Below are 42012 nucleotides of genomic sequence, written 5' to 3'. Positions count from 1 at the left end.
AAGCTGCAACTTTTGCTGGCACAGTAAAGCTCTCATCAACAGCTACGTTTTCAGCAACAGCAAGTGACACCTCACTTGCCGGTGATTTGAATACAAATAGCTCAGAGCTTATTAACGTTGATACTGTTGACCTTTCAACTGTTGGCGGCTCACAAAATGCATTAAGCATAATTGATAGTGCACTGGCCCAAATAGATGATAGCCGTGCTGATTTGGGTGCTTTGCAAAACCGTTTTGGTCACACTATTAGCAACCTTGCTAACATCTCTGAAAACGTATCTGCATCACGTAGCCGTATTCAAGATACTGATTTTGCAACTGAAACAGCAGAGATGACTAAAAACCAAATCTTGCAACAAGCGGGTACATCAATCTTATCGCAAGCGAATCAGTTACCACAAACAGCACTTAGCTTATTAGGTTAATAAGTTAAAAGTAATAGCTTAATGGTTAGCTAACTAATACATAAAGTCAGTATTAGTATTTTAAAAAAGGAGGTGGCTTTAGCTACCTCCTTTTGTGGTTTAAGAATATAAACTAAGCTATTGTTGGTTTAATTAAGTGAAAAATAGGAATCTGTTATGAATACAATTACTTCAAATACAGAAATTACAACATTACCGACCCCCGTTGCTGGTGATGATAAGCAAGCGGGGCAAGCTGCTCGTTCTTTGACTGAGCGAGCGATTGATGATGTAAAGCAAACGGAGGCACAAAATCAACAAAAGCTACAGCAAAACCAATACAAAAATAACAATCAAGATGAAAAAGATCAGCCCTTAGAGCGCGAACAGCTAGAACAAATGGCGCAACAATTGCAGGATTTTATGGGTGAAATGAATCGCAGCCTACAATTTAAAGTTGATGAAGATTCAGGCCGCGATGTAATAAAAGTGCTTGATAAAAACAGTGGTGAAGTCATTAAGCAATATCCTTCTGAGGAAGTGTTAAGTTTAGTGTCTAAACTGTCTGAATCGGCAGGTATTTTGATCGACCAAACAGTTTAGTAAGTGATTCATATTGCTATTTTAAGTTAGTTTATTTTTAGGTATTTAAGAGGTGAAGTATGGCTATTTCGTTTACTGGGTTAGGTTCTGGGTTAGCAGTGTCAGATATTGTCGATGCACTAGTTAATGCTGAACAAGCACCTGCTGAATCTCGCTTAAATACTACTGAAAGTAAATTAACTACAGATATTTCTGCTGTTGGAGCATTAAAATCTGCACTTGAAAAAGTACAAACCTCAATGGAAGCATTGGGCGATAGTGATAACTACCAAAAGCGAACAGCATCTGGCAATGATGATTTTATATCAATTAGCTCAGATAAAGACGCTCAGCCTGGTAGCTACATCGTAAAAGTAGACGCATTAGCACAAGCTCATAAATTATCTTCCCCTGCATTTGCAGCAGACGAGGCAATTGGTGCTGGCGTAATTACAATTGGCTCTGGCGCAAATAGTTTTTCTACGGTTTTATCGGCTACAAACACGTTAGAAGATTTACGAGATCAAATTAATAACGGCCCTTTTACTGGCAATGATAGCAATGACTCAGTTACCGCGACTATAGTTACCAGTGATACCGGTCAGCATTTAGTGCTCACTAGTAAAGAAACCGGCGAAGACAACGCAATAACAATTACCGTACAAGACGACGACGGAAATAATACTGATACAGGTGGATTGTCTCGATTAGCTTATGATGTATCAGACGCAGACCCAGCTAACCACACAACTAACATAACGCAAGTTAACGCTGCTCAAAATGCACAAATAACAATTGATGGTACGTTGACGATATCAAGCAATACTAATGAATTTAGTAACGTGATTGATGGCGTGGATATAACAGCTAAAAAATTGCACGATGTTGACGACGACATTAGTGATATATCAATTACCGAAAATAATAATAATATTAAAGCAGGCTTAAATAGCTTTATTGAAAGTTATAATGAGCTGTTAGAGCTGAGCAATAACTTAGGTGCCTCAAGTGAAGCTGGCGCTGGAGTTATGGCTGGGGATTCACTACTTCGTGGTGTTATGTCAAAGCTTCGAAGTGAAATAACGGAATCAGTTGATTTAGGTGATGGAAACTCGTTATCGCTTTCGCAATTAGGTGTTGAAACAGATCGCTACGGTGTATTAACCCTAAATACAGAAACACTCGATGAGCAAATAGACGCAGATGTAAATTTAGTGCAGCAGTTTTTTGTAGGTGATGACGATGATGGTTTTGCGCAGTCGTTTGATGAGCTAATGAGCTTTTATACAGATTCCGACGGCATTATACAAAACCGGATTGATAGTAAAACAAATCAACTCGATGACATAGATGATCAGCGCGTGAGCCTTGCTAGTAAAATGGAGTCGCTATCGTCTCGATTATATGCTCAATATAATGCGATGGATTTATTAGTGGCGAGCCTTAATAACACCAGCAGTTATGTTCAAGCTCAATTAGAGAATATGCCAGGCGTAGTACGAGATAACTCTTAGTAGATAAGTATGATATTAAATTAATAACTAAATTAAGAAAACACAAAAAAACCGTTATTTAAAACGGTTTTTTTGTGTTTTCTATTTAAGTAGATTTTAGAGACTTGCTTTATAAGCTTTAATCGCCTTTCCTGACTTTTTATGTTTAATAATAGCTTTAGATGACTCGTTTTTTGCACTATTCGCTTTTACTAAAATGGTATTTATACGAAGCTGAATTAATTCTAATTGCTCTGCACTTGGGCCGTCGCTGCTTTCGCACCATTGCTTTAGTTCAGTATTTAAAGTGTCTAAAAGAGGCCGAGCTTCGTCTGCGTTATTACCATTTACTAACACTTCAATATTACTAAGCAACGTTTGTATGAGCTCAGAGTAATTTGTTAGTTGCTCTGAAGATGTTGGCGAGTCCATAATTGAAATTAAACCGCAGGGCTGCGTTGATCGAGCGGAATGTTATCCCAACCTTCTTTAATTTCTTTAACAATACTTGATACTTCAATAATTGCTTCAATATCGTTGTTTATGTTCGCTTGCGTTAAACGGCGTTGGCAGTAATCGTAAAGTGCCAATAAATTGTTAGAAATACTAGGGTCTTGTTCTACTTCCAAATTAAGTGCGTCTTGCAGTGCACCAAATAATAAAACACAGGCCGAAATATTTTCACCTTTTTTTTGTATTTCTTTGCGCTCAATAAACCCTTTTGTTGCTGCTAAGCGACCGATGATATTACTGAATATAAGGTTTATTTGTTCGTAAGGGGCCATTTCGGCAATGCTGCTAGCACGAACTTGACCGTATTTTTTTACTGAGACATGAGCCATGGGATGATCCTAAAATTTAAAACAATAAAATTATGTGAAAGTTGATGTAAAAACTTACATAAAAATTTAATAAAGCTTTTATTACTTTTACAAGAACAAAGCAATATTAATGCCAAGCATTTTCACTTGTTTGTATATCGGCATTAGTAACTTCAACTTAAATTTATAATTGAGTTTATTTACTAACAATAGCATTTTTATTGCCAAGTAAATTAATTATTAGAGCTAAGTTGTATTTAGGTAATCGTTAAGTAATCGCTGAGTAATAACTAAGTTAAAACTACAACTCATACTTAATGATTAACTATTAAGTATGATTGACTTAACTAGCCCGTCTGTTTTTTGGCGTTTATGTCAAAAAACTGCCGCTATCACTTGCATCCATGCTGAACTGGCTTACAATTTAACTAATTATACAAATTAGTGAAAGTACGGCTCGCTAAATATGATCTTGATTTTAGATAATAATAACAACCGCGCAATAGGGTTAAATGCTTCACTTGGCTTTATTGGTGAAGCTGTACAACTATTAAGCGAAGACTGCTTTGAACAAGAATGCAAAAAATATCAGCAGCAAGAATGCATGATTATTTTAGGAGCGTTGCAATCACTTGACCACGAAAGCTTAATTAAACGCTATCCAACATTACCGTTTTTATTAATTGGCGAAACGCTAAAACCACTATTAAGTATAGCTAATGTGGTGGGGCTTATTTGCGAGCCATTTAATCACGAAGTGACAACGCAGTTACTTCACGATTGCCAGCAGTATCAGCGCATGTTGCCAAATGAGCATAAGCATTCTAAACCACATAAAACTTTTGACGGACTTGTTGGTGAAACAGAGGCCGTAAAAGATGTTCGCTTTTTAATTGAACAAGTGGCAAAAACCGATGCTAATGTTTTAATTTTAGGCGAATCAGGCACTGGTAAAGAAGTGGTTGCCCGTAATGTACACCTGCTTTCAAAGCGCATTAATGGACCGTTTGTACCTGTAAACTGTGGTGCTATTCCGGCAGAGCTGCTCGAAAGTGAACTATTTGGCCACGAAAAAGGCGCGTTTACTGGTGCTATATCGGCTCGTAAAGGGCGCTTTGAACTAGCTCAAGGCGGGACGCTATTTTTAGATGAAATAGGCGATATGCCACTGCAAATGCAAGTTAAGTTGCTGCGAGTATTGCAAGAACGCAGCTACGAACGTGTTGGTGGCACAAAGGCTATTCAGGCTGATGTACGCGTTATTGCGGCCACGCATCGTAATCTTGAAACAATGATTGAAGAGGGGAGTTTTAGGGAAGATTTATATTACCGCTTAAATGTATTTCCTATCGAAAATCCATCGCTGAGTGAACGTGCTGATGATATTCCGCTGCTTTTAAAAGAGTTAATGCGCCGTGTTAACGACCAAACAGGTTCTACCGCTAAGTTTACCGAGCGCGCAGTTGAGAGCTTAAAAGAACATGCTTGGCCTGGTAATATTCGTGAGCTTGCTAATTTGGTGGAGCGTATGGTTATTATGTTCCCTGACAAAGTGGTCGATATTCCTGATTTACCTAACAAATATCGTTACATTGAAGTTGAAGCCTACGAGCCAGAATACCCTGAAGAGTTAATGGAAAAAGACGCCTTTAACGACATATTTAGTACAGGCTTTAGTGATTACGAAAGTGAGCCAGACGCTGAGTTTAGCCAAACGGGTAGTGGGCTATTACCTGATGATGGTATTGAGCTTAAAGATTATTTAGCCGAGCTCGAAATTAGCTTAATTACCCAAGCGTTAGAGCGCTATGATTATGTTGTAGCTCGCGCTGCAGAGATATTAGGGGTTCGCAGAACCACACTCGTTGAGAAAATGAAAAAGTATAATCTTTCACGAGATTAGAAGTACTAAAATGGTGAAATACTTTTCGTTATTTATTATTCATTTGTGAGCAATCACTTTACGGGCTTTGCCCGTCACGCAAGCAAGCTTGGCGTCTACAAGATAAACACAAACTTAAACCTTGGCGGTATACGCTGAGCTTGCTCGCATGAAAAGCGTAGCTTTTAATCATTTAAATAAAACGTTATTTCACAAAGAGAAAAACGAAGGTAAATGAGAAACCATAGTCAACTTACGCTTTACTTCTCTAAAGCGCAGCGTCTCTTAACCTCTTTGTGAACTAATCACTTACTCACTAGAAGCCTTAATAATTTCTTCTTTTCTAAAACAATCATTACTATGATCGTTAACCATACCGCAGGCCTGCATATGAGCGTAAACCGTTGTAGGGCCTAAAAACTTAAAACCCCGTTTTTTTAAATCTTTAGCAAATGCAGTTGATGCCTCTGTAATTGCTGGGTAGTCCTCAGCGTTATTTAAATTACTTATAATCGGTTTATTATCGACAAACTGCCATTGGTAGTTACTAAAACTTCCAAATTCTTTTTGTATTTCTATAAAGCACTTTGCGTTGTTAACAGTTGCCGCAATTTTTAAGCGATTGCGCACAATCCCTTCATCAAGCATTAGTCTCTCAACGTCATCTTGTGTGAATTGTGCCACTTTATCTACATCAAAATTAGCAAATGCTTTTTTGTAACCGCTACGCTTTTTTAAAATTGTGTACCAGCTTAAGCCGGCTTGCGCTGATTCAAGAGTGATAAATTCAAACAGCTTTGTATCATCATAAAGAGGGACGCCCCATTCTTCATCATGGTAAATAACGTAGTCGGGTTTAGTGGTGTCGAGCCACGGGCAACGGCACTTTATTTGCTCACTCATTATTATTCCTTTTTGTGTGCGTCATTTTTATGTCGCTCAAATTATTGATGTAACTTAATGATAAGTATGTAAATAAATTTTGGTATAAATCGTGCATCTGGACATATATCTACATCAATTCGAGATTTGATTATGGCCCTTGCTAGCGTGCTAAAACCACAGTTTTTTTCTGCAAATCAGTATAACCCATGTTTACTTCAAGAGGAGTACATTGGTGAATTAAGCGATCTGCGCAAGCAAGCAAGTTGGCTTTCGCATTTGGTTGATACCATGCCAGCAGGTGTGGTTGTACTTGATGGCAAAGGGTTGATTGCAAAAGCTAATCAAATAGCGATTGATATGCTTGGCGAGCCACTTGAAGGCGAACGCTGGTTTAATGTTATTCAGCGCTCTTTTAGGCCACATCAAGATGATGGCCATGAAGTGTCTTTAAAAGACGGACGCCTAATAAAGCTTGATATTACTGCTTTAGCACCAGAGCCTGGGCAACTTATTTTAATGACGGATTTAACCGAAACCCGCCGCTTACAAAAACGTGTTGCACATATGCAGCGATTAAGCGCGCTGGGTAAAATGGTTGCATCATTAGCGCATCAAGTACGTACGCCGCTCTCAGCCGCTATGCTTTACGCAGCTAATTTAGGGTCTAAGCGCTTACCCGAAGCATCTCGCGATAACTTTCAAACAAAGTTAATGTCGCGTTTAAAAGATTTAGAAACTCAAGTAAACGACATGCTGTTATTTGCTAAAAGTGGCGATCAGCAAGTTGTTGAGCAAGTTTCAATGCAGCAGCTTTTAACCGAAGTTAAAGCAGGTGCCGATGCGATGGTCGCACTTAATGAAAGTGAACTGGATGTAAGCTTACCAGAGCCAGATATACAAATAGTTGGTAATAAAACGGCATTGGCCAGTGCTATTCAAAATCTAGTGCACAATAGTATTCAAGTTATTGGCAGCGGCGCAAAAGTAAAAATTAGCGCACAAAGAGATTTAAAAGATTTAGATATGGTTCGTATTAGTGTGAGTGACAATGGCCCAGGTGTTGACTTAAGCCAAAGCGATAAAATTTTTGAACCATTTTTTACTACAAAAAGTCAGGGCACAGGTTTAGGGCTTGCTGTAGTGAGTTCGGTGGCTAGTGCGCACCAAGGCCGTGTTGATGTGACTAATAATACGCAGGGTGGTGCTTGCTTTAGTTTGTTACTGCCTATTAAGGCAACATCTAAATTAGAGGGGTCATTATGAGTAACACTATTTTAGTTGTCGAAGATGACGCAGGGCTTCGTGAAGCCTTAATAGATACCCTTGAAATGTCGGGTATTGAATGTGTTGCAGCGAGCAGTGCTGAGCAAGCAATGTTACTGCTTAAAAAAGATCAATTTTCGCTTGTTGTAAGCGACGTGCAAATGGGCGCAATGAGTGGACTTGATTTACTACGCAGTATTAAATTAAACCACCCTGATTTACCTGTATTGATGATGACGGCCTATGCCACAATTGACGATGCGGTAGAGGCCATGCGCCTAGGTGCAATTGACTACATGGCAAAACCATTTGCACCTGAAGTGCTGTTAAATATGGTGAGCCGTTATTTGCCTGAAAAAGCAAAAGAAACGGATGGCCCCGTTGTTGCTGATCCAACTAGTATTCAATTATTGGAGCTTGCAAGTAAAGTAGCACGCTCTGATGCAAGTGTAATGGTACTTGGCCCAAGTGGTTCGGGTAAGGAAGTACTTGCGCGTTATATTCATGATAAGTCGAGCCGATGTAATGAGCCATTTGTAGCGATTAACTGCGCGGCTATTCCTGAAAATATGCTCGAAGCCACGTTATTTGGTTACGAAAAAGGGGCTTTTACGGGCGCGATTCAAGCATGTCCGGGTAAGTTTGAGCAAGCACAAGGCGGTACTATTTTACTTGATGAAATTACTGAAATGGATTTAGGACTACAAGCTAAACTTTTACGCGTACTGCAAGAGCGTGAAGTAGAGCGTTTAGGGGGTCGTAAAACAATCCAGCTCGATGTACGTATTTTGGCAACCAGTAATCGTGATTTAAAAGAAGCCGTGGTAGATAATCAGTTTAGAGAAGATTTATATTACAGGCTTAATGTTTTTCCACTTATGTGGCGACCATTGTGCCAACGCCCTGGCGATATTATTGTATTGGCTAAGCATTTAATTGAGCGCCATATAAGTAAAAGCAAAGAGTCTATGGCGTATTTAGATAAAGCTGCTGAGCAAAAGTTACTAGCTCACGCGTGGCCTGGTAATGTACGCGAGCTTGATAATGTTATACAGCGTGCGCTTATACTGCGCACGGGTAACACAATAAACGAGCATGCTATTTTTATCGAAAACTTAGTATCTAATAACTTTGTTATGGAGCCTTCATTGGCACCGGCGCAAACCGTATCGCCAACAGAATTAGCACATGCAGACAAAGGTGTTGATAAAAGCACGTTAAGCTCTGCATATTATGATGAAAAGTCGCATGCTGAGGATGAGCCTAAACAAGGTTTGCTAGCGGCAGATACCGGTAGCTATAAAGATGAGCTTAAAGACAAAGAGCATCGCATTATTTTAGAAACCCTTGCACGTTGCCAAGGTAAGCGTAAAGACGTTGCCGAAACGTTGGGCATAAGCCCACGAACTTTACGTTATAAACTAGCGCAAATGCGCGATTTAGGTATTTCACTTCCTGCATAACCTCCTATAAACCCTAAGTTTGCTCTGCGAGCTTAGGGTTGTCAAAACTCTGACTCACACAAATTAAAGTTAACCCATTGTATTTTAATAATTAATTATTTGGCATGCTTTGTGCTTTATTACTTATAAGAGTTCACTGCGTGTCAGAGATAAATTATGAAAATTCAAAACAGTGCTGTATTTCAAGAAATGCAATCAATGGCTTTAGAAGCCGGCCGTAATAATCAAACTAATAAACTGCCAACTCAGGTGCAGTCTACTTCTACAGCACAATTTGGCGACATGCTAAGTGATGCAATAAATTCAGTGCACGGATTACAACAAGACGCCGCGCAAAAAGTAACAGCAGTTGAGATGGGGGATCGAAGTGTATCTCTTGCTGAGGCGATGATTGCTTCTCAAAAATCGTCAGTTGCTTTTGAGGCTACAGTACAGGTTCGTAATAAACTTGTTGAAGCTTATAAAGAAATCATGAACATGCCTGTTTAATTAGGTAGTGGAGAATTATTGTGGCGCAATCTAACCAATCTACAGACCTAGCACTTGCTGGTGGCGGTATTGACCAAAGTGGTGGTGATGATCAACAAGAACAAAAGTCAGGCTACTTAAGTGCTTTAAATGGTGTTGATGTATTGCGCCAAGTAACATTGGTTATAGCATTGGCTATTTGTTTAGCTATCGCGATTTTTATTATTATTTGGGCTCGTCAGCCAGATATGCGCCCGTTAGGCAAAATGCAAACAGAAGAGCTTATTCAAACATTAGACTTTTTAGATGCGCAAAAAATTGAATACCAACTAGATGGCAATGTTGTATCGGTTGATGAAAGCGAATACCAAAACATTAAATTGCTAATGACCCGCGAAGGGTTAGAGCAAGGCCCTGCATCTGGCTCTGACATAATTATGCAAGATATGGGCTTTGGTGTAAGCCAACGCTTGGAGCGCGAACGCCTTAAACATGGCCGCGAGCAACAACTTGCCCGCACCATTGAAGAGCTAAATAACATTACTCGCGCCAAAGTATTGTTAGCCATCCCTAAAGAAAACGTATTTGCCCGCAGAGAGAAAAAACCATCCGCTACTGTTGTATTAACACTTAAGCGTGGCCGCTCACTTGACCGTGAAGAAGTAGACTCTGTTGTTGATATGATTGCTTCAGCAGTACAAGGCTTAGAGCCTGCACGTGTTACGGTTACTGACCAAAATGGTCGATTATTAAATTCAGGTTCGCAAAGCTCATTAGCAGCACGCTCTCGTAAAGAATACGATTTAGAACGTAAGCGCGAACAAGAGTATCTTGAAAAAATAGACAGTATTTTAATACCGGTTGTTGGGCTTGCAAACTATACAGCTCAAGTTGATCTGAGCATGGACTTTAGCTCAGTTGAGGAAACTCAAAAGCGTTATAACCCAGACCTACCAGCGGTTAGAAGCGAAACCACATTTGAAGAAAATAACATTGGTGGTTTAGCTGTTGGTATTCCTGGTGCGCTTACAAATCAACCACCGCTAAACTCAAACATCCCTGAAGTTGCAGGACAAGGCGGCGCAGGTACTGCTACGTCACCAACACGTAGCCACAAAGAAGCAACACGTAATTATGAACTCGATACAACAATTTCTCACAAGCGCCAGCAAAGTGGTGTAATACGCAGAATAAGTGTGTCAGTTGCTGTTGACTACGTCCCTAAAGTGGGAGAAAACGGCGAAACAACTATGGCCCCGCGCTCGGTAGAGGCATTGTCAAATATTCGTCGCTTATTACAAGGTGGTGTAGGTTTTGATATGCAACGTGGTGATGCACTTGAAGTAGTAACAGTGCCGTTTGTACGTGAAGCAACAAATTTAGCAATAGAAGTGCCATTGTGGGAACAAGACTGGTTTATGAAAATAGCCCGTCTTGTACTAGGCGCCTTAGTTATCATTGTATTGATAATGGCAGTAGTAAAACCAATGCTTAAGCGTTTAATTTACCCAGACGATACACTAGAAGAATACGACGAAGATGCATTAAGTTCAGGCGTAGATATTGGCGACAATACACTTGATATGCTAAATAAAGACTTTGATTCTGCTTCGGTTGGTTTCTCAAGTGATGGTACACTGCAGTTACCGGATTTACATGGCGACGAAGATTTACTCAAAGCAATTCGTGCCCTTGTAGCTAACGAACCAGAACTATCATCACAAGTAGTGAAAGCGTGGTTAACAGAAGATGACTGATCAAGAACAAAAACAACTCCCGCCAGCCTTTGATGTTGATAAGCTAGATGGGGTAGATAAAGCCGCTATATTACTTTTGAGTTTATCAGAAGAAGATGCCGCGCAAATCCTTAAACACTTAGAACCTAAACAGGTGCAAAAAGTGGGTATGGCGATGGCTGGGCTACAGGATTTATCTCAAGCTAAAATTAGCGCTGTACACAACTTGTTTATAGAACAAATTCAAAGCTTTAGCACCATTGGTTTTCAGTCAGAAGACTTTATTAAAAAAGCGCTTACAGCAGCACTTGGTGAAGACAAAGCCGCTAGCCTTATTGACCAAATTGTTATGGGCTCAGGTGCTAAAGGCTTGGATTCATTAAAATGGATGGACTCTAAGCAGGTAGCAAACATTATTCGTAATGAGCATCCGCAAATTCAAACCATTGTATTATCGTATTTAGAGCCAGAACAGTCAGCTGAGATTATTGCTCAGTTCCCTGAAAAAGTGCGTTTAGATTTAACAATGCGTATTGCAAACCTTGAAGAAGTTCAGCCAGCAGCACTGCAAGAGCTAAACGAAATTATGGAAAAACAATTTGCCGGCCAAGCAGGTGCACAAGCCGCTAAAATGGGTGGCTTAAAAGCAGCTGCAGATATAATGAACTACCTAGATACCAATGTAGAAGGGCAGTTGATGGACTCTATTCGTGAGCATGACGAAGAGATGTCGCAGCAAATTCAAGACTTAATGTTTGTGTTTGAAAACTTAATGGATGTTGAAGACCGTGGTATTCAAGCAATCCTACGAGAAGTACAACAAGACGTATTAATGAAAGCAATTAAAGGCACCGACGATGCCCTTAAAGATAAAATACTGGGCAATATGTCTAAGCGTGCAGCCGAAATGCTTGCTGATGATTTAGAAGCTATGGCACCTGTTCGTATAAGTGAAGTAGAAGCGGCGCAAAAAGAGATTTTATCAACAGCGCGTCGTTTATCTGACTCAGGTGAAATTCAGCTGGGCGGCGGCGGTGGCGAGGAGTTCTTGTAAACCATGAGCAAACTCAAAGGGCGCACACTTCACGCTGATGAAGCAGATGAATTATTAAAAAACTGGGCTATTCCAGATGTAGCACCAGATGAGAGCAGCTTTGGCAATCGCTCTACAGCTTACGGTACACCGCTTAGTGATCTGTATAAAAAAGAATTAGCTGAAGAAATGCCAATTGATGAGCCACAAGAACCAGAATTGCCTGCGCTTACTATGGTTGAGCTTGAACGCATTAGGCAAGATGCCTACGAAGAAGGCCTCAAGCAAGGTCATGAGCAAGGCTACATAGACGGTTTTGAAAAAGGCGTGGGCGAAGGCAAAGAGGCAGGCTACAAAGAAGGCTTAGAGCAAGGTAAAACAAAAGGCCTTGATGACGTAAAACCATTAATTGAAGAGCAGTTAACAAGTTTAAAAACTATTTTAGAGGGACTTACTGCACCGCTAGATAAAGTAGATGAACAAGCTGAAAAGCAATTAGTACAACTTGCTAGTATGTTAGCGGAAGCTGTTATTTATCAAGAAGTAAAAACATCGCCAGATGTGATTTTACATACGTTAAAGCAAAGTATAGATTCTCTTAATGCCGAACAAGAAAAAGTACGAATTCATTTAAACCCCGAAGACTTAGAACTCATAAAAGAGAGCTACGGCGAACAAACCATTATTGATAACAACTGGCAATTAATGGCAGAGCCCACTCTTGAGCGCGGTGGCTGTGAAGTTAAAACAGCGCAATCATCACTCGATATGACCCTTAAAACACGTGTCAAAGAAACGTTGGATAGTTTTTTGCATAATAGTGGTATCTAACTATTTTATTGGCGTGTTATGTCAACTCAACGTGCACCTTTAAGCGAACGCTTATCTCAATATAAACAGCATATTAAAACCCCAGCGCCTGCTGTGGCAGGTATTTTAACGCGTGTTGTTGGCCTTACCCTTGAGGCTAGAGGTCTACGTGCCCCCGTTGGTAGCCAATGTAAAATAGAAACTATGAACGGCTTTGTAGACGCCGAAATAGTCGGTTTTAACGATCAAACTTTGTACTTGATGCCTAATGATCATATCTCTGGTGTACTTCCTGGTGCGCGTGTTATTCCTCAAGTTAATAACTTAGGTTTACCTGTAGGGATGAGTTTACTAGGGCGCGTGGTTGATGGCTTAGGGCGACCGCTAGATGGCCTAGGTAAAATTAATGCTGAGCATCATTTAAAGTTTGCACAAAATACTATAAACCCGCTTTCAAGAAGACCAATCACTAAGCCTATGGATGTAGGTGTGCGTGCTATTAACTCGGTTATTACAGTAGGGCAAGGCCAGCGCATGGGCTTGTTTGCAGGCTCCGGTGTGGGTAAATCAGTACTTCTCGGTATGATGACCCGAGGTAGCGAAGCCGATGTCATTGTTGTTGGCTTAGTGGGGGAGCGTGGCCGCGAAGTAAAAGAATTTATTGAAGAAATACTTGGTGTAGAAGGGCGCAAACGTTCAGTTGTTGTCGCAGCGCCCGCTGATTCATCACCGCTTATGCGTTTAAAAGGCTGTGAGAGCGCCGTAACTATTGCAGAGTATTTTAGAGATCAGGGTTTAAACGTATTATTGTTACTCGATTCGGTAACGCGTTATGCAATGGCGCAACGTGAAATTGCACTTGCTGTAGGCGAGCCGCCTGCTACAAAGGGTTATCCGCCTTCGGTGTTTGCTAAATTACCTGCGCTGGTGGAACGTGCTGGTAATGGCGGTGAAGGACAGGGTTCAATTACCGCCTTTTTTACGGTGTTGAGTGAAGGCGATGATATGCAAGACCCTATTGCTGATGCAGCGCGAGCTATTTTAGATGGCCACATTGTATTATCGCGTGATTTAGCCGACAGCGGGCACTATCCCGCTATAGATATAGAAAAATCGATTTCGCGTGTTATGCCTCAAGTCGTTTCTGAACCACACATGCAACAAGCCCGTGTACTTAAGCAAGTTTATTCAATGTATCAACAAAACAAAGATATGATTACTTTAGGTGCTTATCAAAAAGGGACCGATCAAATGCTCGACCAAGCCATAAATATGATGCCAAGAGTAAATGCATTTTTACAACAAGGTATGCGAGATGTCATTAGTTACGATGATGGTCTGCAAGGTCTTGCTCAGTTACTAGGACAAGCATAATGGCTAAAAATAAACTCGATTTATTGCTCAAAATTGAAAATGATAAAGAAGAAAGTTTGCGCATGAGTTACTTACAAGCCAATCAAAATTTGCAAGCAAATCAACAAAAGCTGCAAGGTTTAAATAACTTTAGACTTGAATATTCTCAACAGTTACACCTAAAAGGTAAGTCGGGTTTATCTAGTGCAGGGTTTGGTCAGTACCATGCTTTTATAGCTAAAATTGAAGAGGCAATTCGCCAACAAGCAAGTACAGTAAATACAGCTAAGCAAGTTGTTACTCAACGTAAAACGCTATGGCTTAAGCAGCAAATTAAAGCTAAAGCAGTTGCCAAATTAATCGAGAATCAAAAACTCAAAGCAAATGCGTTAATGGCTAAAAACGAGCAAAAAATGTTAGATGAGTTTTCAGCTAATCAGTTTTTTCAACGTCGGAAAGTTTTGTAATTCAGGCACGTTAATTGCTTTGTTACTTAGTGGTATTTAACTTTTGGCGGTATGCGGTGGCATATTGCCGTAATGGTATTAGGTGATTTATGGCGATGAATAACATTTCGTTTTTAGTTTCTTCTGAAAAAGATTCACTGTTAGCTTTTAAAGACAATAGCTTAGCTAATGGCGAAGGAAATTTAGGCGAGGAATTTTTAAGCCAGCTAAACGAAGCACATAACTCTATGAGGCCTTTGCTTAAGGGCAATAAAAATCCCGATGCCGAAAACTCGATTGCCATACCTAAGCATAAACAGCCAGAAGAAAATGAAAATCTGAGCGTAAAGCTAGATGAAATAACAACAGACGAAGTTACTTTTGTATCTGTTGAGATGCTTGATCAAATTAATTCAGCACAAGCAATGAGCACCTCGATTAATAAGCCGTTCGATGCAACTAACAGTTTAGAATCAGAAAATGCAGAGTTAGAAACCACCTCAGTAATTTTATCTGCTAATACAAGTGATGAAGTAACGACTGAAGAAGCGAATACAGCCAGTGTAGTGCAAAATCCAATTGCCACTAATGTAGACTCTAAAACGGCTAAATTAATTGATTCAAAAAGCGATAACTTAAGCCCACTACCTTTGAACTCTTTACCATTAAATGAAGGCAAGCATCGAAAAAGTGATGTTGCTGAAGCTATTGAAGGGCCATTAAATTCTATAAATAAAAAGCCCGATGACAGCCCTGGCTCTACATTAGAAAAACCTGAATTTGCATTAATGAGTTCTAAAGAGCAGCTAGGACAAAATAAGTCTGCTGATAAAAATAATATAGTTTTGCCAACACCCACCGACAAAGCGGGTGTTACTCTGTCTCCTTTAGCCACAACTGAAGGTGATAATAATGCAGCAATAGATACGTTAATGACTAAAGATGCGAGCTTAATTAAAGCTAATAGCGTTATTGCTAGTTTAACGCCTGAGCAGCGCTCACAACTTAACGCGCAAGTTAAGGTATTAGAGAATACTAATTCAACAAATAGCGCAACTAGTAACACTTCAAATCTTAAGCAAATGCTTGCACAATTTATTACTGATAACGAAAAAGCGCAAAGCACGGTAACAAAACACTCTTTTAGCGCAGAAATAAATTCACTTAATACAGCTGATAAACAAAGTTTATTAACGCAATTAAACGCATATATTAAAACAGAGCAGCCTAAAGGCGAGCAGTTGTCAGTGCTTAAGCAAACAATTAATGAGTTAAAAGCTTCTATTGAAATAGGGCTTGCTGATACCGCTAAATCAGACTCAAAAACGTTTGTGGCCTCAGAGACTCCTAATACAGTATATGATCCACAAAAGTTAAGCTTAAAGGCATCTACAAACGAAGGCGCGGATATTAATAAAGCCGTAGCAACCTCAGCTAAGCGTGATGATTTATTAAAATCATTTGAAGAGTTACAAAAAGATGGGCTTAAAAAAATAACGGCAGAACAAACTCCTACACGCGTAGCACAAGTATTTACGCAAATTACAGCCGCTTTAAATACTCAGCAAACGAGCACATTAAGCCAATACGACTCATTAAGTTACGAGCAGAGCTTACTTGATACCCAAATAATACAAACTCAACAATTACAAAGTACATCACAAGTTAAGCAAGTAAGTATTGATCCAGCTGTAATGCAGGCAATTAATATTGTTAAAAGTGATGCAGCTAAATTACTGCAAGAGCGCGTTAGCTCAATGTTGAGCATTAATAATAAAGAAGCAGAAATTCGCCTCGATCCTCCAGAAATGGGCAGCATGCAAATACGTATTCGTAGCGATGCAGAACAAGCACATATAAACTTTGTTGTACAAAACCAGCAAGCCAAAGAAGCACTTGAGCAATCAATGCCGCGCTTACGTGAAATGTTAGCGCAACAAGGGCTAGAGCTTGGTGAAAGCACTATTTCTTATGGGCAATCAGGTGGTGAAACAGCTGAGCAAAGTGAGAGTGGAGCCCAAGGTAATTTGGCTAATAATAAGTCAGTTAATGATGAAAACGGCGAGCAAGCAAATAACACTGCACAAAGTTCTCGACAACAAACTTCATCATCAATAGATTACTATGCCTAAGTACTGCTATTATAATAGTTAAAACAAGCAAGTACCTTTGCGATTAAAGGAATCATGATGGCTGAAGAAGCAAGTTTAGAAATCGAAGAAACCGGTAAAAGTAAAAAGAAACTAATAATAATCATATTAGCTGTACTAGTTATTGTAGGTGGTGCAGCGGGTTACTTTTTTATGTCAGGTTCGGATGCGCCAGTTGAAAGCTTAGATGAAGAGACTGCAATATCAACAGATGCAGCTTCAGCTGAGCCTACTGATTCAGCTGAAATTGGTAGTGCTTTATATGTGGCTATGCCACGCCCATTTGTATTTAATGTGCCAGGTTCAAGTCGCGATAGAATTGTACAAATTAAAGTGCAGTTATTAGTGCGTGGTGAAGTAAACGAGGAAACAGCCAAAAAACATATTCCACTAATAGAAGGGACGCTATTGAGTGTGTTTTCTACTACAACAGCTGATGAATTAAGTACGAGCTCTGGTAAAGAAACACTTCGTTTTTCTGCACTTGAAAAAGTCCAAGCGGCTTTAAATGATGTTGAAGGCAGCAAAGTAATTGAGCGGGTATTGTTTACCGGCTTTGTGATGCAATAAGGGGTTAGCGTGAGCGATTTATTATCCCAAGACGAAATTGATGCGCTATTACATGGTGTTGATGACGTTGAAGAGGAAGATATACACGAAGGTGAAGATGGCGGGGGAAGTACGCTTCAGTACGATTTTTCTTCGCAAGATCGGATCGTACGTGGTCGTATGCCGACGCTGGAAATTGTTAACGAACGCTTTGCTCGTCATATGCGAATTAGCCTATTTAATATGATGCGTCGCACCGCAGAGGTGTCTATTAACGGCGTGCAAATGATTAAGTTTGGCGAGTATATTCATACTTTATTTGTCCCAACCAGTTTAAATATGGTCCGTTTTAGGCCTTTAAAAGGCACTGGCCTGATTACCATGGAAGCACGACTTGTGTTTATTTTGGTAGATAACTTTTTTGGTGGTGACGGGCGTTATCATGCAAAAATAGAGGGCCGAGAATTTACCCCAACAGAGCGCCGGATTGTACAAATGCTCCTTAAAATAATCTTTGAAGATTATAAAGAAGCATGGGCACCGGTTATGGATGTATCGTTTGAATATCTCGATTCAGAAGTAAACCCAGCTATGGCGAATATTGTAAGTCCAACAGAAGTTGTGGTTATTAGCTCTTTTCATATTGAGCTTGATGGCGGTGGCGGCGATTTTCATATTGCACTTCCGTATTCGATGCTTGAGCCAATCCGAGAGCTTTTAGATGCGGGTGTTCAATCTGATACAGAGGATACCGACTTACGTTGGAGCAAAGCACTTCGCGATGAAATAATGGATGTTGAGGTTGATATGTCGACTCAGTTACTTGAAGTTGATTTGACCTTAAAGCAAATTATGGAATTAAAAGCAGGTGATATTATTCCGGTTGAAATGCCTGAGCATATAACCGTATTTGTTGAGGAGCTCCCTACATTTAGAGCCAAGATGGGTCGGTCTCGCGATAATGTTGCGCTTCAAATTAGTGAAAAAATTAAACGACCTGATTCAGTTAAATCTGAGCTGCATGTATTTACCAAAGGCGGCAAGAAAATTGACTCAGATGCAGAATTAGCAGAACTAGAAGATGATTTACACCTCTCTGACGGTGTAGACTTAGACTGGTAATTGATTAAAAGGTTAAAAGTATGAGCGATGATCAAGACACAATGGATGAATGGGCAGCAGCATTAGCAGAAGCCGAAGGTCCAGATGATAGTGGCGAAGCACATGTTGCAGAGCTTGATGAGTTAAGTGATTCAAAACACGAAATGAGTGGTGATGAAAAACGAAAACTCGACACTATTTTAGATATTCCCGTTACTATCTCAATGGAAGTAGGGCGCTCTAAAATCAATATTCGTAACCTACTGCAACTTAATCAAGGCTCTGTTGTTGAGCTTGACCGTGTTGCGGGTGAGCCGTTAGACGTACTAGTTAATGGTACTTTAATCGCTCATGGTGAAGTAGTTGTAGTAAACGACAAATTTGGTATTCGCTTAACTGACGTGATAAGCCAAGTAGAGCGGATCAAAAAATTACGATGAGCTTATTAGTTGCTTTAACGACTACCGTTTTTTCAAAAGCAGATGTGGCAACACCCACTGGGGATATACTCTCTATGGTGCTGTCGCTTGTAATGGTGCTAGTGCTGATTATTGTACTGGCATTTTTTGTTAAAAAGCTTAACCCTAATTTAGCAAATAGTGATGAGTTTAAAGTAGTTAGAAGTCTACCTTTAGGTTCTCGCGAGCGTTTAATGGTTGTTGAGATAGATAATGCTCAGCATTTGCTTGGTGTAACTCCCCACAGTATTAATTATTTACACAAGTTAGAAACCCCATTAAGTGAAAAAGAACTGCCTGAACTCGCTAAACGATTTGGTAAACTTTTAAACCCGCAATCAAACCAAAATAAAAAGAATTAAACCTATGACAAAGTGGCTGCTTATTATTTTTGCCATGGTGTTTGTACCAAATGTAAGTGCAGAAGGAATTGATGCCCTTACTATTACAACAAACGCTGATGGCACGCAAGATTACTCAGTAACGTTACAAGTTTTAGCAATTATGACGGCGCTGAGTTTTATACCGGCCGCCATAATTATGATGACCTCTTTTACACGAATTATTGTTGTACTCGCCATTTTGCGCCAAGCAATTGGCTTACAGCAAACACCGTCAAACCAAGTGTTATTAGGTATGTCACTTTTTTTAAGTATTTTTATAATGGCGCCTATTTATCAGCAGGTAAACGAGCGAGCTATAGAGCCTTACTTAAATGAGCAGGTTACATCAGTAGAGGCTTTAGAGATTGCTAAAGAGCCAATGAAAGCATTTATGCTTTCACAGGTGCGTTTAAAAGATTTAGAAACGTTTGCTAAAATTGCTGGTTACGATCAGTTAAATTCGCCACAAGATACGCCATTAATAGTGTTAATACCGGCCTTTGTAACCAGCGAACTGCAAACGGCATTTATAATTGGGTTTATGTTTTTTATCCCATTTTTAATTGTTGATTTAGTGGTCGCTTCGGTCTTAATGGCGATGGGTATGATGATGCTTTCCCCCATGATAGTGTCCTTACCGTTTAAAATTATGCTGTTTGTACTTGTTGATGGTTGGAGCTTAGTGATGGGGACTCTAGCTAAAAGCTTTGGTTTAGGGACTTAGTATGCAAAGCATTAACATGACCCAACAATAGGAGTACAACATGGAACCGGAAATTTTTGTTGATATTCTAAGTGACGCGCTGTTTTTAGTTATTAAATTGGTGTCTGCAATTGTAGTCCCAGGCCTAATTATTGGTTTAGTGGTTGCTGTATTTCAGGCGGCAACATCAATCAATGAGCAAACGTTGAGCTTTTTACCTCGTTTATTAATTACCATTAGTGCGCTTATTGTAGGTGGGCACTGGCTTACTCAAGAACTAATGGATTTTTTTACTCGCCTAGTATTACTTATTCCTGAAATTGCAGGTTAAACGTGGAATACCCCTTTGCTGTCGTTATTCAATGGTTGAGCGATTTTTTGCTGCCCCTGGTACGCATTAGCTCAATGATTATGATTATGGCTGGTTTAGGTGCTAAAAATGTCCCTACACGGATAAAAATGGGGTTATCAGTTGTTGTAACTTTTCTTGTTGTTCCTGTTCTACCGCCCGCTACATTCACTAATTTATTTTCATTTGAGATGATTTTAGTCGTTATTCAACAAATGCTGATTGGTGTTGCTATTGGTTTTGCATCTATACTTTTATTAAATACTTTTGTGTTAGCAGGGCAAATACTTGCGATGCAAACCGGTTTAGGTTTTGCTTCGGTTATTGACCCCTCTAATGGCGCAAGCGTCCCAGCGGTTGGCCAGTTTTTCCTTATTTTGGCTACCTTGTTATTTTTTGCTTTTAACGGTCATTTAATGATGATTCAAATGGTGGTACATAGCTTTCAAGTGCTACCTATTGATGGCACATGGTGGTCTGTAGATCATTACTGGGACATAGTGACCTGGGGCGGCTGGATGTTTACTACCGCACTGGTACTCTCACTTGCACCGCTTACCGCTATGCTCGTTATTAATATGTCGTTTGGGATTATGACGCGTGCAGCGCCGCAATTAAATATTTTCTCTATCGGTTTTCCGTTTACCTTGGTAGCGGGACTTATTATTATTTGGGCGACACTAGGTAACTTTGTTACTCAGTTTGAGTTTCAATGGTTAAAAATGGTTGAGCTAATGTGTACTTTAGTTGGTTGCTCACCTTAGGAGAAAGTCATGTCTGAAGACTCAGGACAAGAAAAAACAGAAGAACCCACATCCAAAAAGCTTGAAGAATCTAAAAAGAAAGGCCAAATAGCACGCTCAAAAGAGTTAGGTACCATGTTTGTACTTATTTTTTCAGCTATATCGCTTTTGATGTATGGTCCTGAAATTGGTAAAGGTTTATACAATGTAATGGGCCGAACCCTTAGCTTAAACCGCAACGAAGCCTTTGATACCACTAAAATGTTTGCCGTGTGGGGAGAGGTTGCAGACGCGTTAATGTTTCCTATGGCTATGTTTGTATTAATTATCGTTTTGGCTGCATTTATTGGTAATACGTTACTCGGTGGTTTTAACTTTAGCTGGGAAGCTGCTGCACCTAAAGCAAGTAAAATGTCGCCAATGAAGGGTTTTAAGCGGATGTTTGGTCCACAAGCGGCTATTGAGCTTGTAAAGTCACTCTTAAAATTTGGTTTGGTTGCAAGTTTTGCTGTGTTTTTAATTAATACTTATTTTGATGAAATACTGCATTTAAGCTTAGAAAGTGCACCGGGTAATATTATTCATGCCTTAGAGATTTTAGGGTGGATGTTTTTAGGCCTTTCGTGCACTTTAATTGTTATTGCCGCCATTGATGCGCCATTTCAAAGTTACAACCATAACAAACAACTTAAAATGACAATGCAAGAAATTAAAGATGAGTATAAAAATTCTGAAGGTGACCCGCAAATAAAAGCGCGCATTAGGCAAACACAAAGGCAAATGTCGCAAAACCGCATGATGCAAGATGTTCCTGACGCTGATGTTATTGTTACCAACCCAACTCACTACTCTGTAGCATTAAAATACGACACGGAGCGCGCAGGTGCGCCTATAGTACTTGCTAAAGGCATTGATGAAATGGCGATGCAAATTCGAAAAGTAGCAATAGGGAATGAAGTACCTATATTAGAATCCCCCATGTTGACCCGAGCGCTTTACCATACGGCTGAAGTAGGGGAGCAAATACCCGATCAGCTATTTACCGCAGTAGCGCAAGTTTTAGCGTATGTATTTCAGCTAAAGCGCTTTAATAAAGGGCGCGGAAAACGTCCAACTAAGCTCAATAAAAAGCTGCCAATCCCCGATGCCTACAAGTATTAAACCGTTAACTGAGTAACTTGGAATAGTTATTGCAAATTCTACGTAGTGTCAATTTTTTGAAATTGTAGAATTATGAGTTTTAAAGCGGTATTACAACAACTTAACAGAGACAAAAAAGACTATGCCAAAGGGGTAGGTACACCTTTGCTTGTGCTTGCTGCCTTGGGAATGGTGATTTTACCACTACCGCCATTTTTACTCGATATCCTTTTCTCGTTTAATATTGCTCTCGCGTTAGTGGTTTTACTTGTAACTGTTTACACGATGAAGCCGGTTGAATTTGGTATTTTTCCCTCTGTATTACTAATCGCTACAATTATGCGCTTAGCACTTAACGTTGCCAGTACTCGAGTTGTGTTACTTGAAGGCCATAATGGTGGTGATTCTGCCGGTAAAGTAATTGAAGCGTTTGGCTCAGTTGTTATCGGTGGTAATTACGCTGTTGGTTTGGTTGTGTTTTTAATCCTGATCATTATTAACTTTGTAGTAATTACTAAAGGTGCTGGTCGTATTTCTGAGGTATCTGCGCGTTTCACCCTTGATGCAATGCCGGGTAAACAAATGGCAATTGACGCCGATTTGAACGCAGGCTTTATCAGCGCAGAACAAGCGCGTGACCGCCGCGAGGAAGTAACTCGCGAAGCTGATTTTTACGGCTCAATGGATGGTGCGAGTAAATTTGTAAAAGGTGATGCGATTGCAGGTATTGTTATACTAATCATCAATATTGTTGGTGGTTTATTTGTCGGTATGATCCAGCACAATTTGAGTTTTGGCAATGCAATGGAAGTATATACATTACTTACCATTGGCGATGGCTTAGTTGCTCAACTCCCTTCCTTACTACTTTCAATTGGTACCGCGATTGTTGTTACACGCCAAAATGAGTCGCTCAATATGGGGGACCAATTTAAGAAACAACTAGGCAACGAAAAGTCACTCTTTATTGCATCTGGTATTTTGATCATCATGGGCTTAGTGCCTGGTATGCCGCATATTGCTTTTTTAAGTTTGGGTGCGTTACTGGGTTACTTAGCTTACTACACACAGCAAAGTAAATTAAAAGCTGCTGCGGCAGAAGCTGAAGAGGCCGCTAATGGCGGAAGCGTTGCAACGGGTGTTGCTAATAAACAAGAACAAAAAGAACTAGGCTGGGATGACGTTCAACAGGTTGACGTAATTGGCTTAGAAGTCGGTTATAGATTAATTCCGTTAGTGGACCAATCACAAGGTGGTGAGCTACTTAATCGTATTAAGGGGGTGCGTAAAAAGCTTTCTCAAGAGCTTGGTTTTTTAGTACCGCCGGTACATATACGCGACAACTTAGAGCTTGACCCTAATGCTTACAGAATAACGCTAATGGGGGTTTCAACCGGTGAAAGCGAGCTGAAGCATGGCGACGAGCTAGCGATTAATCCAGGACAAGTATTTGGTCCAATTAAAGGGGTTGAAACAAAAGATCCTGCGTTTGGCCTTGATGCAGTATGGATCAAGCCAGATCAAAAAGATGAAGCACAATCACTAGGTTATACCGTAGTAGATTCAGCCACGGTAGTTGCCACTCATATTAGCCAGTTATTAACTAACAGTGCAGCGTTATTACTAGGGCATGAAGAAGTTCAAAACCTACTTGATATGCTTGCTAAAAGCCATCCTCGCTTAGTGGAAGGACTAGTACCTGATGTATTGCCATTAACTGCTATTGTAAAAGTACTACAAAATTTATTAAATGAAGGCGTGGCTATTCGCGATATGCGCTCAATTGTTCAAACCCTTGTTGAGTATGGCCCACGTAGTCAAGACCCTGATGTATTAACGGCTGCAGTGCGTATTTCACTGCGTAGATTAATTGTTCAAGATGCGGTGGGAATGTCATCAGAAATCCCTGTCATAACCTTGGCGCCTGAGTTGGAACAAATGTTGCATCAGTCATTACAAAATGCAGGCGATGAAGGTGCCGGTATTGAGCCAGGACTTGCAGAGCGACTTCAAGTGTCATTGACACAAGCGCATCAAAATCAAGAAATGGCCGGCGAACCTTCTATATTGCTAACGTCAGGAATGTTACGCACTGTGTTATCTCGTTTTGTTAAGTACACCATTCCAGGATTGAGAGTGATGTCTTATCAAGAGGTACCAGACGAAAGACAGATCAAAATTGTAAGCTCGGTAGGCCAACAATAAGATTTTAACAGGGGTTGAATCATGAAAATTAAACGTTTTTTTGCTAAAGATATGCGCACAGCACTTAAAGAAGTTAAAGATGAGTTAGGTGTTGATGCGGTTATTATGTCAAATAAAAAACTGGCTAACGGTGTAGAAATTGTAGCGGCAGTTGATTATGACAAAGCAGCCCCTAAAGTAGCAGCGCAACCACAACGCCCTGTAGATCCGCGTACTCAGGCGCCACAACAAAGCATGCATAATTTTGTAAAACCAGAGCCACAGCGTGCCAAGCCTGAGCCTCAAGCAAAGGTTGCTGACAGCCTACAAGCATTATTAGAGCGTCAATCACCGCGTCCTCGTTCTCCTGAGCTTGCATCAATGTTTTCACAATCGGGTATTGATACTACTGATAACTATCAAGAACCTGATATGGGGCAGCGTACTAAAAATATGTTTGCTCCTGAAGCTGCTGCGCCAGTTCGTCCACAAACTCAAGCGGATAGCTTAGGTTTTGATGATTTAGACCGCGACTTTGATGATTTAGATAGCCCAGTAACCACTCGCCAACAAGCACCTAATAATGAAAGCGAAGAAATGACAACAATGCGTGAAGAAATGAACGCAATTCGTCAATTACTTGAGCACCAAGTATCAGGCTTGATGCAACAAGATATGGCGCGTCGCGATCCAACACGTGCTTGTATGGTTGACCGTTTAGTCGGTATGGGTATCGATAAAGAAGTAGCACAGCAAATGGCATGTTTTGTACCTGATGACGTGTCTCGTAAGCAAGGTTGGAAAGCATTGTTAACTATGGTCGAAGATCAAATGCAAACAACCAATAATGAAATACTTCGCCAAGGTGGTGTATATGCGTTAGTGGGTCCAACAGGTGTGGGTAAAACAACGACTGTTGCTAAGCTTGCAGCTCTAGGCGCACAAAAATATGGTGCCGATAAAGTGGCCTTAATAACCACTGATACATACAGAATTGGTGCTTATGAACAACTTGCAACATATGGTCGTATTATTGGTTGTGGTGTTAAGCAAGTTAAAGATGCTAATGAATTAGCTGAAGTTTTATATCATTTACGAAATAAACGTCTAGTATTAATTGACACAGCAGGTATGAGCCAGCGAGATTTACGTTTAACTGAGCAATTAAACACGTTAATGCGTAACCAACGTGTAGATATTCGCAGCTACTTAGTACTTAGCGCGACAGCACAAATTAATGTATTGCAAGAAACTGTACGTCACTTTAAAAAAGTACAGTTAAGTGGCTGTATTTTCACTAAGTTAGACGAATCATTAAGTTTGGGTGAGATTATTAGTATTGCGATTCAAAATCGCCTTCCAATAGGGTATCTTACTAATGGTCAACGAGTACCAGAGGATATTCGTGTTGCAAATGCTGAGAAACTAGTTAAAAAGGCTGAGCAATTATATTTAAAAAGAACAAAAGAACAACATTCAAGGCACCAAGCAGTGGCGCCAAGCACAGTAGGGATGTATGATTAACACAGTATTAGATCAAGCAAGCGGCCTGCGCAAAATGAGTCAAAACAATAACAACGGCGTAAAAGTTATCGCTGTAACCGGTGGTAAAGGTGGAGTAGGGAAAACAAATGTTTCTCTAAATACAGCTATTGCACTTGGGCAGCAAGGTAATCGAGTATTAGTGCTGGATGCTGACTTGGGTTTAGCAAACTGTGATGTGATGCTTGGTTTACGTGTAGAGCGTAACCTGTCACATGTCTTGTCTGGTGAATGTGAGCTTGATGAAATTTTAGTTGAAGGCCCTGCAGGAATTAAAATTGTACCCGCTACATCGGGTTCGCAAAGTATGGTTGAATTATCACCATCTGAGCATGCTGGGCTAATTCGTGCGTTTAGCGAATTGAATACCGAATTTGATATTTTAATTGTAGATACAGCTGCTGGTATTTCAGACATGGTACTGAGCTTCTCGCGTGCAGCGCAAGATGTAATGGTTGTTGTATGCGATGAGCCGACATCAATCACCGACGCTTACGCACTTATTAAAGTATTAAGTCGTGAGCACGGCGTTTATAAATTTAAAATTGTTGCCAATATGGTGCGCAGTATGCGTGAAGGCACTGAATTGTTTGCAAAGCTATCTAAAGTTACCGACCGCTTTTTAGATGTATCAATGGAGCTAGTAGCAACGGTTCCTTATGATGAAAATATGCGCAAAGCAACACGTCGTCAAAAAGTAATAGTAGAGCTCTTTCCAAATTCGCCAGCCGCTCTTGCGTTTAAAACGCTGGCAACAAAAGCAGTTAAATGGCCAATACCCAACCAACCATCTGGGCATTTAGAGTTTTTCATTGAGAAACTAGTAAACGGTTAATTATGACAACACTGGTGAATAGAGCTATGGGATATCAATCAACACAAAATTTAAATGTGATTGTTGAGAAGCATGCATCACTTGTTAATAAAGTGGCATGTCATCTAATTGCTCGATTACCACCTAGCGTTCAACTTGATGATTTAATTCAATCAGGAATGATAGGCTTAATAGAAGCTTCGAAAAACTTTGATGCAACAAAAGGCGCAAGCTTTGAAACTTTTGCAGGTATTCGTATTCGCGGTGCTATGCTTGATGAAATGCGCCGTGGTGATTGGGCTCCTCGTTCAGTTCACCGTAAAAACAGGCAAGTTGCAGAAGCAATTACTGAGCTCGAAAGTAGTCTGAACCGCGAACCAACGGACATAGAAGTTGCTGAAAAACTTGAAATTTCGCTCAATGAGTACCATCATATTTTAAATGATGCGAATACGAGTAAAATATTAGGCATTGAAGACCTTGGTGTAGATGAGGATGTTATTACTCCTGTAGGCCAAGATTTAGCACAAGATAAACCTTTTAATAATGTTAAAAATGATAGGTTTAATGAGTCTTTGCTAAGTGCAATTAAGTCATTACCAGAGCGTGATGCAATGGTGCTTTCTTTGTACTACAACGATGAAATGAATTTAAAAGAAATAGGACATATACTCGATGTAAGTGAATCGCGTGTAAGTCAGATACATGGTCAGGCGATGATTAAGCTTAAAGCTAAAATCAATGACTGGATAAATTAGTAGTAAGTAAACAAAGGTTAATACCTCACTGGGGGATGTTTTGGATAAAAACATGAAAATTCTTGTAGTTGATGATTTTTCAACGATGAGACGCATTATAAAAAACCTGTTACGTGACTTAGGTTTCACTAACGTTCAAGAAGCTGATGATGGGTCTACAGCTTTGCCTATGTTGCAAAATCAAGTGTTTGATTTTGTAGTTACGGATTGGAATATGCCTGGAATGCAGGGTATTGATCTTTTAAGAGCAATACGTGCAGACGAGAAGTTAAAACATATCCCTGTATTAATGGTAACGGCAGAAGCTAAAAAAGAACAAATAATAGCTGCGGCGCAAGCTGGCGTGAATGGTTATATTGTTAAGCCATTTACGGCTGGAACATTAAAAACTAAATTAGAAAAAGTATTTGAACGCTTAGGCTAATGATGGGGGAGAGGCTTATGCCAGCACCAGCTGCGCCTCAAATAACGTTAGAACAAGCTCGTCAGCTCGTTGTTTTTTTAGAAAATGATGAGCAAGACAAAGCAAATCAGTTGATTTTAGAGGCTGCTTCTAAAGAGCAATCTGAATTATTTGCTGAAGTTGGAAAGTTGACTCGTCAACTGCACGAAGCCCTTAAAAGTTTTGAGCTTGATACTCGCTTAACTGATATAACGACAGATGCGATTCCAGATGCTAAAAAGCGGCTTAATTATGTTATAGAAATGACAGAAAATGCGGCTAATAAAACAATGGATGCAGTGGAAGCGAGTCTTCCTATAGCCCAACAGTTAGCGGACGAAATATCTCATATCAAACCGACATGGGATCGTTTAATGAGCCGCGAGATTGAGCTTGGTGAGTTTAAGCAACTTTGCCATAGCATCGATAAGTTTATGAACAACTCTCATCATAAGACTGATGAGCTTCAAAGCTTAATGACAAATGTACTAATGGCTCAAGACTATCAAGACTTAACAGGTCAAGTTATTCGCCGTGTTATTGAACTTGTTAGGGAAGTAGAAGAAAGTTTACTGCATCTTTTAACTGCGTTTGCTGAACAAGACGACACTAACAGCACCGCGAATAAAGTAGAACAACAAAAAATAAAAGAACCAGTTGCCACACAAACTTTAGCAGGTCCTGAAGGCCCTATTATTGATAAAGAATCGCGTAATGATGTTGTATCTGATCAAGATGAAGTTGATGATCTTTTATCAAGTTTGGGCTTCTAAGAGGAGAGTAACTGCATGTTTGAAGTCGATGAAGATATTTTACAAGACTTTCTTGTAGAGGCTGGAGAAATCCTAGAGCTTTTATCTGAACAGTTAGTTGAGCTGGAAAATAATCCAGAAGATACCGAGTTACTAAACGCTATATTTAGAGGTTTTCACACTGTAAAAGGTGGTGCAGGCTTTTTAGCTATGACAGAACTTGTTGATGCTTGTCACGGTGCTGAAAACGTATTTGATTTACTACGTCAAGGCGTGCGAACAGTCAACTCAGAGTTAATGGATGTTATTTTACAAGCACTAGACACCATTAATGAGATGTTTGCGACTATCCAAAACAGAGACAAGCCTGAACCTGCAGATCCTGAATTACTTCATACTCTTCATATCTTAGGTCTACCTCCAACAGAAGCCGAAGCCACTGAAGCCTCTTCACAAACAGAGGTTGAACAACCTCATAATGAAGTGGTGGATACACCGGTAGCTGATGATGAAGATCCGTTTGCATTTGATGAACTATTTAGCGGAGCGCCTTCGGTTAGCGATGCTGAAATAGATGAAATCACTGAAGACGAATTTGAAAGCTTACTTGATGAGCTACACGGTAAAGGACAAGGTCCTGCAGTTGAAAAACCAGTAGCAAGTAGTAGTGATTTTAGTGGTGATATTACTGATGATGAATTTGACAGCTTATTAGACGAGTTACATGGTGTTGGCAGTTTTGGTGAAGTTACGAGCAAACCTGAACAAAATGATGCCAATAAAACACCTGTAGAACCAGCTACACCAGCGGCAAATACAGTTAATTCATCAGATGATGAAATTAGTGATGACGAATTTGAAGCGCTTCTTGATGAACTTCATGGTAAAGGCACTGCTCCTAAATCGATAGAAAGTGCGCCAGCTGCAAAACAACCTGAACCTGTTTCACCGCCAGCTAAACAAGTGAGTGAACCAGTAAAAAAAGCTGCGCCAGCTAAAGCTCATACTCCAAAACCAGTTGAAAAAGCGCCAGAGAAGCCAGCAGCTAAAGCACCACCAGCAGCAGCTCCAAAAAAATCAGCGCCACCAGCTGCAGAAACCACCGTTCGCGTAGATACAAAACGACTCGATCAAATTATGAATATGGTTGGTGAGTTAGTTCTTGTACGAAATCGTTTGGTTAGTTTAGCGACTAACTCAGACAGTGAAGCGATGGGTAAAGCAATCTCTAACTTAGATGTAGTGACTGCAGATATTCAAGGTGCGGTTATGCAAACGCGAATGCAACCAATTAAGAAAGTATTTGGTCGCTTCCCTCGCGTTGTACGCGACTTAGCACGTAGCTTAAATAAAGATATTGATTTAAAGCTTATTGGTGAAGAAACCGATCTAGATAAAAACTTAGTTGAAGCACTTGCAGATCCGCTTGTGCATTTAGTTAGAAACTCAGTTGACCATGGTATTGAAATGCCCGCTGTCCGTGAAGCTGCAGGTAAGTCTAGAACAGGTAATGTTACTTTATCAGCGTCTCAAGAGGGCGACCATATTTTGCTAACCATCAAAGATGATGGTGCAGGTATGGATGCTGAAAAACTGAAAAAAATTGCAATTAGTAAAGGCGTACTCGATCATGACCAAGCGAGTCGACTTTCTGACACCGAAGCATATAACCTGATTTTTGCACCTGGCTTTTCTACAAAAGAAGAAATATCTGATATTTCAGGCCGTGGTGTAGGAATGGACGTAGTTAAAACTAAGATCACGCAACTTAATGGCTCAGTAAGCATTCAGTCTGAACTTGGTGTCGGTACTATTTTAGAAATAAAAGTACCACTTACCTTGGCTATATTACCGACATTAATGGTCGTTGTTGGCGCACAAACATTTGCGTTACCACTGGCTGGTGTTAGTGAGATATTCAATTTAGATTTAACGAAGACGAATGTAGTTGATGGGCAATTAACAATTATTGTGCGTAAAAAGGCGATACCGTTATTTTACCTTGAGCATTGGTTAGTAAAAGGCTCAGATCGTTCTCAGCGAAAATCTAAGGGTCACGTCGTTATTGTACAAATTGGTACGCAACAAATTGGTTTTGTTGTTGATTCATTAATTGGCCAAGAAGAAGTAGTGATTAAGCCGCTTGATGCGTTACTTCAAGGAACGCCAGGTATGGCAGGCGCTACAATAACTTCGGATGGCGGCATTGCACTGATTTTAGACGTTCCAAACATGTTAAAACATTACGCAGGCTAATAATAAAGTAGGTATATATTTAATATATACCTACGCATAAATTTAATAAGAGAGCTAAATGGCCGTTAAAGTTTTAGTTGTTGATGATTCAAGCTTTTTTCGCCGTAGAGTAAGCGAAATCCTTGAGCAAGATAGCGATATACAAGTTATAGGCTTTGCTGTTAATGGCAGAGAGGCTGTTGAGAAAGCAGCTCAATTGCGTCCTGACATGATCACCATGGATGTCGAAATGCCTGTGCTTGATGGTATTAGCGCAGTTAAAGAGATAATGGCGAGTAACCCAACTCCTATCTTAATGTTTTCATCACTTACACGTGATGGTGCAACAGCAACGTTTGATGCGTTAGATGCTGGCGCAATGGATTTTTTACCGAAAAAATTTGAAGATATTGCGCGCAATAATGAAGATGCAATTAGGCTTTTGCAAAGTAAAGTAAAAGATATAGGGCGAAGACGTTTACCGCGAACATTCAGAGCGGCAACACCAGCTAAACCAGTCATTTCAACTAAACCAACAAGTTCACTTTCGCAAAGAGCAAGCACGTCAACAACTCAAATCAAGCAGCCTGATAGAAGCTTTCAAAGAGCTGCGCCTGCTGCATCGACAAGTTCAAATGTTGCCTCAATGCGAGCAAGTGGAAAACAATATCAACTTTTAGCTATTGGTACTTCTACAGGTGGTCCTGTTGCTCTGCAAACTATATTGACTCAATTGCCTGCTAGTTTTTCTCTCCCTATTTTACTTATTCAGCACATGCCCGCTGCATTTACACCTGCGTTTGCAGCGCGCTTAAACGGTTTGTGCCAAATAAAAGTGAAAGAAGCACAACAAGGCGATCGCTTACAACCAGGAACTGCTTATTTAGCGCCTGGCGGGCAGCAGATGATGGTAGAGGGGCGTGGAGCAAATAGAACGCTGCGCGTATTTGAAGATCATAGCGAGAGAATAAGTTATAAACCAAGCGTAGATGTAACGTTTGCTAGTGCAGCTAAAACGTATCAAGGCGATGTACTTGCTATTGTTTTAACAGGTATGGGCGCTGATGGTCGTGATGGTGCAAGAATGTTAAAACAAACGGGGGCAACTATTTGGGCACAGGATGAGAAAAGCTGTGTCGTTTATGGAATGCCCCAAGCAATTGCTAATGCGGGGCTTTCAAGTGAAAGCTTAGCATTGAGCGATGTTGCAGCGCGTATAATGAGAGAGGTAGGTTGTGGATAAACTCTCAATATTTGGACTATTGGTAGCACTCAGTGCAATAGGTCTAGGTTATTCTTTAGAAGGCGGTGTTGTTTCAGCTTTATTTAATGGCCCTGCGCTTATTATTGTACTAGGTGGCACGCTTGGCGCTGTTATGTTGCAAACCTCTGCTAGCACATTCAAAAAGATGCTAAATATGAGCTCGTGGGTTTTTGTTGCACCACAATACGATATTGAAGACGCAATAGAGCAAGTTAAACGATGGTCTCATAAAGCACGTCAAGAAGGTTACTTAGCGCTTGAGAATGAAGCTTTAGCTCACCCAGATGCGTATGCAGCAAAAGGTTTAAGCTTACTTGTCGATGGCTGCTCAGAGCAAAAACTACGTGACACGCTTGAAATTGATTTACTGCTAGAGCGCGATCGTTTGCTTGAAGCCGCGCGTGTTTATGAAGCAATGGGGGGTTACAGCCCTACCATTGGTATTTTAGGTGCGGTGCTTGGCTTAATACAGGCAATGTCGTTTATTACCGATCCACAAATGCTTGGCGCCGGCGTTGCAACGGCATTTATTGCGACCATTTATGGTGTTGGTTTAGCTAATTTATTGTTTTTACCTATGGCAAATAAGTTAAAACAGCGTGTAGAGCAAAAAATGCTTTACCATGAAATGCTTGCAGAAGGCGTTATTGCAATAAGCATAGGTGAAAGCCCAGTAAATATAGAATTAAAGCTTGAAGCCTATCGTGTAGAGCGCCCTAATTTAGTGGACGAATAACATGTTACGCCGACGACTTCGTCACTCTGCTGCTAAAAGTCAACATACCGAACGTTGGCTTGTATCGTATGCCGATTACATGACTATTATGTTTGCTTTTTTTGTGGTTCTGTATGCGATAGCGATTAATAAAGAAGAACAATTCCAAATATTGTCAGATTCCCTTGAACAGGTTTTTGATAAGTCAGCTCGCCAATACTCCCAGCAAGGTGAAGGTGTCAACGGTAATGGAATATTGACAGATAGAGTGACACCTGAACAAGAAGTTCTTTATGGCGAAAGTATATTAAAAGAAGAGCAAGGTCCTGAGCTACTCGACGGCCAAAGTGATACAAGCAACATCCAGCAAAAGTATTTAGGCAAACCTCTTGATAGTTTATTAATTAAATTACAGTCAGCGCTTATTGATGAAATCCGTGGTGGAGAAGCCAGTTTAGAGCTTAACCAAGATTGGCTGATTATAGAGCTAAGCTCAGGTATGTTATTTTCAAGTGGTAGTTCAGTTGCACACTCTCGAGCAAAACAGGTCGTCAAGATTGTTAAAGATATTATTGCACCAGTAGATAACTATGTAAGAGTACGAGGTTATACTGATGATGAAAGTATTCGTAATGAGATATTTCGTTCGAACTGGGAGCTGTCGGTAGCTAGAGCCACGTCAATTTTAGTAGAGCTGGAAGCATTAGGCATTAATTCAGCTAGAATGGCGATAGAAGGTTATGGCCAATATTCACCTTTTGCAAGTAACGATACAGAACAAGGGCGCGCAGAAAATCGTAAAGTTGTTATCGCACTTTCTAAGTATGGATTACCGCCAAAGCAAGAGGTTAAAAGTGACGGGCAAGCTGATGAGCCTGCAGTGATTGAACCTGAAATTGAACTTCCTTCAGATGACGATACAATAAAAATAATTCGTTTGCCTCATGGTGGTATTCGCATAACAACGCGCAATGAACAGTAATTAGGATGTAATGTGAAGATTTGGACTGTCGCTAATCAAAAAGGAGGGGTTGGTAAAACAACAACCGCAGTGAGCCTTGCCGGTATTTTGGCATTACAAGGTAAACGTGTATTGCTTATAGATACAGACCCTCATGCGTCACTCACTTATTACTTTGGCATTGACTCAGAGGATTTAGAAGTCAGTGTGTACGATATTTTTGCCCGTGGTACAAGTATGCAAAGTGAAGAGATACTCCAAGCTTTGTGTCCATCAACACTTCAAAACTTGGATATTTTACCTGCGACTATGGCAATAGCTACGCTTGATCGAAGTATGGGTAATAAAACAGGGATGGGGTTAATACTAAAAAAAGCGCTTGCAAAAATTAGCGAACATTACGATTATGCCATTTTAGATTGCCCTCCAGTTTTAGGGGTGTTAATGGTCAATGCGCTTGCAGCAAGTGAGCGAATTTTAGTGCCAGTGCAAACGGAGTTTTTAGCACTCAAAGGGCTTGATAGAATGATGCGTACTATGGATTTGATGCAATCCTCTCAAGCAAAAGATTATCAATATACTATAATTCCTACCATGTACGACAAACGTACTAAAGCATCGTTAGAAGCATACAAAACATTGCAAAGTACATATGGTGATAAAGTTTGGCCAGGTGTGATACCGGTGGATACCAAATTTAGAGATGCAAGCTTTGCACAAAAAGTACCTGTAGAGTTTTGTCCTCGCTCGCGCGGTGTATACGCATATAAAGCACTGCTAGAATATTTAATTGAACAAGGTTAATGAATGAGTAAGCAATTGTTTGCTAATGAAAAAGTAATGAAACAATACCTCGGGGCTTTGTTATGTGAAGATGAGCCTGTAGATAACCTTGAGCCAGTTGCAAAATTACTTGAGCAAATCCCAGATGATTCACAACAGCATATTCATTCAAAACCTAAAGAACAATTAAAAGCAGCAGAGAGTACATTTGATAATGACTTGCTCAATGTTGAAATTGAGCCAATAGCTGAGCCAGCGTTTAAAACTGAAAAAGTTAATGAAGTGGTTGACGAGGAAGTAATAGCACCTGCAATTACTACTATAGAAAAGCCAGAGCTGGAGATTGTAACTACTAGCCAATCAGACTATTTTGATGGTGAATTTCAGGCATTGTTTTTTGAAGTTGCTGGCTTGACCTTGGCTGTGCCATTAAAAGCACTTGGTGGAATACATCAATTAGGTGAAGTAAATCATTTGTTTGGTAAGCCGAAATGGTTTAAAGGCGTTATGCTCAACAGAGAAGAAAAGCTTAATGTTGTTGATACTGCGCGTTGGGTTATGCCAGAAAAATATGATGATAAATTAGAGGCGTCTTTAGATTATCAATATTTGATTACACTAGGTGATAGCCAGTGGGGTTTATTAGCTGAAAAGTTGATAAATAACATTACATTGAGTAAAGAAGATGTAAAATGGCGTACAAATAAAAGCAAGCGCCCATGGCTTGCTGGCGTTATAAAAGAAAAAATGTGTGCTTTGATAGACGTAGATAATTTAAATATATTATTAGAGAAAGGCTTAGATAGCCGTCAGTAGTAATGACCATTACGGGGTAATAGCATGAATCAAGATAAATTACTGTCAGCAAATAAAAACGCAGATAATAACGATGAAATTTTACAGTGGGTTACGTTTAAGCTAGAGGAAGAAACCTACGGCGTAAATGTAATGCAAGTACAAGAAATACTTCGTTATACAGAGATAGCTCCTGTACCAGGTGCACCTTCATATGTGATTGGTATTATTAACTTACGCGGCAACGTTGTTACCGTTATTGATACTCGTGCACGTTTTGGTTTGCTAGCTGCTGATGCAACTGACAACTCTCGCATCTTAATTATTGAAGCAGAAGAGCAAGTTATTGGTATTTTAGCCGACAGCGTATCGGAAGTGGTTTACTTGCGCAGCTCTGAAATCGACAGTGCGCCAAATGTTGGTACTGAAGAAAGCGCTAAGTTTATTCAAGGTGTTTGTAACCGCGATAATGAATTACTGATTTTGGTTGATTTAAATAAGTTACTCAGTGATGACGAATGGGATGAGTTAAGCGATATATAAGCTTTACCAAATAAATTATGGTGTTACTTAGTATAGCTATATCAGCGTTAGCGGTAGGACTTATATCGCTGGCGTTAATTATTGCATTAAAAAATAAACACGCGAATGAAATTAATGCTGTATCGCAGCAGCTTAAAGATAGCTCTGAGCAGACTCATATTTTGCGCAGTGAGATTTCGGAGATTAGAACCGGGCTCTTAAGTATTGGTAAGCGAGTGCTTGAAGTCGAACAACAAAATCAAGATTTAATGCAACAGCAAGCGGCGCAAAAATACGATGACCCTGATGCTAAAATTTACTCTCGTGCTGTAAAAATGGTTGAGTTAGGTGCAGACCTTGATGAAGTAATACGCGAGTGCGAACTACCACGAGCAGAAGCCGAATTACTATTTTCATTACATAAACAAAAAGGTGCTTAGCGCCTTTTTTTATGTGCGGATAAATTGGCTCAAGCCTTAATATTTAACTTACCTTGAAAATCCTGCCAACCTGGCGGAAATTGACCTCTTAATACATACGAAAACGCAATAAGCTCTGCAATAACATAATAAAGCTCTTTAGGAATTTCTTCTCCTAACTCTAAATGCGACAACGTTTTAGCAAGTGCTGCATCTTCGTGGATCATAATTCCTTTTAGTTTCGCCGCTGCTATTATTTCATCAGCTAATTCACCAAACCCTTTAACACTTACAGTGGGTGTGTTACCAGCTTCGTACAAAAGCCCAATGGCTGATTTATTAATCGGTGTTTCACTCATAGCTAAACCTTAATATTAATAATTGCGTGAGATTTATAGAATGCCTGATTGTTGGCATCGCCTCGCCTTAAATTGAGCTCGCCAACTTGTAAGCCATGTTTAGCTAGTTTTGATCTTAAATTATCTAAGTGAGGGTGAGCAATTGCACTTACTTCTTGGCTCGAGGCTAATAGCTGGCAATCGAGTGCTTTATCCATTAACTCTGCAGTAATTTGTAGCTGCCCAAGTTGGGCATAATCAAAGTTTAATCTGACAAACCATACATTTTTATCTTCTAATTTACCGGCGCTTGGCTTTTTATACTGTCCAAGTGTTATTTCTGTTTGGGCTGCTTCTGGAGGTAATCTCATCGGTAATAAAAATTGTGCAAGCGGGTTTGTGTCTGGCTGTTGATTTGGTGTTGAGACACTCACTTGGGTAAGTGTGTTTTTAACGTGTACGATTTCGCTGGCCAAAGCTTGCACTTGAGCTTGTTGAAGCTGTTCAAGCATTTTTGCTCCCGTGTTACCCATTTTAAAAGTAGGTATAAGTACTTGTAAGAGAGCATCTAAGCCAGTTTGATTATTAAAACTGATAGGCGTTACTGATTGGCTAATCAGAGGCGCAGCTAAAATACTCACAGCCACCTGCTCAAGCCCTTTAGTGAAACTACTTTGCAGCATATCACCCGCTAGTTGAGTGGGCTGTAAAGTAGCAAGTATCTCACGCTGTATGGTTGCAGGGTTTGTGTTATTACTTGAAACCATACGGTTAAATGCTTGATTAATTAAGCGAGTTAAATCAGGGGTGTCTTTTGTTGCCTTATTTGTAATATCAGTAATTTGACTGCTTAAAAGTTGTTTATTGTAAGCCAACCTATCTGTAGGGGTTGTGGCATCAGGAAGCTTTAATAATGTACTTAATAGTTTTGCTTCTATTGGTTGTAGCATTTGACTACGAGAGGGCGCATTAGATAACGGCTCAGTTAACAAGGTAATGCTTTTAGTGTTCACTGTGCTTGTGTTGTTTTGATTGTTATCGTTTATTGCAAGCTGTGCTGAGGAGGTGGTAAGTCCCTTAGTGACTACTTCATTGGTAGGGTTAAGCAAGGTGTTCGATTTACTGTTTTCACTAGTAATAAGGGAGCTTAATTGGCTTGTTTTTAAATCACTTGGCTTAGCGCTCGCCACTTCACCTGGAGTAGAATTATTTGTTATTGGCGTGTACGTTGCTGCTGTGTTTGCAGATGTTTGCCAAACACTAACACTTCCTTTTACTAGTTGCGTTAATTGTACAATCGGCGGGAGCCTTGAAAAGTGCTCTGGCAAAATATTGCTCGTATTGTTATTTAACGCAGTACTCACACTTTGAGTAATGTTAACTCTAATTAGCGGTGATTCACTCAGTTGTATAGCTAAAGACGTTTTTTGTTGCGCGGGCGAAGTTGATAGCTGCGTTAACTCAGATTTACTTATTGTAGCAAAAGGCTTATTTTCAAAATATTTAACCGCATCATTAATTCGCGTTTTTAAATCACTAAAACTATTTTGTAGCCACGATTTTATTGGACTATTTAGGGTCAATAATGGATTTACTTTAATATTACTCGCAGAAACGGCTACTTCAGGTGCATTGCTTTTTTGCGCTAAAAGTAACTCGTTAAATGGTTTTGAGAATGAGTTGTTAAGCGTTACTTTTATATTGTTTGTATCGGTTTTAATAAATAATTTATCTGCCTGGTTCACTAAATTTACTTTAATAGGTGTATTAGGTAGCTCGGCAAGTTGTTGATTAGTAATAGGTGTTGTAAATGAACCTGACTTTTGAGGATGAGTTAAAATAGCCAGTTTTGGTGTTACTTGAAGCTGCGCACTGGGTAATAAGGCCGCGAGTAAATTAGTAAGTTTAGTTTGGCTAAGTGGTTGCGAGTGAACCGTATCAGCAAAGCGGTTAATAATATTAATCTGTGCGCCTTTATTAGTCGTACTAACAACTACTTTTAAAGGCTGTTCAGTTGTAAGTAACTGGGCCACGTCTTTATTTATGGCAATACTTGCGTTGAGTTTATCAATAACTAACTTGGGAGAAGGGGATACAGCAACTTGTACATCCATTGGTTGGCTTTGTACCTCAGTGCCCGTGCTTACATAATTTAACAAGCGCTGCAATTGTACTGGCTGATTTAAAGTAAGGGTTGTACTGTTTGGCGAGATGTTGAGCTGCTTACCATCAGGGCTGATCTGTATGTTAGCACTGACTATTTTTTGCAGGTTTTGTGGTGCGCTTGTAGTGCCAAGCCTTAATGTTTGCCAATGCTTATCAATAAATACATCAAGCGTAATCGAGTCTTTCGAAAATTGGATGTTTTTAGCCGCAAGTACCTCACTAGGTAACTGTGGTAACTCATTGGTCTGGCTGTGAGCAGATTGATTGATAACCAATGAGTTAGATAATGTTATTTGCGTTGGTGTATTCATTATTTTAAATCAAGTTTTTGTTAATCGATTATAAAGCAATATTCGTATTACCCTATCATTATGGTAGACTAACGCCTAATTTTTGGCAGAGAGAATCGTCATCTTGTTACACATTAAGTCCGTCACCTGCATCAAGCAAGATCGTTGTTTGTTTGCGGATCTTAATTTTAGCCTTAATAGCGGTCAAATCATGCAATTAGCGGGTCCTAATGGGGCTGGTAAAACATCGCTATTGCGTATTATTGCTGGCTTTTCTGTGCCTGATGAAGGGTCTGTTTTGTTCGAAGATCAACCTATATCTAAGTACTATGAAGAGTATGCCAGAGAGCTGCTTTTTATAGGGCATAAAACAGGTGTAAGTACTCAGCTTAGTGCAGTTGAAAATGTTCGCCACTGGTTACAAATTAATGGCTACATAAATGAGCCTGATTTATATCCTATTTTAGCGCAACTTGGCCTTGTTGGACTTGAAGACGTACCCGTTAGAATGTTATCTGCTGGACAACAAAGACGTGTAGCGCTTGTTAGGCTTTGGTTAAGTGATGCTAAATTATGGGTACTTGATGAGCCATTTACCGCGCTTGATAAAAGCGGTGTCGCCTTTTTACAGCAGCGATTTACTGAACATTTACAAAGCGGTGGTGCTATTTTATTAACGACTCACCAAGACTTAACGACCCACTTTAGTAACTTACAAACGGTTACACTGGAGTATCGCCACTAATGACTCGTCAACACTCTTATTGGTTGCTATTTAGTGCGGTATTTACCAAAGATGTAAAACTTGCGTTTCGCCAGCGCGCCGAAATTGTAAATCCTATTTTATTCTTCTTAATTGTAATTTCATTATTTCCGTTAGCAATAGGGCCTGAGCCCGGTCTACTTGCGAGAATGGCGCCAGGTATTATTTGGGTTGCCGCATTACTCTCTACCATGTTGGGCTTAGATAAGTTGTTTAGGGATGATTTTAACGATGGCTCGTTGGAGCAGTTAATTGCATCCTCTTATCCATTATCGCTAACCGTACTTGCTAAAGTGGCTGCTCATTGGGTGGTAACAGGTTTACCGCTTGTATTAATGACCCCGCTATTTGCATTGTTGTTAAACCTAGAAAGTACGGCGTTAACAGCAACCGTTTTAACATTATTATTAGGCACTCCACTATTGAGCTTTATTGGCGCAATAGGCGCAGGGCTTACTGTAGGATTACAAAAAGGGGGTATTTTGATGAGTTTACTCGTACTGCCTTTGTATATTCCTGTTTTGATTTTTGCAACGTCGGCTATCGATACCAGTACAATGTCACTGGATTATAGTGGGCAGCTTGCCATCCTTGGTGCAATGTTACTTATTGCTATTATTAGCGCACCAATTGCCATATCGTCAGCTTTAAAAGTGAGTGTAAGTTAATGTGGAAGTGGTTACATCCCTATGCTAAAGCAGAGCGTGCATACCAGTTATGCAATACGTTACTGCCATATTTTGCCGTAGTTACCGTAGTTAGTATGATTGTTGGATGGGTATGGGGGCTTGGTTTTGCACCTGCCGACTACCAACAAAAAGACAGCTACCGTATCATTTTTATTCATGTGCCTTCTGCCATTTTATCTATGGGCGCCTACTCTTCAATGGCGATTGCCGCTATCGTTGCACTTGTATGGCAGCTACGAAATGCCGAGCTTGCTGTTATTGCTATTGCGCCTGTTGGTGCATGTATTACTGCTATAGCGCTTATTACTGGCGCTGCATGGGGTAAACCTATGTGGGGTGCTTGGTGGGTATGGGATGCGCGTTTAACGTCTGAACTTATTTTATTATTTTTATATCTTGGGGTGCTTTCGCTTTACCATGCATTTGAAGATAAGAAGTCAGCAGGGCGTGCGGCTTCTATTTTAGCAATTGTTGGCGTAATTAATTTACCTATTATTCATTACTCTGTTGAGTGGTGGAATACGTTACACCAAGGTGCAAGCATTACAAAGCTAGATACAAAAGCAATAGATCCAAGTATGTTTTGGCCTCTTATGGTTAATATTTTAGCCTTTGCTGCTTTTGTTGGAACAGTGACTTTAATTCGTCTTAAAAATGAAATTTTGCAACGAGAAAAGCACCGACCGTGGGTTCGCTCGTTGTTAAATAAGGGGTAATGATGCAGTTTGACTCTTTTTCTGATTTTATTGCAATGGGAGGTTATGGATTTTATGTCTGGCTTTCTTTTGGTACATGCGCACTTATTTTACTCGGTATTTTAGTGAACTCTTTGAGAGACACCAAACGTATTATGGCTTCAGTGGAGCAACAAATAATACGTGAAGCGCGAATTAAAAAAGCTAAGCAGGAACAAATCTCATGAATCCAAGACGTAAAAAGCGCCTATTGGTAATCATTGCCGTACTGTTTGGTATTGGTGGGTCAATTGGTTTAGTGCTTTATGCACTGCAAGAAAATATTAATCTTTTTTATACGCCAAGCGAATTAATTGATGGCAAAGGCCCTAACAAAGAAAAACCACATATAGGTCAAAAGTTACGTATTGGCGGCATGGTTGTGCCAGGCACGGTTGAGCGTAATGAACAAAGCTTACAAGTAAGCTTTAAGCTAATAGATACAGGCCCATTAGTGACTGTGCGTTATCAAGGCATATTGCCAGACTTGTTTCGTGAGGGGCAAGGCATTGTAGCGCAGGGCGTATTAGTCGAGCCTAATGTTATTGAAGCATTTGAAGTGCTTGCAAAGCATGACGAAGAATATATGCCAGCAGAAGTTGCAGAGGCAGTTAAAGGTATTAAGCACGAA

The 42012-nt window shown here is 40.1% G+C and carries 45 protein-coding genes (1 of these 45 cut by a window edge); 40 read left to right on the top strand and 5 right to left on the bottom strand.

Translation table 11 applies throughout. The features are described 5' to 3' along the window. From H5122_RS16490 to fliD, 3 genes are all read left to right on the top strand, one after another. Positions 1–425 (top strand): flagellin (locus H5122_RS16490; protein WP_259395784.1); only part of this gene is annotated, 425 nt, incomplete at its 5' end. Positions 426–581: 156 nt separating this feature from the next. Beyond that, positions 582–1007, top strand: coding sequence for a flagellar protein FlaG (locus H5122_RS16485; protein WP_182682709.1), 426 nt, complete (start codon positions 582–584; stop codon positions 1005–1007). 59 nt (positions 1008–1066) lie between these two features. Continuing rightward, a complete protein-coding gene (gene fliD, locus H5122_RS16480) occupies positions 1067–2500 on the top strand; it encodes a flagellar filament capping protein FliD (protein ID WP_182682708.1) in 1434 nt (477 codons plus the stop codon). A gap of 96 nt (positions 2501–2596) precedes the next feature. Here the strand turns inward: fliD and H5122_RS16475 are convergent, their stop codons facing one another. Next, positions 2597–2911, bottom strand: coding sequence for a hypothetical protein (locus H5122_RS16475; RefSeq protein WP_182682707.1), 315 nt, complete (start codon positions 2909–2911; stop codon positions 2597–2599). A gap of 8 nt (positions 2912–2919) precedes the next feature. Next, positions 2920–3321 (bottom strand): flagellar export chaperone FliS, encoded by a 402-nt coding sequence (fliS, locus tag H5122_RS16470; protein WP_024599221.1) that lies wholly within the window; start codon positions 3319–3321, stop codon positions 2920–2922. A gap of 445 nt (positions 3322–3766) precedes the next feature. On the opposite strand from fliS, the gene H5122_RS16465 reads away from it, so the two are divergent. Continuing rightward, positions 3767–5203: a sigma-54-dependent Fis family transcriptional regulator gene (locus H5122_RS16465; protein WP_182682706.1), complete on the top strand. Its 1437-nt coding sequence runs from the start codon at positions 3767–3769 to the stop codon at positions 5201–5203. A gap of 288 nt (positions 5204–5491) precedes the next feature. Here the strand turns inward: H5122_RS16465 and H5122_RS16460 are convergent, their stop codons facing one another. Next, complete coding sequence (locus tag H5122_RS16460; RefSeq protein WP_182682705.1) at positions 5492–6085, bottom strand: DNA-3-methyladenine glycosylase I; 594 nt, start codon at positions 6083–6085, stop codon at positions 5492–5494. Between the two features lie 132 nt (positions 6086–6217). On the opposite strand from H5122_RS16460, the gene H5122_RS16455 reads away from it, so the two are divergent. The 31 genes from H5122_RS16455 (at position 6218) to H5122_RS16305 (ending at position 36422) form a co-directional block, all read left to right on the top strand. Then, the gene (locus H5122_RS16455) at positions 6218–7330 is read left to right on the top strand and encodes a PAS domain-containing sensor histidine kinase (protein WP_002959347.1); all 1113 of its coding nucleotides are present in this window, start codon (positions 6218–6220) and stop codon (positions 7328–7330) included. Beyond that, entirely contained in the window at positions 7327–8793 is a 1467-nt protein-coding gene (locus H5122_RS16450; protein ID WP_182682704.1) for a sigma-54 dependent transcriptional regulator, read from the top strand. The genes H5122_RS16455 and H5122_RS16450 overlap by 4 nt, the downstream gene beginning before the upstream one ends. Before the next feature lie 156 nt (positions 8794–8949). Beyond that, positions 8950–9282 carry a flagellar hook-basal body complex protein FliE gene (gene fliE, locus H5122_RS16445; protein ID WP_039484631.1) on the top strand — a complete coding sequence of 111 codons (333 nt, stop codon included), beginning with the start codon at positions 8950–8952 and terminating at the stop codon, positions 9280–9282. A gap of 20 nt (positions 9283–9302) precedes the next feature. After that, entirely contained in the window at positions 9303–11018 is a 1716-nt protein-coding gene (fliF, locus tag H5122_RS16440; RefSeq protein WP_039484629.1) for a flagellar basal-body MS-ring/collar protein FliF, read from the top strand. Further along, complete coding sequence (gene fliG / locus H5122_RS16435; RefSeq protein ID WP_007581881.1) at positions 11011–12051, top strand: flagellar motor switch protein FliG; 1041 nt, start codon at positions 11011–11013, stop codon at positions 12049–12051. Before fliF ends, fliG begins: the two co-directional genes overlap by 8 nt. A gap of 3 nt (positions 12052–12054) precedes the next feature. Beyond that, positions 12055–12861 (top strand): flagellar assembly protein FliH, encoded by an 807-nt coding sequence (gene fliH, locus H5122_RS16430; RefSeq protein WP_182682703.1) that lies wholly within the window; start codon positions 12055–12057, stop codon positions 12859–12861. An 18-nt stretch (positions 12862–12879) separates the two neighbouring features. After that, positions 12880–14214 (top strand): flagellar protein export ATPase FliI, encoded by a 1335-nt coding sequence (fliI, locus tag H5122_RS16425; RefSeq protein WP_169059709.1) that lies wholly within the window; start codon positions 12880–12882, stop codon positions 14212–14214. Beyond that, a complete protein-coding gene (gene fliJ, locus H5122_RS16420) occupies positions 14214–14660 on the top strand; it encodes a flagellar export protein FliJ (RefSeq protein ID WP_182682702.1) in 447 nt (148 codons plus the stop codon). Before fliI ends, fliJ begins: the two co-directional genes overlap by 1 nt. Positions 14661–14749: 89 nt before the next feature. Continuing rightward, the gene (locus H5122_RS16415) at positions 14750–16771 is read left to right on the top strand and encodes a flagellar hook-length control protein FliK (protein WP_182682701.1); all 2022 of its coding nucleotides are present in this window, start codon (positions 14750–14752) and stop codon (positions 16769–16771) included. A gap of 57 nt (positions 16772–16828) precedes the next feature. Then, positions 16829–17359: a flagellar basal body-associated protein FliL gene (gene fliL / locus H5122_RS16410; RefSeq protein ID WP_182675139.1), complete on the top strand. Its 531-nt coding sequence runs from the start codon at positions 16829–16831 to the stop codon at positions 17357–17359. A 9-nt stretch (positions 17360–17368) separates the two neighbouring features. Continuing rightward, positions 17369–18460 (top strand): flagellar motor switch protein FliM, encoded by a 1092-nt coding sequence (gene fliM, locus H5122_RS16405; RefSeq protein ID WP_002959334.1) that lies wholly within the window; start codon positions 17369–17371, stop codon positions 18458–18460. Between the two features lie 20 nt (positions 18461–18480). Further along, entirely contained in the window at positions 18481–18879 is a 399-nt protein-coding gene (fliN, locus tag H5122_RS16400; RefSeq protein WP_002959332.1) for a flagellar motor switch protein FliN, read from the top strand. After that, complete coding sequence (gene fliO, locus H5122_RS16395; RefSeq protein WP_002959331.1) at positions 18876–19259, top strand: flagellar biosynthetic protein FliO; 384 nt, start codon at positions 18876–18878, stop codon at positions 19257–19259. The genes fliN and fliO overlap by 4 nt, the downstream gene beginning before the upstream one ends. A gap of 4 nt (positions 19260–19263) precedes the next feature. Continuing rightward, on the top strand, positions 19264–20004 hold the full coding sequence (fliP, locus tag H5122_RS16390) for a flagellar type III secretion system pore protein FliP (protein ID WP_182682700.1): 741 nt from the start codon (positions 19264–19266) through the stop codon (positions 20002–20004). Between the two features lie 40 nt (positions 20005–20044). Next, positions 20045–20314 carry a flagellar biosynthesis protein FliQ gene (fliQ, locus tag H5122_RS16385; protein ID WP_002959325.1) on the top strand — a complete coding sequence of 90 codons (270 nt, stop codon included), beginning with the start codon at positions 20045–20047 and terminating at the stop codon, positions 20312–20314. Between the two features lie 2 nt (positions 20315–20316). Then, on the top strand, positions 20317–21096 hold the full coding sequence (gene fliR, locus H5122_RS16380; RefSeq protein WP_024596364.1) for a flagellar biosynthetic protein FliR: 780 nt from the start codon (positions 20317–20319) through the stop codon (positions 21094–21096). 9 nt (positions 21097–21105) lie between these two features. After that, a complete protein-coding gene (gene flhB, locus H5122_RS16375; protein WP_024596365.1) occupies positions 21106–22236 on the top strand; it encodes a flagellar biosynthesis protein FlhB in 1131 nt (376 codons plus the stop codon). Positions 22237–22308: 72 nt separating this feature from the next. Beyond that, positions 22309–24420: a flagellar biosynthesis protein FlhA gene (gene flhA, locus H5122_RS16370; RefSeq protein WP_039484610.1), complete on the top strand. Its 2112-nt coding sequence runs from the start codon at positions 22309–22311 to the stop codon at positions 24418–24420. 21 nt (positions 24421–24441) lie between these two features. Further along, on the top strand, positions 24442–25923 hold the full coding sequence (flhF, locus tag H5122_RS16365; protein WP_182682699.1) for a flagellar biosynthesis protein FlhF: 1482 nt from the start codon (positions 24442–24444) through the stop codon (positions 25921–25923). Further along, positions 25916–26776: a MinD/ParA family protein gene (locus H5122_RS16360; protein ID WP_002959312.1), complete on the top strand. Its 861-nt coding sequence runs from the start codon at positions 25916–25918 to the stop codon at positions 26774–26776. Before flhF ends, H5122_RS16360 begins: the two co-directional genes overlap by 8 nt. Positions 26777–26802: 26 nt before the next feature. After that, positions 26803–27513 carry an RNA polymerase sigma factor FliA gene (locus H5122_RS16355; RefSeq protein WP_182682710.1) on the top strand — a complete coding sequence of 237 codons (711 nt, stop codon included), beginning with the start codon at positions 26803–26805 and terminating at the stop codon, positions 27511–27513. A 40-nt stretch (positions 27514–27553) separates the two neighbouring features. Next, entirely contained in the window at positions 27554–27937 is a 384-nt protein-coding gene (gene cheY / locus H5122_RS16350; protein WP_004588308.1) for a chemotaxis response regulator CheY, read from the top strand. A gap of 17 nt (positions 27938–27954) precedes the next feature. After that, positions 27955–28728: a protein phosphatase CheZ gene (locus H5122_RS16345; protein WP_149602298.1), complete on the top strand. Its 774-nt coding sequence runs from the start codon at positions 27955–27957 to the stop codon at positions 28726–28728. Between the two features lie 15 nt (positions 28729–28743). Further along, positions 28744–30963, top strand: coding sequence for a chemotaxis protein CheA (locus H5122_RS16340; RefSeq protein ID WP_182682698.1), 2220 nt, complete (start codon positions 28744–28746; stop codon positions 30961–30963). A gap of 58 nt (positions 30964–31021) precedes the next feature. Continuing rightward, entirely contained in the window at positions 31022–32185 is a 1164-nt protein-coding gene (locus H5122_RS16335; RefSeq protein WP_182682697.1) for a chemotaxis response regulator protein-glutamate methylesterase, read from the top strand. Beyond that, positions 32178–32942, top strand: coding sequence for a flagellar motor protein (locus H5122_RS16330; RefSeq protein ID WP_024606204.1), 765 nt, complete (start codon positions 32178–32180; stop codon positions 32940–32942). The genes H5122_RS16335 and H5122_RS16330 overlap by 8 nt, the downstream gene beginning before the upstream one ends. A gap of 1 nt (position 32943) precedes the next feature. Then, entirely contained in the window at positions 32944–33903 is a 960-nt protein-coding gene (locus H5122_RS16325) for a flagellar motor protein MotB (protein ID WP_182682696.1), read from the top strand. Between the two features lie 12 nt (positions 33904–33915). Continuing rightward, positions 33916–34686 carry a ParA family protein gene (locus tag H5122_RS16320; RefSeq protein ID WP_182682695.1) on the top strand — a complete coding sequence of 257 codons (771 nt, stop codon included), beginning with the start codon at positions 33916–33918 and terminating at the stop codon, positions 34684–34686. 3 nt (positions 34687–34689) lie between these two features. After that, the gene (locus H5122_RS16315; protein ID WP_182682694.1) at positions 34690–35481 is read left to right on the top strand and encodes a chemotaxis protein CheW; all 792 of its coding nucleotides are present in this window, start codon (positions 34690–34692) and stop codon (positions 35479–35481) included. Between the two features lie 24 nt (positions 35482–35505). After that, positions 35506–36003: a chemotaxis protein CheW gene (locus tag H5122_RS16310; protein WP_002959294.1), complete on the top strand. Its 498-nt coding sequence runs from the start codon at positions 35506–35508 to the stop codon at positions 36001–36003. A gap of 17 nt (positions 36004–36020) precedes the next feature. Further along, positions 36021–36422 carry a DUF2802 domain-containing protein gene (locus tag H5122_RS16305; RefSeq protein ID WP_024595394.1) on the top strand — a complete coding sequence of 134 codons (402 nt, stop codon included), beginning with the start codon at positions 36021–36023 and terminating at the stop codon, positions 36420–36422. 29 nt (positions 36423–36451) lie between these two features. On the opposite strand, the gene H5122_RS16300 is transcribed toward H5122_RS16305, so the two are convergent. Continuing rightward, positions 36452–36760 (bottom strand): EscU/YscU/HrcU family type III secretion system export apparatus switch protein, encoded by a 309-nt coding sequence (locus tag H5122_RS16300; protein ID WP_138488715.1) that lies wholly within the window; start codon positions 36758–36760, stop codon positions 36452–36454. Between the two features lie 2 nt (positions 36761–36762). Continuing rightward, entirely contained in the window at positions 36763–39216 is a 2454-nt protein-coding gene (locus H5122_RS16295) for a flagellar hook-length control protein FliK (protein WP_182682693.1), read from the bottom strand. A 103-nt stretch (positions 39217–39319) separates the two neighbouring features. Here H5122_RS16295 and ccmA point away from each other — a divergent pair, with 103 nt between their 5' ends. The 5 genes in view from ccmA to ccmE are tightly spaced (at most 2 nt apart) and all read left to right on the top strand, a layout consistent with a single transcriptional unit that may run on beyond the window. Beyond that, the gene (ccmA, locus tag H5122_RS16290) at positions 39320–39940 is read left to right on the top strand and encodes a cytochrome c biogenesis heme-transporting ATPase CcmA (RefSeq protein WP_182682692.1); all 621 of its coding nucleotides are present in this window, start codon (positions 39320–39322) and stop codon (positions 39938–39940) included. Next, on the top strand, positions 39940–40626 hold the full coding sequence (gene ccmB / locus H5122_RS16285; protein ID WP_002959286.1) for a heme exporter protein CcmB: 687 nt from the start codon (positions 39940–39942) through the stop codon (positions 40624–40626). The genes ccmA and ccmB overlap by 1 nt, the downstream gene beginning before the upstream one ends. Next, positions 40626–41363 carry a heme ABC transporter permease gene (locus H5122_RS16280; RefSeq protein ID WP_002959285.1) on the top strand — a complete coding sequence of 246 codons (738 nt, stop codon included), beginning with the start codon at positions 40626–40628 and terminating at the stop codon, positions 41361–41363. Before ccmB ends, H5122_RS16280 begins: the two co-directional genes overlap by 1 nt. 2 nt (positions 41364–41365) lie before the next feature. Then, the gene (ccmD, locus tag H5122_RS16275; protein WP_002959284.1) at positions 41366–41569 is read left to right on the top strand and encodes a heme exporter protein CcmD; all 204 of its coding nucleotides are present in this window, start codon (positions 41366–41368) and stop codon (positions 41567–41569) included. Beyond that, positions 41566–42012: the 5' portion of a cytochrome c maturation protein CcmE gene (gene ccmE, locus H5122_RS16270; protein ID WP_002959283.1), read on the top strand. The gene runs 33 nt beyond the window's last position; 447 of the gene's 480 nt are visible here — the first part of the coding sequence; it begins with the start codon at positions 41566–41568; its stop codon lies beyond the right edge, outside the window. Before ccmD ends, ccmE begins: the two co-directional genes overlap by 4 nt.

Origin of the sequence: Pseudoalteromonas sp. SG43-8, from assembly GCF_014164245.1 — a bacterium.
GTDB lineage: Bacteria > Pseudomonadota > Gammaproteobacteria > Enterobacterales > Alteromonadaceae > Pseudoalteromonas > Pseudoalteromonas distincta.
The sequence above is the reverse complement of the archived record's forward strand: the minus strand, read 5'-3'. Positions and strand labels throughout refer to the sequence as shown.

What these genes read in the sequence shown, in the direction of transcription:
- H5122_RS16300 (WP_138488715.1), bottom strand. Translation starts at nt 36,760, where the DNA reads ATGAGTGAAACACCGATTAATAAATCAGCCATTGGGCTTTTGTACGAA.
- H5122_RS16455 (WP_002959347.1), top strand. Translation starts at nt 6,218, where the DNA reads ATGGCCCTTGCTAGCGTGCTAAAACCACAGTTTTTTTCTGCAAATCAG.
- H5122_RS16360 (WP_002959312.1), top strand. Translation starts at nt 25,916, where the DNA reads ATGATTAACACAGTATTAGATCAAGCAAGCGGCCTGCGCAAAATGAGT.
- fliD (WP_182682708.1), top strand. Translation starts at nt 1,067, where the DNA reads ATGGCTATTTCGTTTACTGGGTTAGGTTCTGGGTTAGCAGTGTCAGAT.
- H5122_RS16415 (WP_182682701.1), top strand. Translation starts at nt 14,750, where the DNA reads ATGGCGATGAATAACATTTCGTTTTTAGTTTCTTCTGAAAAAGATTCA.
- H5122_RS16280 (WP_002959285.1), top strand. Translation starts at nt 40,626, where the DNA reads ATGTGGAAGTGGTTACATCCCTATGCTAAAGCAGAGCGTGCATACCAG.
- H5122_RS16345 (WP_149602298.1), top strand. Translation starts at nt 27,955, where the DNA reads ATGCCAGCACCAGCTGCGCCTCAAATAACGTTAGAACAAGCTCGTCAG.
- H5122_RS16485 (WP_182682709.1), top strand. Translation starts at nt 582, where the DNA reads ATGAATACAATTACTTCAAATACAGAAATTACAACATTACCGACCCCC.
- flhB (WP_024596365.1), top strand. Translation starts at nt 21,106, where the DNA reads ATGTCTGAAGACTCAGGACAAGAAAAAACAGAAGAACCCACATCCAAA.
- H5122_RS16325 (WP_182682696.1), top strand. Translation starts at nt 32,944, where the DNA reads ATGTTACGCCGACGACTTCGTCACTCTGCTGCTAAAAGTCAACATACC.
- fliQ (WP_002959325.1), top strand. Translation starts at nt 20,045, where the DNA reads ATGGAACCGGAAATTTTTGTTGATATTCTAAGTGACGCGCTGTTTTTA.
- fliP (WP_182682700.1), top strand. Translation starts at nt 19,264, where the DNA reads ATGACAAAGTGGCTGCTTATTATTTTTGCCATGGTGTTTGTACCAAAT.
- H5122_RS16335 (WP_182682697.1), top strand. Translation starts at nt 31,022, where the DNA reads ATGGCCGTTAAAGTTTTAGTTGTTGATGATTCAAGCTTTTTTCGCCGT.
- fliE (WP_039484631.1), top strand. Translation starts at nt 8,950, where the DNA reads ATGAAAATTCAAAACAGTGCTGTATTTCAAGAAATGCAATCAATGGCT.
- H5122_RS16310 (WP_002959294.1), top strand. Translation starts at nt 35,506, where the DNA reads ATGAATCAAGATAAATTACTGTCAGCAAATAAAAACGCAGATAATAAC.
- H5122_RS16295 (WP_182682693.1), bottom strand. Translation starts at nt 39,216, where the DNA reads ATGAATACACCAACGCAAATAACATTATCTAACTCATTGGTTATCAAT.
- H5122_RS16305 (WP_024595394.1), top strand. Translation starts at nt 36,021, where the DNA reads ATGGTGTTACTTAGTATAGCTATATCAGCGTTAGCGGTAGGACTTATA.
- flhF (WP_182682699.1), top strand. Translation starts at nt 24,442, where the DNA reads ATGAAAATTAAACGTTTTTTTGCTAAAGATATGCGCACAGCACTTAAA.
- fliN (WP_002959332.1), top strand. Translation starts at nt 18,481, where the DNA reads ATGAGCGATGATCAAGACACAATGGATGAATGGGCAGCAGCATTAGCA.
- H5122_RS16315 (WP_182682694.1), top strand. Translation starts at nt 34,690, where the DNA reads ATGAGTAAGCAATTGTTTGCTAATGAAAAAGTAATGAAACAATACCTC.
- ccmB (WP_002959286.1), top strand. Translation starts at nt 39,940, where the DNA reads ATGACTCGTCAACACTCTTATTGGTTGCTATTTAGTGCGGTATTTACC.
- fliI (WP_169059709.1), top strand. Translation starts at nt 12,880, where the DNA reads ATGTCAACTCAACGTGCACCTTTAAGCGAACGCTTATCTCAATATAAA.
- ccmD (WP_002959284.1), top strand. Translation starts at nt 41,366, where the DNA reads ATGCAGTTTGACTCTTTTTCTGATTTTATTGCAATGGGAGGTTATGGA.
- fliO (WP_002959331.1), top strand. Translation starts at nt 18,876, where the DNA reads ATGAGCTTATTAGTTGCTTTAACGACTACCGTTTTTTCAAAAGCAGAT.
- H5122_RS16465 (WP_182682706.1), top strand. Translation starts at nt 3,767, where the DNA reads ATGATCTTGATTTTAGATAATAATAACAACCGCGCAATAGGGTTAAAT.
- H5122_RS16460 (WP_182682705.1), bottom strand. Translation starts at nt 6,085, where the DNA reads ATGAGTGAGCAAATAAAGTGCCGTTGCCCGTGGCTCGACACCACTAAA.
- fliH (WP_182682703.1), top strand. Translation starts at nt 12,055, where the DNA reads ATGAGCAAACTCAAAGGGCGCACACTTCACGCTGATGAAGCAGATGAA.
- H5122_RS16355 (WP_182682710.1), top strand. Translation starts at nt 26,803, where the DNA reads ATGGGATATCAATCAACACAAAATTTAAATGTGATTGTTGAGAAGCAT.
- fliG (WP_007581881.1), top strand. Translation starts at nt 11,011, where the DNA reads ATGACTGATCAAGAACAAAAACAACTCCCGCCAGCCTTTGATGTTGAT.
- fliL (WP_182675139.1), top strand. Translation starts at nt 16,829, where the DNA reads ATGGCTGAAGAAGCAAGTTTAGAAATCGAAGAAACCGGTAAAAGTAAA.
- flhA (WP_039484610.1), top strand. Translation starts at nt 22,309, where the DNA reads ATGAGTTTTAAAGCGGTATTACAACAACTTAACAGAGACAAAAAAGAC.
- H5122_RS16340 (WP_182682698.1), top strand. Translation starts at nt 28,744, where the DNA reads ATGTTTGAAGTCGATGAAGATATTTTACAAGACTTTCTTGTAGAGGCT.
- H5122_RS16475 (WP_182682707.1), bottom strand. Translation starts at nt 2,911, where the DNA reads ATGGACTCGCCAACATCTTCAGAGCAACTAACAAATTACTCTGAGCTC.
- fliJ (WP_182682702.1), top strand. Translation starts at nt 14,214, where the DNA reads ATGGCTAAAAATAAACTCGATTTATTGCTCAAAATTGAAAATGATAAA.
- fliS (WP_024599221.1), bottom strand. Translation starts at nt 3,321, where the DNA reads ATGGCTCATGTCTCAGTAAAAAAATACGGTCAAGTTCGTGCTAGCAGC.
- H5122_RS16450 (WP_182682704.1), top strand. Translation starts at nt 7,327, where the DNA reads ATGAGTAACACTATTTTAGTTGTCGAAGATGACGCAGGGCTTCGTGAA.